Origin of the sequence: uncultured Agrobacterium sp., assembly GCA_913777615.1 — a bacterium.
Taxonomy (GTDB): Bacteria; Pseudomonadota; Alphaproteobacteria; order Rhizobiales; family Rhizobiaceae; genus Agrobacterium.
Window position 1 is genome coordinate 113,078 of record CAJYTK010000020.1, and the last position, 55,756, is coordinate 168,833.

The 55,756-nt window shown below is 59.8% G+C and carries 54 protein-coding genes and 1 pseudogene (2 of these 55 cut by a window edge); 26 read left to right on the forward strand and 29 right to left on the reverse strand.

Annotated features, from left to right (window positions below; genetic code table 11):
* Window positions 1-399 carry the final stretch of a methyl-accepting chemotaxis protein gene (locus QZ862_RS18065; RefSeq protein ID WP_296101243.1) on the forward strand. The gene continues 1,416 nt to the left of window position 1, outside the view, so only the last 399 of its 1,815 coding nucleotides appear in the window; its start codon lies beyond the left edge, outside the window; it ends in the stop codon at window positions 397-399.
* A 158-nt stretch (window positions 400-557) separates the two neighbouring features.
* On the opposite strand, the gene QZ862_RS18070 is transcribed toward QZ862_RS18065, so the two are convergent.
* The gene (locus QZ862_RS18070; RefSeq protein WP_296101244.1) at window positions 558-722 is read right to left on the reverse strand and encodes a hypothetical protein; all 165 of its coding nucleotides are present in this window, start codon (window positions 720-722) and stop codon (window positions 558-560) included.
* Here QZ862_RS18070 and QZ862_RS21360 point away from each other — a divergent pair.
* Window positions 693-869 (forward strand): annotated as a pseudogene (locus QZ862_RS21360) (helix-turn-helix domain-containing protein); the annotation flags it as partial. The gene QZ862_RS18070 and the pseudogene QZ862_RS21360 sit on opposite strands and share 30 nt — an antisense overlap.
* 158 nt (window positions 870-1,027) lie before the next feature.
* A complete protein-coding gene (locus QZ862_RS18075; protein WP_296101245.1) occupies window positions 1,028-1,447 on the forward strand; it encodes a GyrI-like domain-containing protein in 420 nt (139 codons plus the stop codon).
* Between the two features lie 123 nt (window positions 1,448-1,570).
* Here QZ862_RS18075 and QZ862_RS18080 read toward each other — a convergent pair whose 3' ends face one another.
* Together QZ862_RS18080 and odc2 are read right to left on the reverse strand one after the other, a co-directional pair.
* Window positions 1,571-2,137, reverse strand: a complete 567-nt coding sequence (locus tag QZ862_RS18080; protein ID WP_296101246.1) for an N-acetyltransferase — start codon at window positions 2,135-2,137, stop codon at window positions 1,571-1,573.
* Window positions 2,138-2,423: 286 nt separating this feature from the next.
* A complete protein-coding gene (odc2, locus tag QZ862_RS18085) occupies window positions 2,424-3,557 on the reverse strand; it encodes an ornithine/lysine decarboxylase (protein ID WP_113180914.1) in 1,134 nt (377 codons plus the stop codon).
* 542 nt (window positions 3,558-4,099) lie between these two features.
* On the opposite strand from odc2, the gene QZ862_RS18090 reads away from it, so the two are divergent.
* The 3 genes from QZ862_RS18090 to QZ862_RS18100 all read left to right on the forward strand — a co-directional run bounded on the left by QZ862_RS18090 (window position 4,100) and on the right by QZ862_RS18100 (window position 7,134).
* Entirely contained in the window at window positions 4,100-4,993 is an 894-nt protein-coding gene (locus QZ862_RS18090; RefSeq protein WP_296080937.1) for a LysR family transcriptional regulator, read from the forward strand.
* Window positions 4,994-5,068: 75 nt separating this feature from the next.
* Entirely contained in the window at window positions 5,069-5,716 is a 648-nt protein-coding gene (locus QZ862_RS18095) for a DUF1007 family protein (protein ID WP_296101247.1), read from the forward strand.
* On the forward strand, window positions 5,710-7,134 hold the full coding sequence (locus QZ862_RS18100) for a nickel/cobalt transporter (RefSeq protein WP_296101248.1): 1,425 nt from the start codon (window positions 5,710-5,712) through the stop codon (window positions 7,132-7,134). Before QZ862_RS18095 ends, QZ862_RS18100 begins: the two co-directional genes overlap by 7 nt.
* A 230-nt stretch (window positions 7,135-7,364) precedes the next feature.
* Here QZ862_RS18100 and QZ862_RS18105 read toward each other — a convergent pair whose 3' ends face one another.
* Window positions 7,365-7,835, reverse strand: a complete 471-nt coding sequence (locus tag QZ862_RS18105) for a hypothetical protein (RefSeq protein WP_296101249.1) — start codon at window positions 7,833-7,835, stop codon at window positions 7,365-7,367.
* Window positions 7,828-8,088, reverse strand: a complete 261-nt coding sequence (locus QZ862_RS18110) for a hypothetical protein (RefSeq protein WP_296101250.1) — start codon at window positions 8,086-8,088, stop codon at window positions 7,828-7,830. Before QZ862_RS18110 ends, QZ862_RS18105 begins: the two co-directional genes overlap by 8 nt.
* A gap of 231 nt (window positions 8,089-8,319) precedes the next feature.
* Here QZ862_RS18110 and QZ862_RS18115 point away from each other — a divergent pair, with 231 nt between their 5' ends.
* The 3 genes from QZ862_RS18115 to nhaA all read left to right on the forward strand — a co-directional run bounded on the left by QZ862_RS18115 (window position 8,320) and on the right by nhaA (window position 11,348).
* Window positions 8,320-8,751 carry a GNAT family N-acetyltransferase gene (locus tag QZ862_RS18115; protein WP_296101251.1) on the forward strand — a complete coding sequence of 144 codons (432 nt, stop codon included), beginning with the start codon at window positions 8,320-8,322 and terminating at the stop codon, window positions 8,749-8,751.
* 263 nt (window positions 8,752-9,014) lie between these two features.
* Window positions 9,015-9,959, forward strand: a complete 945-nt coding sequence (locus QZ862_RS18120) for a bile acid:sodium symporter family protein (protein ID WP_296101252.1) — start codon at window positions 9,015-9,017, stop codon at window positions 9,957-9,959.
* A gap of 174 nt (window positions 9,960-10,133) precedes the next feature.
* A complete protein-coding gene (gene nhaA / locus QZ862_RS18125; protein WP_296101253.1) occupies window positions 10,134-11,348 on the forward strand; it encodes a Na+/H+ antiporter NhaA in 1,215 nt (404 codons plus the stop codon).
* A 156-nt stretch (window positions 11,349-11,504) separates the two neighbouring features.
* Here the strand turns inward: nhaA and QZ862_RS18130 are convergent, their stop codons facing one another.
* Window positions 11,505-12,236 carry an SDR family oxidoreductase gene (locus tag QZ862_RS18130; RefSeq protein ID WP_296014395.1) on the reverse strand — a complete coding sequence of 244 codons (732 nt, stop codon included), beginning with the start codon at window positions 12,234-12,236 and terminating at the stop codon, window positions 11,505-11,507.
* 81 nt (window positions 12,237-12,317) lie between these two features.
* On the opposite strand from QZ862_RS18130, the gene QZ862_RS18135 reads away from it, so the two are divergent.
* Window positions 12,318-12,710: a helix-turn-helix domain-containing protein gene (locus tag QZ862_RS18135; RefSeq protein ID WP_296038829.1), complete on the forward strand. Its 393-nt coding sequence runs from the start codon at window positions 12,318-12,320 to the stop codon at window positions 12,708-12,710.
* A 248-nt stretch (window positions 12,711-12,958) separates the two neighbouring features.
* A complete protein-coding gene (locus QZ862_RS18140; protein ID WP_296084431.1) occupies window positions 12,959-13,357 on the forward strand; it encodes a hypothetical protein in 399 nt (132 codons plus the stop codon).
* Window positions 13,358-13,416: 59 nt separating this feature from the next.
* On the opposite strand, the gene QZ862_RS18145 is transcribed toward QZ862_RS18140, so the two are convergent.
* Window positions 13,417-13,767, reverse strand: coding sequence for an HNH endonuclease (locus QZ862_RS18145; protein ID WP_296101254.1), 351 nt, complete (start codon window positions 13,765-13,767; stop codon window positions 13,417-13,419).
* A 182-nt stretch (window positions 13,768-13,949) separates the two neighbouring features.
* On the reverse strand, window positions 13,950-14,153 hold the full coding sequence (locus QZ862_RS18150) for a DUF4287 domain-containing protein (protein ID WP_296014400.1): 204 nt from the start codon (window positions 14,151-14,153) through the stop codon (window positions 13,950-13,952).
* 204 nt (window positions 14,154-14,357) lie between these two features.
* Here QZ862_RS18150 and QZ862_RS18155 point away from each other — a divergent pair, with 204 nt between their 5' ends.
* Window positions 14,358-14,861, forward strand: coding sequence for a PAS domain-containing protein (locus tag QZ862_RS18155; RefSeq protein ID WP_296101256.1), 504 nt, complete (start codon window positions 14,358-14,360; stop codon window positions 14,859-14,861).
* Window positions 14,862-14,900: 39 nt separating this feature from the next.
* On the opposite strand, the gene QZ862_RS18160 is transcribed toward QZ862_RS18155, so the two are convergent.
* Together QZ862_RS18160 and QZ862_RS18165 are read right to left on the reverse strand one after the other, a co-directional pair.
* Window positions 14,901-15,302, reverse strand: coding sequence for a response regulator (locus tag QZ862_RS18160; protein WP_296078484.1), 402 nt, complete (start codon window positions 15,300-15,302; stop codon window positions 14,901-14,903).
* The gene (locus tag QZ862_RS18165) at window positions 15,269-16,660 is read right to left on the reverse strand and encodes a histidine kinase dimerization/phosphoacceptor domain -containing protein (RefSeq protein WP_296101257.1); all 1,392 of its coding nucleotides are present in this window, start codon (window positions 16,658-16,660) and stop codon (window positions 15,269-15,271) included. The genes QZ862_RS18160 and QZ862_RS18165 overlap by 34 nt, the downstream gene beginning before the upstream one ends.
* Before the next feature lie 385 nt (window positions 16,661-17,045).
* Here QZ862_RS18165 and QZ862_RS18170 point away from each other — a divergent pair, with 385 nt between their 5' ends.
* Window positions 17,046-17,891, forward strand: coding sequence for a diguanylate cyclase (locus tag QZ862_RS18170; protein WP_296101258.1), 846 nt, complete (start codon window positions 17,046-17,048; stop codon window positions 17,889-17,891).
* Window positions 17,892-17,920: 29 nt separating this feature from the next.
* Here the strand turns inward: QZ862_RS18170 and QZ862_RS18175 are convergent, their stop codons facing one another.
* The 6 genes from QZ862_RS18175 to QZ862_RS18200 form a co-directional block, all read right to left on the reverse strand.
* On the reverse strand, window positions 17,921-18,577 hold the full coding sequence (locus QZ862_RS18175) for a 4'-phosphopantetheinyl transferase superfamily protein (RefSeq protein ID WP_296101259.1): 657 nt from the start codon (window positions 18,575-18,577) through the stop codon (window positions 17,921-17,923).
* Entirely contained in the window at window positions 18,574-22,590 is a 4,017-nt protein-coding gene (locus tag QZ862_RS18180) for a Pls/PosA family non-ribosomal peptide synthetase (protein ID WP_296101260.1), read from the reverse strand. The genes QZ862_RS18175 and QZ862_RS18180 overlap by 4 nt, the downstream gene beginning before the upstream one ends.
* A gap of 135 nt (window positions 22,591-22,725) precedes the next feature.
* On the reverse strand, window positions 22,726-22,932 hold the full coding sequence (locus tag QZ862_RS18185) for a hypothetical protein (RefSeq protein ID WP_296101261.1): 207 nt from the start codon (window positions 22,930-22,932) through the stop codon (window positions 22,726-22,728).
* Window positions 22,929-23,624 carry a GNAT family protein gene (locus tag QZ862_RS18190; protein ID WP_296101262.1) on the reverse strand — a complete coding sequence of 232 codons (696 nt, stop codon included), beginning with the start codon at window positions 23,622-23,624 and terminating at the stop codon, window positions 22,929-22,931. The genes QZ862_RS18185 and QZ862_RS18190 overlap by 4 nt, the downstream gene beginning before the upstream one ends.
* 86 nt (window positions 23,625-23,710) lie before the next feature.
* Complete coding sequence (locus QZ862_RS18195; protein WP_296101263.1) at window positions 23,711-24,412, reverse strand: tellurite resistance TerB family protein; 702 nt, start codon at window positions 24,410-24,412, stop codon at window positions 23,711-23,713.
* A gap of 105 nt (window positions 24,413-24,517) precedes the next feature.
* Entirely contained in the window at window positions 24,518-25,156 is a 639-nt protein-coding gene (locus tag QZ862_RS18200; protein ID WP_296014414.1) for a 2-dehydro-3-deoxy-phosphogluconate aldolase, read from the reverse strand.
* 154 nt (window positions 25,157-25,310) lie between these two features.
* Between QZ862_RS18200 and QZ862_RS18205 the strand changes: the two genes are divergently transcribed.
* Window positions 25,311-25,799: a CYTH domain-containing protein gene (locus QZ862_RS18205; protein WP_296101264.1), complete on the forward strand. Its 489-nt coding sequence runs from the start codon at window positions 25,311-25,313 to the stop codon at window positions 25,797-25,799.
* Window positions 25,783-26,691 (forward strand): CHAD domain-containing protein, encoded by a 909-nt coding sequence (locus QZ862_RS18210; protein ID WP_296101266.1) that lies wholly within the window; start codon window positions 25,783-25,785, stop codon window positions 26,689-26,691. Before QZ862_RS18205 ends, QZ862_RS18210 begins: the two co-directional genes overlap by 17 nt.
* Window positions 26,692-26,806: 115 nt before the next feature.
* Here QZ862_RS18210 and QZ862_RS18215 read toward each other — a convergent pair whose 3' ends face one another.
* Window positions 26,807-27,142, reverse strand: coding sequence for a hypothetical protein (locus QZ862_RS18215; RefSeq protein WP_296101267.1), 336 nt, complete (start codon window positions 27,140-27,142; stop codon window positions 26,807-26,809).
* Window positions 27,143-27,303: 161 nt separating this feature from the next.
* Between QZ862_RS18215 and QZ862_RS18220 the strand changes: the two genes are divergently transcribed.
* Window positions 27,304-28,290 (forward strand): rhodanese-related sulfurtransferase, encoded by a 987-nt coding sequence (locus tag QZ862_RS18220; RefSeq protein WP_296101268.1) that lies wholly within the window; start codon window positions 27,304-27,306, stop codon window positions 28,288-28,290.
* 75 nt (window positions 28,291-28,365) lie between these two features.
* Here the strand turns inward: QZ862_RS18220 and QZ862_RS18225 are convergent, their stop codons facing one another.
* The 6 genes from QZ862_RS18225 to QZ862_RS18250 form a co-directional block, all read right to left on the reverse strand.
* Complete coding sequence (locus QZ862_RS18225) at window positions 28,366-30,528, reverse strand: EAL domain-containing protein (protein ID WP_296101269.1); 2,163 nt, start codon at window positions 30,526-30,528, stop codon at window positions 28,366-28,368.
* A gap of 241 nt (window positions 30,529-30,769) precedes the next feature.
* Window positions 30,770-31,546 carry a MetQ/NlpA family ABC transporter substrate-binding protein gene (locus tag QZ862_RS18230; protein WP_296014423.1) on the reverse strand — a complete coding sequence of 259 codons (777 nt, stop codon included), beginning with the start codon at window positions 31,544-31,546 and terminating at the stop codon, window positions 30,770-30,772.
* 59 nt (window positions 31,547-31,605) lie between these two features.
* Entirely contained in the window at window positions 31,606-32,274 is a 669-nt protein-coding gene (locus QZ862_RS18235; protein WP_111849307.1) for a methionine ABC transporter permease, read from the reverse strand.
* The gene (locus QZ862_RS18240; RefSeq protein ID WP_296014483.1) at window positions 32,264-33,307 is read right to left on the reverse strand and encodes a methionine ABC transporter ATP-binding protein; all 1,044 of its coding nucleotides are present in this window, start codon (window positions 33,305-33,307) and stop codon (window positions 32,264-32,266) included. Before QZ862_RS18240 ends, QZ862_RS18235 begins: the two co-directional genes overlap by 11 nt.
* 337 nt (window positions 33,308-33,644) lie before the next feature.
* On the reverse strand, window positions 33,645-34,277 hold the full coding sequence (locus tag QZ862_RS18245) for an NAD(P)H-dependent oxidoreductase (protein WP_111849305.1): 633 nt from the start codon (window positions 34,275-34,277) through the stop codon (window positions 33,645-33,647).
* A gap of 203 nt (window positions 34,278-34,480) precedes the next feature.
* The gene (locus QZ862_RS18250; protein ID WP_296014484.1) at window positions 34,481-35,317 is read right to left on the reverse strand and encodes an alpha/beta hydrolase; all 837 of its coding nucleotides are present in this window, start codon (window positions 35,315-35,317) and stop codon (window positions 34,481-34,483) included.
* A gap of 268 nt (window positions 35,318-35,585) precedes the next feature.
* On the opposite strand from QZ862_RS18250, the gene QZ862_RS18255 reads away from it, so the two are divergent.
* The gene (locus QZ862_RS18255) at window positions 35,586-36,602 is read left to right on the forward strand and encodes a GlxA family transcriptional regulator (RefSeq protein ID WP_296101270.1); all 1,017 of its coding nucleotides are present in this window, start codon (window positions 35,586-35,588) and stop codon (window positions 36,600-36,602) included.
* Between the two features lie 109 nt (window positions 36,603-36,711).
* Here the strand turns inward: QZ862_RS18255 and xylA are convergent, their stop codons facing one another.
* From xylA to QZ862_RS18280, 5 genes are all read right to left on the reverse strand, one after another.
* Window positions 36,712-38,022 (reverse strand): xylose isomerase, encoded by a 1,311-nt coding sequence (gene xylA / locus QZ862_RS18260; protein WP_296101271.1) that lies wholly within the window; start codon window positions 38,020-38,022, stop codon window positions 36,712-36,714.
* A gap of 44 nt (window positions 38,023-38,066) precedes the next feature.
* Window positions 38,067-39,521, reverse strand: a complete 1,455-nt coding sequence (gene xylB / locus QZ862_RS18265; protein ID WP_296101272.1) for a xylulokinase — start codon at window positions 39,519-39,521, stop codon at window positions 38,067-38,069.
* Between the two features lie 81 nt (window positions 39,522-39,602).
* The gene (locus tag QZ862_RS18270; protein ID WP_296101273.1) at window positions 39,603-40,625 is read right to left on the reverse strand and encodes a LacI family DNA-binding transcriptional regulator; all 1,023 of its coding nucleotides are present in this window, start codon (window positions 40,623-40,625) and stop codon (window positions 39,603-39,605) included.
* Between the two features lie 391 nt (window positions 40,626-41,016).
* Window positions 41,017-42,600, reverse strand: coding sequence for a DHA2 family efflux MFS transporter permease subunit (locus QZ862_RS18275; RefSeq protein WP_296014433.1), 1,584 nt, complete (start codon window positions 42,598-42,600; stop codon window positions 41,017-41,019).
* Between the two features lie 33 nt (window positions 42,601-42,633).
* Entirely contained in the window at window positions 42,634-43,860 is a 1,227-nt protein-coding gene (locus QZ862_RS18280; RefSeq protein WP_296082536.1) for an HlyD family secretion protein, read from the reverse strand.
* A 145-nt stretch (window positions 43,861-44,005) separates the two neighbouring features.
* Between QZ862_RS18280 and QZ862_RS18285 the strand changes: the two genes are divergently transcribed.
* The 5 genes from QZ862_RS18285 (at window position 44,006) to lysS (ending at window position 50,881) form a co-directional block, all read left to right on the forward strand.
* Window positions 44,006-44,677 carry a TetR/AcrR family transcriptional regulator gene (locus QZ862_RS18285; protein WP_296014435.1) on the forward strand — a complete coding sequence of 224 codons (672 nt, stop codon included), beginning with the start codon at window positions 44,006-44,008 and terminating at the stop codon, window positions 44,675-44,677.
* A gap of 160 nt (window positions 44,678-44,837) precedes the next feature.
* Window positions 44,838-45,590, forward strand: a complete 753-nt coding sequence (locus QZ862_RS18290; protein ID WP_296014437.1) for a TerC family protein — start codon at window positions 44,838-44,840, stop codon at window positions 45,588-45,590.
* A gap of 263 nt (window positions 45,591-45,853) precedes the next feature.
* Window positions 45,854-47,626 (forward strand): SLC13 family permease, encoded by a 1,773-nt coding sequence (locus tag QZ862_RS18295; RefSeq protein ID WP_296101274.1) that lies wholly within the window; start codon window positions 45,854-45,856, stop codon window positions 47,624-47,626.
* A gap of 222 nt (window positions 47,627-47,848) precedes the next feature.
* Window positions 47,849-49,306 carry a glutamate--tRNA ligase gene (gene gltX, locus QZ862_RS18300; RefSeq protein WP_296082532.1) on the forward strand — a complete coding sequence of 486 codons (1,458 nt, stop codon included), beginning with the start codon at window positions 47,849-47,851 and terminating at the stop codon, window positions 49,304-49,306.
* A 72-nt stretch (window positions 49,307-49,378) separates the two neighbouring features.
* Window positions 49,379-50,881 carry a lysine--tRNA ligase gene (gene lysS, locus QZ862_RS18305; protein ID WP_296101275.1) on the forward strand — a complete coding sequence of 501 codons (1,503 nt, stop codon included), beginning with the start codon at window positions 49,379-49,381 and terminating at the stop codon, window positions 50,879-50,881.
* A 195-nt stretch (window positions 50,882-51,076) separates the two neighbouring features.
* On the opposite strand, the gene QZ862_RS18310 is transcribed toward lysS, so the two are convergent.
* Window positions 51,077-52,192, reverse strand: coding sequence for a hypothetical protein (locus QZ862_RS18310; protein ID WP_296101276.1), 1,116 nt, complete (start codon window positions 52,190-52,192; stop codon window positions 51,077-51,079).
* 382 nt (window positions 52,193-52,574) lie between these two features.
* On the opposite strand from QZ862_RS18310, the gene QZ862_RS18315 reads away from it, so the two are divergent.
* The 4 genes from QZ862_RS18315 to QZ862_RS18330 all read left to right on the forward strand — a co-directional run.
* Window positions 52,575-53,465, forward strand: a complete 891-nt coding sequence (locus QZ862_RS18315; protein WP_296101277.1) for a metal ABC transporter substrate-binding protein — start codon at window positions 52,575-52,577, stop codon at window positions 53,463-53,465.
* A 62-nt stretch (window positions 53,466-53,527) separates the two neighbouring features.
* Complete coding sequence (locus QZ862_RS18320) at window positions 53,528-54,412, forward strand: manganese/iron ABC transporter ATP-binding protein (protein ID WP_296101286.1); 885 nt, start codon at window positions 53,528-53,530, stop codon at window positions 54,410-54,412.
* A complete protein-coding gene (locus tag QZ862_RS18325) occupies window positions 54,409-55,269 on the forward strand; it encodes a metal ABC transporter permease (protein ID WP_296077957.1) in 861 nt (286 codons plus the stop codon). Before QZ862_RS18320 ends, QZ862_RS18325 begins: the two co-directional genes overlap by 4 nt.
* Window positions 55,266-55,756 carry the 5' portion of a metal ABC transporter permease gene (locus tag QZ862_RS18330; protein WP_296077955.1) on the forward strand. Its footprint extends 373 nt past the window's final position, so only the first 491 of its 864 coding nucleotides appear in the window; it begins with the start codon at window positions 55,266-55,268; its stop codon lies beyond the right edge, outside the window. The genes QZ862_RS18325 and QZ862_RS18330 overlap by 4 nt, the downstream gene beginning before the upstream one ends.

A 55,756-nucleotide genomic window follows, 5' to 3' on the forward strand; every position in this document is an offset into this window, starting at 1 on the left:
GTCGTGGCGCAGGAGGTGCGCGATCTGGCGCAACGCGCTGCCGCCGCCGCCAAAGAAATCAAGCAGCTGGTCGCCAGATCCAGCCAGGAAGTGGCAGGCGGCGTCGATCTCGTTCAGTCGACCGGTTCGGTCCTGGCCGAAATCCAGGCCGTGGTATCGCGCATCGATCTCAATATCGACGCCATCGCAACCGCCGCTCGCGAACAATCCGTCGGTCTTGCCGAGATCAACACCAGCGTCAACACGCTGGACCAGATGACCCAGCACAATGCCGCCATGGTGGAAGAAACCAACGCCGCCACCCAGACGCTGGCAGATGCCGCCCACACGCTCGCCTCGCTCGCAGGCCGGTTCCATATCGCCGGCAGCGACCAGGCGCAGGTCCAGCGCGCCGCGTAACCAGGATGGTATGATGGCATGGCGGCACCCTCCGCCCTGCCCCACAAGTGAGATATCGACCTGAAGCGTGGAGCGGTTTTGAAACACCGCAACACGCTTCAGCCTTTTCTGCGTCACATAAAGCACGCTCTCGACGCACCCTTGCCGTCATCGCAAAGTCAAATACGATCAAGCGCACCAGCCTCCGATCCGCGATAAGGACCGGGTGAAGCACGGGAGAGCCCATGGCCGTTGTTGAAAGACTGATCTGGCAGATCGAAACGGATCTGCACACAGACCTGTCCCTGACCTCGCTGTCTGAGCGTTGCGCGGTCAATGTCCATCACATGTGCCGGATCTTTCAACTGGCCACAGGCATGTCGATCATGAGTTACGCGCGCGCCCGCAGATTATCCAAGGCGGCACGCGCCGTCGCCCATGGTCAGGACAACATCATCGCCATCTCACTCGATGCTGGCTATGGTTCTCACGAGGCATTCACACGTGCCTTCGCACATTGCTTCGGCATCACGCCAAGCGCTCTGCGAAGCCATCGATCCATCACCACTCTCGATCTTATGGAGCCTTTTGAAATGAATAAGGATATGATTGTTCCGGTTGCAGCCCCCGCCTGGAAGAACGCGGCGCGATGCGGGTGGTGGGACTTGGCATCGACTGCGCCTTTGGCAACACCGGCGCGATACCGGCACTCTGGCAGGCCTTCAACGCCCGCGAAAACGAGGTGGAAAACGCCGTGCCGGGAGCCTTATACGGGGTCTGCTGCATGGGGGACGGCGCCGGCAATTTCCGCTATATCGCGGGAGTAGAGGCAAAAGGCTCGACATCCGGGATGGAGCATATCGATATCCCCGCACACCGATATGCCGTCTTCACCCATAGCGGCCATATCTCGGACTTTGCCAAGACAGTCTATACGATCTGGAACAAGGCACTGCCCGACGCTGGCCTGAACAGCGCACATGCCCCGGACTTCGAACGCTACGATCACCGCTTCGATGGGCGCACCGGTCGCGGCGAGGTGGAAATCTGGATACCGATCGTTTCGTGAGTGGATTGCAGGATTGGCCGGAAAGCAGCAGCCCACCCGCAAATAAGAAGAGCCGCCCCCATACCGGGAACGGCTCTCTTGGTTCACAGAGTTACATGGCAGACCCAAAAGACTGCTTGTCCATCAGGAAAAGCGACGACCGCTCGCCACCAGCATGCCAGCGGCACCATCCAGCCAACCCGCCTTCAGTTCCAGCGCCAGAAAGCGGTTGCGCTCGAAGGGGCCAGGCATGACGAGGTGCTGGGTCTTGTTCGCGAAGAAGCCGAAGCGTTCGTAGTACGGCGCGTCACCGACAAGCAGGATTGCGCCGTGGCCGCGGCGGGCAGCTTCAGCGATTGCCGCGCGCATCAGCCCCGAGCCGATACCCTTGCCCTCATGCGCGGCATCGACGGCGAGCGGTCCGAGCAGCAGGGCGGCAACCGGGCGGCCTTCGCGGGTCACGCCCGCCTCGACGTTCCACAGGCGCACGGTGCCGATGACATGGCCATCCTCATCACGGGCAACCAGCGCCAGACCTTCGGCAGGCACACGACCGGCGCGCAGCTTCTCGGAAGACTTGCGGCGGCGGCCGGGACCCATGGCGCGGTCCAGCAGGTTTTCGCGCGCGACGATGTCGCCGGCGTTTTCGGTATCGATGAAGAATGTCTGCGGCGTGAAGAATGCACGAACCGAATTGAGAACAGCGGCCATCCCGGCCTCCCGTTACCAAGCCGCCCACGAAAGCGGCACCTGCGAAGAAACATGTCGCGCCCGTTTTTGATCAAAACCTGCAACGACAAGGATTGAACCGTTCCGGCCCGGCGCGCGCCGCAAGCTTTCCCTCGGCTGGACAGAGGGCTTGGCAAGCAGGGTTTGCGCCAAGCCCGGGCGTCAGCCGGGCCGGAACGGGAAGATCCGGGAGAACGCCACCCGCCCCAACGGGCGGCGTCTCGCGCAGATCACATTGCTTTGGATCAGTAAAAACCCTGAGACGGGTTTAGATCACATAGGCCTTCAAAGGCTCGAAGCCGTTGAAAGCGACCGCCGAATAGGTGGTCGTGTAGGCGCCCGTTCCTTCGATCAGAACTTCGTCGCCGATGGTCAGCGAGACCGGCAGCGGGTACATGTTCTTCTCGTAGAGCACATCGGCGCTATCGCAGGTCGGACCGGCCAGAACGCAAGGCTCCATCGTGTCCTCATCGCGCGTGGTGCGGATGGGGTAACGAATGGCTTCGTCCATGGTTTCGGCCAGACCGCCGAACTTGCCGATGTCGAGGAACACCCAGCGATGGTTGTCATTGTCGGACTTGCGCGAGACGAGAACGACTTCCGCCTTGATCACCCCCGCATTGCCAACCATGCCGCGGCCCGGCTCGATGATGGTCTTCGGGATCTGGTTGCCGAAGTGCTTGCGCAGCGCCGTGTCGATTGCCTGGCCGTATTCTTCAGCGGCGGGAACGTCGCGAAGATACTTGGTCGGGAAACCGCCGCCCATATTGACCATCTGCAGGTGGATGCCCTGCTTGGCAAGAGAGGCGAAAACGCGCTTGGCATCGCCAACGGCTGCATCCCATGCGTCGAGGTTCATCATCTGCGAACCGACATGGAAGGACACGCCGTAGGATTCGAGGCCCAGCTGGTGTGCATAGACCAGAACGTCGACAGCCATCTGCGGCACGCAGCCGAACTTGCGAGACAGCGGCCATTCGGCACCTTCGCCATCGGTCAGAACGCGGCAGAATACGCGGGCACCTGGGGCTGCGCGGGCAACCTTCTCGACTTCCTCATGGCTGTCCACGGCGAAGAGATCGATGCCGAGCGCGTGAGCGCGTGCAACATCGCGTTCCTTCTTGATGGTGTTGCCGAAGGAGATGCGGTCGGAGGTCGCACCGGCATCGAGCGCCATCTGGATTTCAGCCACGGAGGCGCAATCGAAGTTGGAGCCCATGGAAGCGAGCAGCTTCAGAATTTCAGGAGCCGGGTTTGCCTTGACGGCGTAATAGATCGCGCTGTTCGGCAGGGCGTGACGGAACGCGTGGAAATTATCGCGCACGACGTCGAGATCGACCACAAGGCAGGGACCTTCGGGGCGGCGGGTATTGATGAAGTCGAGGATGCGAGCAGTCGTCATCGTTGTGTTCCCTAACTTGATCCGGCTCCGGAAAATTCCGGAGGACAAAGAACGCTCGAGATATGCAAGACGAATCAGCCGGTGGAGGCGCAGATTCATTTGCATACGCTCAAGGCGCAAATGTGAACAACGCCCTGCCAGGAGCATTATTCGGCTTTGTCTGCCATGGGATTGGAGGGAATCATACCCAACCGCACTTACGGCAATGATGGTGTGCCTCTTCAGTACCCCGGCTGATGGAAAGCCGGCAGAGAACCAGAAAGGCCCGCACCGTCGTTGCTTCGTATGTCCTCGCATATCCGGTTGGCCGGAACAGCGACTGGAGGGGTTAATTCCAGGTACCTTACCGAACTCCTCACCACATCGAGGGTCGGCGGACACACATGGGCACGTGCGACTTTGGGCAGACCGGGAGATAAGAATATTCGCCGTCATAATCAAGAGGAATTTTTCACCACATCGCGAATTTTTTCGGCAGCTATTTTGTTATTGGACAGTCCGTCCCGATCGTTCAATTATATGGAACAAACAGGAGTTTTTGGATGGATACGCTGACCCGCATTCGCGCCTTTATCGACGTGGTCGAGGCGGAAGGTTTCTCCGCCGCCGCGCGCAAGACCGGACGCTCCAAGGCGCTGCTGTCCAAATATGTGCGCGAGCTGGAAGACGATCTCGGCGCGCTGCTGCTGAACCGCACCACGCGGCAGTTTTCGCTGACGGAAGCCGGCCATACCTATTACCGCACCGCCTCTGATATTCTGAAAGAGATCGACAATCTCGCCGACCTGGTGCGCGAGAAGAATTCCGATCTGAAGGGCAAGCTTCGCCTTTCCGTACCGCGCACCTTCATCGACGCCGATGTCGGCCAGAGCCTCATCGATTTCGCCCGCGAGAATCCGGAGCTTTCCATGGAGATCGTCGCCGACGACCGCTTCGTCGATCTAATCGAGGAGGGCTTCGATCTGGCCATCCGTATCACCAAGCTGGAGGATTCGGGCCTCATTGCCCGCAAGCTGTCGGATTTCCGCGTTCACGCGGTGGCGACACCGGATTTCGTCAACCGCCACGGACCATTGGAAACCCCGCAGGATCTCGGAAAAGTGCCCTGCATCATCGACACCAATTCCCGCTTCCAGAATCACATCCGTTATTTCGAGCCCGGCGGCGGCACCAATTCGGTTGCGACGCGAGGACCGATCGAAGTCAACAGCCCGCAGGCGACGCTGCGCGCCGCACGCTCTGGGCTCGGCGTTGCCATCGTGCCGGATTTCATCGCCCGCCCGCATATCCAGTCGGGCGAACTGGTGACGCTTTTCGATGAGTATATTTCCCGCGATCGCGGCATTTACGCCGTCTATCCGCACCGGCGCTACCTGCCCGCCAAGGTGCGCAGCTTCGTCGATTATCTCTCCAACTGGTTCCGAAAGAACGGTTGATCGGCGCTCCGCCGAAATTCAGACCTAATTTGTTATAGAGTAACCGCAGATTCGCCCGAGGATAAAACGCGGCCCATGAAAAAACTCATTCTACCAATGGCCGCCTGCGCCGCTGCCTGTCTTGCGCCGCTTAACGCTTTCGCCCATCCGCATATCTTTGCCGAAGCGCGCATGGAAATCATCGAAGGCGCGGATGGCAATGTGCAGGAAGTGCGCAACATCTGGCGCTTCGACGAGATGTTTTCCGCAAGCGTGGTCCTGGACTACGACAAGAACAGCGACGCCAAGCTCGACAAGGAAGAGCTCGCCGAAATCGGCAACACGGTGCATGAATCGCTGGCGGAATATTCCTACTACACCTTCATCGCGGTCAACGGAAAGAACATCGACTTCAACAAGCCGGACGTCATCCATGTGGATTACAAGGACGGCCAGATCCTGATGTTCTTCTCCGTTAAGCCGAAAAACCCGCTGCCGGTGAAGGGCAAGCTCTCCTTCGGCGCCTGGGACCCGACCATGTATACGGCCATCGATTTTGCCAAGGACACCGACATCGTGGTGAAGGGTCCGCATCTGGCCGCCTGCAAGCACAAGGTGGTGCGCCCGGACCCGGATGAAATCATCGCCCAGAACCAAAGCAGCCTGACCGACGCCTTCTTCAACGACCCGACCGGCACCGACATGACCAAGCTCTTTGCGACAAGACTGGAACTGCAATGCTAGAGGATGGCGTTTCACCACAGGGAGCCCGGCAGGCTGAGGGATTGATGATTACCCTGAAACGCTCGCTTTGGGTCATCCTCGGGCTTGACCCGAGGATCCATGTTTTCAACGGCTCATGGATGGTCAGGTCACCCTCGGAAGTGACCTGGGGGCCGACCATGACGCCGGAGAGGTCGTTGGGTCGGCAAGACTCCTCCCGCCGCGCAGACGCGCGACGACTGGATTCCTGTGATAAGCACAGGAATGAGGGAAGCAAGCTTCTCCTCGCGCTGACCACCCTCACCCTTCTGTTCGCCTCGCTCAGCGTCGCCCACGCCCAATCGCCGCTCGGCATCGGCTCGGCCGAACCCTCCATTTCCGTCGGCGGGCCGCTGGCACCCTTCTTCCAGTGGATCAACGTCCACCAGCAGAGCTTCTACCGCGCGCTGACCGGCGCGCTGAAAGCCATGCGCGAAGACCCATGGGCGCTGACCTCGCTGATCGGCCTCTCCTTTGCCTATGGCGTGTTCCACGCGGCTGGCCCAGGCCACGGCAAGGCGGTCATTTCCTCCTACATGATCGCCAACGAGACGCAGCTGAAACGCGGCATCCTGATCTCCTTCGTCTCGGCGCTGATTCAAGGCGCGGTTGCCATCCTCCTCGTCGTCGCGGCCTATTTCGTGCTGCGTGGCACCTCCATCACCATGACCAAGGCGACGCAGGCGATGGAAATTGCCAGCTTCGCCATGGTCGCGCTCTTCGGCGCCTGGCTCTTGGCGCGCAAGATCTGGAGCATGCTGCATCGGCGCTCTGATCATCACGCGCTCGCATCCCCGCAAACGCCCGCACCGGCGCTTGCCGCATCGTCATCGGCCTCACCTGTCGCAAGCGCCAGCCTGTCCGCTAGCCCCGCGCTCTCGTTCAAGGCAGCCGAAAACGGAACGACCAGCTTCGGAGAACCCGCAAGCTCAGCACCCCGCCGCACCGGCATGGGCAGCGGCTTGCGCTTCCAGGGCCAGCCGGTCTTTGCCGATCACGCCCAAAGCGGCAGCGGCGATCTCTGCGATGCCTGCGGCAAGGCGCATGCGCCCGACCCCTTGCTCTTCCAGTCCCGCACCTTCAGCCTCACCGAAGCCTGGTCGGCCATTGTGGCGGTGGGCTTACGCCCCTGCTCCGGCGCCATCATCGTCATGAGCTTTTCCATGCTGAACGGCCTGCTGCTCGGCGGCATGCTCTCGGTGCTCGCCATGTCCATCGGCACCGCCATCACCGTCTCACTCCTCGCCATCCTCGCCGTCACCGCCAAGGACGCCGCCATCCGCTACGCCGGAACCGGCAGCCGCCGCGCCCCAAGGATCGCCAACGGGATCGAGATTGCCGGGGCGTTGGTGGTGCTGTTGATGGGACTGGCGTTGCTGGGAGCGTCGTTGCAGGCGTGAGGCCTTGCGGGACATGAGCCAACCATGTCCTGCTGGCCTGACCGCCCTGACCAGATCGCGGCCCGCAGTCGAGACCGTTGCTGGAGTAACCTGTCTGTGCACTCTGCCTGCGCCGTAACGTCATTCCCTTTCAAGAGCAGCACAAACTTTCCGCCACCTGCGACGATAAGCACGCGTCTAGCGCAGACCGGAGGTTGGCAGCTAGTGCCTTGTATCAATACAGCGAAAGGCTATCCCTTTGGCTTCGACTTCATTATGGGCGTTTTAGATACCTTGGGCGTGAAAGCGAACCCTGGCTCCTCCTCAAGAGAGTAGACCTTGGTAATCAATCCAGTTTTAAGCGCTTCCTCATCCAGCACGCTGTAAAGACCATCCGGCGTGGCCAGTCCCATCATCGCGAAAACGTCTTTGGATCGAACACCCATAGCATCGAGATACGTACCCAACTTCTCTTCGATGCGGTCGTCCTTGCGGGTGGAGATGGCATCGAGATTGCGTCTGCTCACACCTCCGTAGTTTTGGTCTTTCGTGCCGTTGGTGATTTGGTGGAGACCGATCGATGTGTTAGGCGATGCCGCACGTTTTACGCCCCCTGCAACGACAAAAGGACAAGCAGAAAAGCAATAGGCCCCGCCGCTGCGCACTGTGCCAGAGGACCAGCCACCCTTAACCATTTTCTCCTTGCACCGCGGATCAAGCATTGGACAATCGTTCAACTGGGTGCGTCCGATAGCCGTGGTCAAGCTTGCGGTTACGTAACATCTGGCCAATGGCCAGAGCGGCGTCGACGTCACCTCCGACAGACTGGATGACGATGGGAAGTTTGCGGTTCTTCAGGGTCGCCAGAAAAGCGGCAAACCGCGTGGGTGTGGCATGCGTGATCGCTCCCTCCGCCGAAACCCACTGGACGCATGTGTCGCTGCAATCACCATCTGAAACGAGGATAAAGTTCATTGGCCGATCACCAGGATCCTCGGCGGCTGCAGCATATGTTCTCAACAAGATGATGAGAACCGTCGCAAACACGCCACTCGAGAACGCTACAAACCGGGCCAATTTTGGCATGGACATCCCCCAGATGATCTCCAATCCTACGCCAACCCTTTCAGCGTCACAATTGCGGCCTTGTCAGCATGAAGCGTTTTTATCAAAACGAACACTTCAACCATGCGGGAGCACATGAATATGAAGATTAGACCCGCCAATCCTGCCGATGTCCCGGCGCTGTTTCATATCCGCACCTCCGTTCGTGAGAACCACCTCAGCCGCCAGCAGCTCGCCGGTCTCGGCATCACTGAAGCGTCCATTGCCGAGATGATTTCCTCTGCGCCCTGTGCCTGGGTTGCAATCGTGGACGATCAAGTCGTCGCCTTCTCTATGATCGATACTGCAGAAGCGTCGCTCTTCGCTGCCTTCGTTCTTCCTTCATACGAAGGGATGGGGCTTGGCGCTGAGCTTGTTCATGCTGCTGAGGAGGAGTTGTTTCGCCACCACCGTGAGATATGGCTTGAAACGGCTGCGGAGAGCCGCGCTGCTGGCTTCTACCGGCATCTAGAATGGGGCAATGAAAGCAAGGCAGAGGGGGACCAAATTCGGCTCACCAAGACGAGGCCTTGATCGCTCTTTTTGCTAGGATCAATTGGTCATAGGAGTTCAGAGCGCCCCGCAGCACATACTTCTCTGTACGGGGATAGCGAGAGGATGATGACCGCGCATTGCGGCCCCGCAGACATCGTCACCTAAACTCTACGCGTCTACCAACCCCATCGAACAGAACATCCGCAATATTAGCAAACATGCAACAACCCAGCCAAAGTGACCTTGACAGTCAAGCTGACGCATCTAGACGTCCCGCTAGCATTTCTTTGGAGGGACAGATCATGAAGGCGTTGGCGCAAATATCGACATTCGTTGGCAAAACATTCGCGGCCTGGGTGGTGCTGTTTGCAGTCCTCGGCTTCTTTTTCCCCGATACGTTCAAGCAGATCGGTCCGTGGATCGTGACATTGCTGTCCATCATCATGTTCGGCATGGGTCTTACCCTTTCGCTGGATGACTTCCGCGAGGTGGTGAAGCGTCCCTTCGATGTGACGATCGGCGTTCTTGGCCAATTCCTGATCATGCCGCTTCTGGCTGTTCTGCTGACAAAGCTCATTCCGATGCCGCCGGAAGTGGCGGCAGGCGTGATCCTGGTGGGATGCTGCCCCGGTGGTACGTCCTCCAACGTCATGACCTATCTGTCCAAGGGTGACGTCGCGCTCTCCGTGGCCTGCACGTCCGTGACGACGCTTGCCGCTCCCATCATCACGCCGTTTCTTGTCTGGATGTTTGCAAGCCAGTATCTTCCCGTCGATGGCTGGGCAATGTTCATGAGCATCATCAAGGTCGTGCTTGTTCCGCTGGCGCTCGGCGCACTGCTGCAGAAGCTTTTGCCAAGCTTCGTCAAGGCCGCCGTCCCTGCTCTGCCGCTCGTCAGCGTCATCGGCATCGTCTTGATCGTCTCCGCCGTCGTGGGCGCCTCCAAGGCGTCGATCGTCCAATCCGGCCTGATGATCTTCGCCGTCGTCATCCTGCACAACGGTCTCGGTTATCTGCTCGGCTTCTTCGCAGCAAAGGCCTGCGGCCTGACGCTTGCCAAACGCAAGGCCATCGCAATCGAGGTCGGCATGCAAAATTCCGGTCTCGGTGCAGCGCTCGCTACGGCTTACTTCTCGCCGCTTGCCGCCGTGCCGAGCGCCATTTTCAGCGTCTGGCACAACATATCCGGAGCGCTACTCGCCAACTGGTTTGCCGGACGTGGCAAGGAAGAAATCACGCAGCGCTGAAACCTGCTCAACTGGAGAAAATGCGCCACCCGGGTGCGCGCGGGACCGGTTTTGGTGGAAAAAGCGATCAGGATAGGTTAAATTTAAACCCGACAGCGCGTGCTGCGTGCGCTGCGGGTTCCCCCGAAATCGACGGAGACTAAGATCAACTTCCAACAAAGGGAGGGTGAGCCTGTGTCTTCGACATCAAATCCAGGTCGCATCAATTCCACACTTCGCAAGTTTCTCGACAACGGGGCCTCGGGTGGCCTCGTACTCATGGCCGTCGCACTTCTTGCCATCATCACGGCCAATTCCCCGATGGCAGAAGCCTACTTCCATATCCTCCACGTCTATATCGGACCGCTGAGCCTCCAGCATTGGATCAATGACGCCCTGATGGCGGTGTTCTTCGTCCTGGTCGGGCTTGAAATCAAGCGCGAGATGCTTGACGGACAACTCTCCAGCTGGAGCCGCAGGGTGCTGCCAGGTGCTGCCGCAGCAGGCGGCATGATATTTCCGGCACTCTTCTACGTCCTGCTGAACCGCGACAATCCAGCCGCCTTGCAGGGATGGGCCATACCGACAGCGACGGACATCGCTTTTGCCCTTGGCGTGCTCTCCCTGTTCGGATCGCGCGTCCCGACCTCGCTGAAGATCTTTCTTGCAGCCCTCGCCATCATCGACGATCTTGGTGCGGTCATTGTCATCGCTCTGTTCTACACGGCAGACCTGAACCTGGTCGCTCTTATCGGCGCCGCTCTCGTTTGGGGCAATCTCTTCATCTTCAACAGGATGAAGGTAAAGGTGCTGTGGCCCTATCTCGTCCTTGGCGCCGTGCTTTGGGTGCTCGTCTTTGCGTCCGGCGTTCACGCAACACTGGCTGGCGTGATGCTGGCGCTGACGATCCCGCTCAAGTTGACGCCCGGCACACCGGAAGCGACGCCGGACGAGTCGCCGCTTCATCGCCTAGAGCATGCGCTGCACAAGCCTGTTGCCTTCATCATCGTGCCAATCTTCGGCTTCGCCAATGCAGGCGTTTCCCTTTCGGGTCTGAGCCTGTCGGTCTTTACCGAGCCGCTGACCATGGGCGTTGCCGGTGGCCTGTTCTTCGGCAAGCTCATCGGCGTGCTTGGCGTCGTCGCAGTGCTTGTGAAGCTTGGCCTGGCGCAACTGCCAGCCCAGGCGAGCTGGGGACAGGTGGCCGGCACGGCGCTTCTGTGTGGCATCGGGTTCACGATGTCTCTGTTCATCGGTCTGCTGGCGTTCAACGATCCAGCCGTTCAAGATCACGTCAAGATCGGGATTTTGATGGGATCGCTCGTGTCCGGTTTGAGCGGAGCCTTGATCCTCGCAATGGCGAGCCGGAGGCAACCAGTCCCCTCCCATCCAGTCCGCACGACAACCTGACGGCTAACCCTAACCACCATCTTGTGCCATAAGTTTGAGTTGGTGATCGTGACTGCTCATCACAGCGTGTGACCTTTCGCCATGGTGAGATGGTGTATCACGAGCCACGTCTAAGGTGCCCGACCCATCGAGTTCGGGCACCGCCTTCCATTCCCCTTACACCTGCAGCAACCCACCATCGACGCAGAGTTCGGCACCCGCGATATAGCTTGCCTCGTCGCTCAACAGGAACAGAGCGGCCGCAGCCACTTCCGAGGGTTTGGCCATGCGGCCCATGGGGATTGGCGCGACGATGGCTGCGCGCACATCGTCGGCAACAGCCGCCATCATATCCGTATCCGTCGGGCCGGGTGCGACGACGTTGACGCGGATGCCTTTGGGCGCAAGTTCCGCCGTCCATGTGCGAGCATAGGAGCGAACGGAAGCTTTGGTTGCGCAATAGGTGCCGTAACCGGCATAGCCTGCGCTCCCGGCAATGGACCCGATGAGGACCACCGAACCACCATCCGTCATTGCAGGAAGAGCGGCCTGGAAGCCGAACACCATCCCCCGGACATTGACATCGAAGTGGCGGTCGAAATGCTCCGGCGTGATCTCGGCGATAAGCGACGGCTCTGAAAGACCGGCATTCAGGACCAGCGCGTCGATATGGCCATGGGCTTTGCGCACGGTTTCGACAGCAGCGCGCATATCCTCCGGCGAGCTTGCGTCGGCGGCAATGCCCACCGCGCCGCTGCCGATGTTGTGGGCTGCCTTTTCAGCCTCTTCGCCTTTGCGGCTTGTGAGGAAGACCTTGGCGCCTTCGCCAGCCAGTCGCTCCGCAATGGAAAGACCTATGCCCTTCGCGCCGCCCACGACCAGAGCTACCTTGTTGTTCATGCGAGCCATCGTAATTCCTTTCAATCAATGACCCGGCCATGATATACGGTGGATATCTGATATCAATTACGCACCTGGAATAGCCTAGATATGGACGAGTATACCGACCTGGAAACCCTCTCTCGGCAGGCGCTCTGCGATATGCCGAAGGTGCGCCCTGTGCTGGACAAGATCGCCGACAAATGGACGATCCTGATCCTGACGGTGATCTGCCCAAAACCATCGCGCTTCAACGAGATCAAGCGACGTCTGGATGGTATCACCCACAAGGCACTGGCAGACGCCTTGAAGAGGCTGGAGCGCAACGGCCTCGTGACGCGCACAGTTCTGCCTACCCAGCCGATTGGCGTGGAGTACGCCATCACGCCGCTCGGCCATTCCCTGCGCGAGCCATTCGAGGCGCTCTGCGCCTGGGCGGCGACCAATGGTGAAAAGATCGATGCGGCGGCGAAGACCTATGACGAGGCACGGGATTGCCGTTGACGCCCTGGGACGCGCGTCCGACAATGCATGGGCCTTGGGTGAGTGCGGCGCGACAAACCATGCGCGGGCAAACCATCATCGTCCTTGGGCATCTCCCGTCCCGATCAATCTGGGTGGAGGCAGAAAAACGTTGAAGCCTGCCGCCTGACCCCATAAAGCCTGCTCGAGAAAAGGTCTCGGCGCTGGCTGCAACCGCTCTCCCACCAGGCAAGCACGCTGCAGGCATGGACCCGAACAAAGGAACTAAGATGTCGATCACGGTACAGAAGACTATTCCCGCGCAGCGCATGCACCAGTTCGATCAGATGGTCGATCGCTGGCTGGCAGAAGGCCCGATCAGGCTCGCGACCAATGCGACGATCACCGCCATGGACAATGCCGGGATCCCGAAGGAAGAACAGGCCGCGATCATCGAGGACCGGGATATCATCATGCGCTACAACATGCGCCTCGGCGTCATCAGCGAAGTCTTCGCACCAGCCATCGAAAAGGCAGTGGCTTCAACCCGCTCAGGCAGCGAAGCGCAGGACGAAATCGCCCGGCTGATCGTTACGGCCATCGGCCTGCGCCAGAGCGATGACAGCGAGTTGGTGACCTTCACCTTCTCCAGCCAGGCCGAAGCGGATCTATTCGATCAGTCTGTCTGAAAGCTTCGCTGAACGCGCGCCTGGCGACCGCACATTTGTTTCCGCAGAAACCTCGCCGCTTAGGATTTGCGCCCACGGCCGAATGACTGCCGCGCGTCTTTGGCGGAGTCCGCAAAGCCCGGCGGCTTGTTTTTCACCCACGTAACAAAGGTCTGCACCGCAGGGTCTTCCAGAATCGCCTCGATCGTCGAGAATTTCTTGGCAAGTTGGGCGTCGGTGAAGATCGAATGGATCTGATCGTGGCAGACCCGGTGAAGGCACACGGTCTTCTTTCCGCCCTTGCTCTTGGGAACAAGATGATGCTGGACTTGCTGGTCATCCGGAATGACGCGCTCGCACAATGGGCAGATCACCGGCTCTGGCGTCGGCTCGTCCCATGATTCCAGCTCGTCCCTGTTCTTTCGCGCCATGGCTTGATCTTTCCTGTTCTGCGCACGGATACTGGTTACCTAAGTGGTAGGGGTATGACCTTGGTCCTCAAGCATGTCGCACACAGGTGTGCTGCGGTTTTGCAGTAGAGACATGCTTTCGCACGAAAAGATCAAAACCACGTGGCTTGTTCCGACGCCATCTCAATCGGACGACGTCGTCTTCACTCCTTTAACGTATCCGCAACGAGAGCATTGGCGTGCCCGTGGCCCAAGCCATGCTCCTGCTTCAGCCAGGCAACCAGCTCCATGTGCTTCTTGCCGCTCTGACTGCGAATGAGTTCTTTCCACTCTGCGATCGGTCGGCCGTACTTGGCTTCGATGGACGGGAAATAGGAGGCTGGACCTTTCACAGGTTCTTTCGTCATGGCTGATCTGATACTCGATACATGTCCCAACCAAGAATAGCACAGCGTTCAGCTTCGGTAACCTTTTATCGATCGTGATTTAGAACATGCTAACACACAGATGTGATCGACCGAACATGGGCAACTTCCAACGACCAGTCGGTGCAGGCCATTGGCGAAGCCGATCTCGTGGTTTAAATGGCCGATGGGGAATGGAGGGGCGCCATGGGCTCGATGCAAAGAGGCTTGATCAAGAACCTTTTGGAAGGCGGGGGATTTTATTCCTGGTCCTTGTCAACGAACCTGCTGACCGCCGATGGGGCTTTCGCGCAAATCTACGAGATCGATCAAGACGAACTGGCGAAGGGTATTCCGGTGGAAGCAATCCTCGAGAAGATTGTCGAGGAGGACCGGCCGCGTCTGGCCGAGCGTATCCATGATGTCATTCTGGGCGGCCCACCGCTCGTTTCGGCCTATCGGATCTATTGCGCAGGTGGAAAGGTGAAATCACTTCTGAGCATGGGATCCTGCGCAAAGGATGCCGACGGCGTGCCCTCGATCTATTCTGGCGTCGTGCTTGTTGAAAGGGAGGTCGACGCGAGTTTGGACGCCATGGGCCTCGAAACGCATATCGGCGCTGCGATCGAACTGGCGAAGGCGAAGAATTTCGAACTGACGGAACGCTACCTGTCGTCCGCCCTCAGATCGCTCTCGGTTGGCCTTTCATAAACGCTCCGGTGAACTCGCGGCCAACCACCAACGCTTTCGTCAGTTCAGAAGCTTCACGAGAGAAGACAACACTTCCCGCTCGGAGTAAGGCTTACCGACGAACCCTAACGGCCTGGACGCCTGCGCCTGCGCGCGGGTTCGCTCATCCAGGTTGGCGCTGACAAAGAGAGATGGCACGTCGAAACGGTCGCGCAGCACTGCGGCTGTCTCCACACCGTTCGTTCCGCGCGCAAGATTGACATCCATGATGGCGACGTCGACGGCTCCATCGACCTTTTCGGCAAGCGCAATTGCCTGCACCATGTCGGATGCCTGCCCGACGACGGTGTGGCCGGCGTCGATCAGCATGTCCTCCAGGTCCAACGCCAGAAGCATCTCATCCTCGACGATCATCACACGCAGCGGCATCAACGTGCCCCCGCCGGGAATGTTATCGTCCACGGGCCACGGCCATCCGGGCGCGAGATCGTGCCGTCTATCTGGCTTGCCATGCTGGCGGTCAGGCGTTCCGACAACTCACTGGATGATGCACTTTCATAGCCAGTGATGCTGAGCACGCACTCATCAGGCGAATTGCGTTTCAAGCTCACCTGAATCGGACCGCTGCTCGAACGGTCACGCGGCAAATCATGCACCAGTTCGCTGACAATCACCGAAACCGGGATCGCGCGCTCCGTGGGAAGGGCGATATCATCGACATCGACTTCGATCTCGGCTCCCCCAGCAAGGTTCATGTCTCTGCAAAGCTTGTCGAGATGCTCTGCCATGTTCACCGACAGCGAGTTCTGATCGCGGTAGAGACCTTCATGCACGGAGATGATCGCGCGCACGCGCGAGATTGCCCGATCGAAAGCTTGGGCAACCGCAGGCTCCTCCAGGCGGCGCGCCTGAAGGCGCAAGGTGCTGATAACCAGTTGCAGGCTGTTCTTGACGCGGTGGTTCACCTCGGCCAGCAGGAGATCCTTTTGAGCGACGAGTTCGCTCTTCTCTTCGAGCGCCGCAGACAGTGCCGCCTCGCGCTCGCGGTCTGCCGTCACGTCCATCAGGACGCCGATCATCCTCACCTTGCCCGTCGATGTTCTTAAGACTTCGCCGCGCGAGGAAACGTGCCGCACAGTGCCTGAATCGACAATGCGATAGTCGAAATTCGTCACGGTATGGTCGGGTGAGGCGATGGTCGAGGCGAGGGCCTCACGAACACGCACCAGATCCTCTGGATGCATCTTTGCAAAGAACGGGGCGGCCACCGGTCCACCCTCCCCCGGCTCGAAACCGAACATCACATCGACAGCGCCACTGCGGCGCCAGAGGTCTGTCTCCGGTTCGTATTCCCAGGACGCGAGGTCGGCGGCATGGAGGGCGACGCGCAGACGGGCATCGGCCTCGCGCGCCTTCAGAACGCTTTTCGTGACGTCCATCGGATTCTGGATGATGAATGCCGTCTTTCCGTCAGGCCCGGGGACGGGCGTGTGGACAGGTGTCCAGAACTTCTGCAAGAAACCACCACCCGGCTGCGGAATATCGTACTGAATAACCGCCATCTCATGCGGCTTTCCGGTTGCAAGCACATGGCGGAGGGACACTTCCAGCGGACCTTGCTCGACGGTTCCGGCGGCATCGGGATTTTCCGGAAACGCCTCGAGAATGGAGCGACCGACGATATCATCGAGCGTGCGGTCCGCCAGTGCCAGATAGGCATTGCTGGCAGCAACGATAACGAGATCGGGATCGAGGATCAGATAGGGCTGCGGCATCCCTTGCACGATTGCGACGAGATCGGTGGATGTCAGACTGCGCAAGGGGAGTGGTTCTCCAGAATGGTTGTCGTAGTTCGATGACGATTATCTAAAGTGTTCCAGTCCTGAGACTTGACGAAATCCAACGCGATTAACACGCGGCATGCAAAAAGGTTTCATCAGAACGCATCCTGGATTTGAACTATTTGCTCTGCCTTGACGCCGTGTTTGTCGCGGGTCCCCTTTGTGGTCTCTATGATTGACGGCGTGGGCCTAAGACCGATCCGTTCGCGATCGGGATGACATCCTTGAAGGATGCCATCGCGTTTATTACGTGAGCGCAAGCGCCTCGGCTGCAAGATGTCGCCCACCAGAATAGAGTGTAGGAATTTCGTCTTTCAGCTTCTAAATGAGGCCGGGAAAAAATAAGCGGCATGCGGAGGTACCATTGAAGAAGATCAAATCGTCCCTCGTCGCGAAAACCTTCCTCGTCTGCTTCGTCAGCGTCCACGTGCCGCTGATAGCGCTTGTCGCCTATCTATCGATGGGGTTTGAGCTCGGGACTTTACCGGTCTTCCTTCTCATCCTTGGGGCAACCCTGGTTGGGACGGCGCTTTGCCTGTTCGCCATCTGGCGGCTGATCCGACCCCTCAACCTGCTGGCAGACGCCATGAAGCGGTATCCGGAGGACAAGGGGATCTTGAGGCTTTATCCGAAATCCCGCGATGAAATCGGCACCGTGACAGACATCGCGCGTTCGACGCTCCTGCAAGTCGAGAGCTTGACCAGGCAGTTGACGCATCAGGCAACGACGGATTTTCTGACAGGGCTTGGAAACCGCCGGGCGCTGATGGAACAGATGCCGATCATTCGCGCCAAGGCCGCACGGCCGGAGGAAGCAGTGTCGCTCATCCTGTTCGATCTCGATCACTTCAAGCGCATCAACGATGAATACGGCCACGATGCTGGCGACAGCGTTTTGATGGCAATCGGCGAAGCGGTGAAGGATCACCTGCGCCCGTACGATTATGCCGCACGCATGGGTGGCGAAGAGTTCTGCATCGTCCTGCCCGGCGCCGACCTCGCCGCCGCTGAGTCCGTGGCAGAACGCCTGCGCCTTGCCGTCGAAAGCCGCGTGGTGGAGCCACTACCCAAAGGCCGCATCACCTGCAGCTTCGGCGTTGCCCAGGCCCGCCCGAACGAGAGGCTGCAGGAACTGCTTTTGCGCGCCGACGCCGCGCTCTACACTGCAAAGGATCAGGGCAGAAACGTTGTGGTTCGGGCGCAGCCATAAGGAGCAACGCGCTGGGTGATACGCGCGATCTATGGCGCGTCTGAGCCAGCTAAACACGCAACGGCCTGAACCGTCCCATTCTCCAAACGCACGTGCACCCGCGTTTCCCCTTGGTGGGAAACAACCCTCAAGCCGTCCTCCAACTCCACCGTCTCCATCTCGTCCGCATCGATGCGAGATGCGATACCGAGGCACTTGGCGTGGGCCTCCTTTGCCGTCCAGCGCGTAATGAGGGTTGTGTCCGTGGCGCCCTGGAGGACCAGTCGCTCGGTGCGCGTGAAGCTGTCTTCTGGTGGTGGCTCGGTGTCCAAGGGCTCAATATCGACACCGATGGGCAAACGGCTGAGGCCGATCAGGCAATGGGGGAAGCGGCCAGCGAGGCTGATGTGCCAGCCTTCTGGATGGAGAACCTGCGGCGCGCCGATCCCGGTTCTGCCGATGGTGATCTCATCTGGGTGCAGACCGCAGAACCGGGCCAGAAGCAGCTTGGCCAGGCGTCGGCGCAGAACGCGCATGCCCGCCTCAGGCTTCGATGCCAGATCCTGCAAATCGGCAGCAGAGAGCATCGCTCCTCCCGCCAGTCTTTCAGTCTCAGGCTCGTCGAGCCGCAGATACCAGACCACCGGCGCATCGCCGGGGGCTTTTGTCAGATCGTCCGCGCCGGAAAGCCAGACGGTTTCGCTCATGCGCTGCGCACGGGCTGTGCGGGAGAGCCTTCCCAGGAGGTTCCAGTCGGCAGCGTCTCGCCCTTCATCACGACCGAGAGATCGCCTAGCTGGGCGTCATCGCCGATTTCTGCGTCATAGAGCACGATGGCATAGGAGCCGATCACCGCACGATCACCCACCGTGACACTGCTGACCTTCATCACCCGGTCTTCGAACAGATGCGTTTGCAGACCGGAAAATTCGTTCAGCGCCACCTCGTCGCCAATATGCACCAGATCATGCTCGGTGATATCGGTCGTGTCGATGAAGCAGTCCCGGCCGATCTTCGAGCCGAGAAGTCGCAGATAGACGGAAAGCCACGGCGTTCCCCGCAAGGGTTGCAAGAGGTTCGGCACCGCCAGGTTTTCATACGTTGCGGTCACCAGCTCGGTGCGCCAGACGAAGGTGCTCCACAGCGGCTTGGTCGTCGGCTTGTATCGCCCCATCACCACCCATTTCAGCGCAACGACGGAGAAGCCGCAGGCGAGCGCGAAAGCGATGTAGAGAAAGGGAAAGACAATGGCGATCAGCAAATGGCTGTCGTCATAATCCTGAATGTCTCCGACAATGGAAAAGAGAATGCTGAAGAAGGCGAGGAACAGGGTCAGCGGCAAGATCACGCGGATCGCTTCGATGGCAAGGCGTGTCGCAACAAGCCGCGGACGAGGATTGAAACGCGATCCCTCATCGAAAAGGCCGACGGCCTGGCGCACAGGCAGCGAAATCGGCGGAGAACCGAACCATGTGCCATCCGGCTGTTCGGCGCCTCCATCCGCCGGTGGCTTGGAAAGCACGCCGATCAGCGTGCCGTCGGCAATCCTGGCGCCGGTTGGTAGCACGGCGGAGTTGCCGATGAAGGAGCGGCGGCCGATACGGGTATGCGCAAGCTCGATGATGCCCGGCTCGTGGCGCGCCGCGCCAAAGACCACGCCATCGGCGATGAAGCTTTCCGGCCCGATATCGACGAGATCCGGCACGATTTTCGCGGCAGTGGAAATCTCGGCACGTTTGCCTATCCTGACCCCGAGTGCGCGGTACCAGGGTAGCACGTATAGCGTGGCATAGATCGGGTGTAGCAGCGCCAGCGCCATATCCGTCACCTGCTGGACGAACCAGAAGCGCAGGTAGAACCAGCTATGGATCGAGTAACGCCCTGGCCGCACCGGCCCGAGAATGAGACGCTTGGCTGCGACCGTCAAAACGCACATCAGGACGATATAGGTAAGCGCCAGGATCGGAGAGAGCAGCAGATAGGAGTACCCGTCGGTGTTCCAGTCGATTTCGATCATCGCAATCAGGCCCGGCGCAATCGGCAGGATGGCGACGATGGGAAGAATGGCGGCGGCGATGAAAAGTCCGATGCCGACCAGCAGGCGGCGCATCAACCCCGCCTCCTCATCGCGCTTGGCCACGCGCCCGGTCGCGATGCATTTGGCTGGAGAGCCGTTCCAGATTTCGCCAGCCGGGATCGACTGGTTCATCGGCAGCGACGACAGATCCTCAAGCGATGCCGCGTCACCCACCACGCTGTTGCGCCCGACAACCGCCATGGTGCCGATAGACGCGCTGTTGCCGATGCGAGCGGACCCCAGACGCAGCAGGCCGCGCTCCACCGAGCTCGTGGCCAGCATCGCATAATCGCTGAGAATGGCGTCGTCGCCAATGCTCACGAGATCGGCCGTATCGATCGCGACGGTGCCGATAAAAGCGCGGCGGCCGATCTTGGCACCGAGCAGCCGGTAATAGAGCCGGATCATCGGCGTACCGCTGAGGTAGGGTGTCGCGATCGTGTCGGAGAGACGCCGCACGAACCACCAGCGCAGGTAATAGCTTCCCCAGAGCGGATAATCGCCCGCCCTGTAGCGACCGATGATCAGCCACTTGCTGAGGATGGCAAACACCATGCCGAGCGGCGGAATGAAGATGAAGCTGAGGCCGCTCATCAACAGCGCCGAAACGCGGCCCAGATCCTCGACCAGATAGGTATAGGCGAGATATGGGAAAAACCACTGCAATCCCGCCACCGCATAGATCGGCACCAGCGCAAGCGTCTGGAGCGCAAAGCAGAGCCGCTTCTGGAACGTGCTGACCCGGTGGAAGGGTTCCAGCACAGCGCTGTCGGCCATCACCCGGTCGCGCAGCCGCTCCGCAAGCCGCCGGATGGTAGGCGCGGCATAAAGATCCTGAATGGAGACGCCCGCAAGGCCCGGCGATTTGCGCAGCGCGGAAGCAAGTCTTGCAGCTTTCAGCGAATGTCCGCCGAGATCTTCAAACAGATCGTCCTCCACCGACACCTTCTGCGGCGCGAAAGCGTCCGACCAGATGGCATGCAGCTGAATTTCCAGCGGCGTTTCCGGCGCAACAGTTTCGCGGTCCGACGTGGTGACCACCAGCGGACGCTGAAGCGCCTTGCGATCCACCTTGCCGGAAGCGGGAAGTGTCGGCAGCGCCTCCAGCACCTGATAGGCGGCGGGCCGCATATAGTTCGGCAAGCGGTCATTGACGCGCTTGCGAGCCGCGTCGATGTCGATCGCCCCACTGCCACGCGCCACCAGGAAGGCAGCCAGCAACTCCGACCCGTCATCATCGCGGAAGAGATGCACGACAGCCTGCGCCACGGCGCTATCCTCGGCAATTACCGCCTCGATTTCCGCCAGCTCGACGCGGAAACCACGGATTTTCACCTGCGTGTCGATGCGGCCCATGAATTCGATATCACCGACGGAATCGAGCCGCACCAGATCGCCGGAACGGTAGATCCGGGCAGGCTTGCCATCCGGCCCGTTGAACGGCGTCATGACAAATTTGTCTGCGGTCAGGTCGGGGCGGTTCACATAGCCGCAGCTCACTCCCGGCCCGCCGATCACGAGCTCGCCCTCAGTGCCGGCATTCACCGGCCAGAGCTTGTCGTCGACGATCCAGGCCGTATAGCCGGGCAACGGGCGCCCGATGGTAACACGGCGGCCGGGCTGAACCTCGGTCCAGGTTGCCGTCACCGTTGTCTCGGTCGGGCCATAGGTGTTGAGGATGCGAAGGCCAGGACGCGCCCAGCGGTTGACGAGATCGGGCGGGCAGGCTTCCCCGCCGAGATTGACGATGCGCAGTGTCGGGAGCTGCGCCTCGACGAGCGTGAACAGCGACGGCACGACGTGCCAGACGGTGACGCCTTCCTCTGCAAGCGTGATTGCCACATCCGGGCCTGCCTTGTGGAGCGCCTCGGTGGCGACGAGCAGTTCCGCACCGGCCGAAAAGGCGCTCCACATCGTTTCGATCGACATGTCGAACGCGACGCTGAAGCCGCCGAAAACCTTGTCCGTATCTTCGACGGCAAGGATCGCGCCCTCGGAGCGCAGAAAATGGCAGGCGCTGCGGTGCGAGATCATCACGCCTTTGGGGCGACCGGTCGTCCCCGACGTGTAGATGATATAGGCAAGGTCTTCCGGAGAGGCGCCGGTCTCCTCGCGTGTGATCACCATGGCGTCCTGCGCCGCAAGATCGCCCAGCGTTTCGTTGACCACCAGGGTTTGCACCCGCATGGCGCTAGCGCGCTCCGCGTCCGTCACGATCAAGGTCGCGCCGCTGTCCTCGGCAATGAAGTCGATACGGTCCTGGGGGTAGGTCCAGTCCACCGGCACATAGCAGGCACCGGCCCACAATGTGCCGAGGATGGCCATATATTGGTCGAGGCCGCGCGGCAGACAGATGACGACGCGGTCGCCGCGCTTCACACCCATGGCTTGAAGCTGGCGGGCAAAGCGCGTGGCGCGTTCGGACAGCTGCGCATAGGTCAGTTCCTTGCGGCGGCTGTTTTCCGGATCGTTGCCCAGCAGCCTGACGGCGCATTTGGACGAATATCGTTTGGCGGTCTGCTCGAAAATCTCGTGCAGCATCTCGTCGCGGGCGTAAGGCTCATCTTCTCGAATGGGGAGCGACGGGGCAATCGGCGCGTAGACAGTCAGTTCCAACGGCCTGGCGGCCACATTCTGATCCATAAAATCACCAAAGGATATAAGGCGGCATCTGAAATGCCGCCGCTATATATCATTTGGAATTGCGCCGAAAGAAGGTGCAAAAAAGAAGCTGAGAGCAGATTTTTTAGGCAATGACGGCGCGGTCGCGCCAGTCGCTCAGCCCCGGCGCTGGTGTCGCGCCCGAAGCCAGAATACCAGGAAGAAGGCGAGCACCGCGGCGATATCGAAGGCCGCTGCCACCCAGACTGAATAGGTGTTTGCCAGCCACAAGGTGATCTTGGGCATGATGTAGAACAGAAATCCAAAGCCAAGAATGATGGCGAGGGCGGCGAGAGCCGCAGACTTCGTATCGTTACCGCTCATAGGACAACCCCGGCAGCAAACGTTGCGCGAATATCCTCGAGCTTGCGCTTTTGCGTTCCGTCCTCGTTGAAGTTGTCGGGCGAAAGCCATGCCTCGAACGCCTCACGGATCACCGGCCATTCGCTGTCGATAATCGAGAACCATGCCGTATCGCGGTTCTTGCCCTTGGAAATCATGTGCTGGCGGAAGACGCCTTCGAAGGTGAAGCCATAGCGTTTGGCCGTGATCTTGGATGGCTCGTTCTCATTGTGGCACTTCCACTCGTAGCGGCGGTAACCGAGATCATCGAACACATGCCGGGCCATCAGATAATGAGCTTCGGTAGCAAGCGGCGAGCGCTTCATCTTCGGTCCGTGCGCCACGGAGCCCACTTCGACCACACCATTCTTCGGATCGGGGCGCATATAGGTCGCCATGCCGACGACCTCCTTCGTGGCGTTCTCGATGAAAACCAGCGTCACCCATTGGAAGCTCGTCGCCATCCCCTCGATCCAGTCGCTGAAGGCAGCCGCATCGGCAAAGGGCTCATTCGGAAAATACTTGATCAGCTCATTGGTGCCGAGCCCGCCAAGCGCATCCCAGAGCGTCTGCTCGTGCGCTGCTCGATCAAAGGGAACGGCTGTCACGAACCGGCCTTCAAGCGTCACCGGCTGCGGTGCTGGACATCCTTTGAACTGGCCGAGATCGCGCATGTTTCCTCCTGAGCGGTTCTACCCAGAGGAATAGGTCAGCTGTCCATCAAAGACAACCGACCTCTGATATGGAATATTTTGATCGATCAGACCTTGGCGGCGGAGACGGTCGCTTCGATATGCTCCACCAGCGCATCCGGCAGGCCGAGACGACCGGCGAGAAGATCGAGATAGCCGCGCTCTGCCCGGCTGTCAGGCTCGATGGTGAGACGCGAGGCGGTATAGATTTCCACCTTCTGCTCTTCAGTCCTTGCCGCAGCCACCAGCGCATCGATATCCAGGGGATTGGCCAGTTCCTTCTCGATAAAGGCTTCCGCCTCATTGTCGAGACCGGAGATCTTGACCTTCTCCATGATATTGGCCCGCTCGCTCGCGTCGATATGGCCGTCGGCCTTGGCGGCGGCAATCATCGCCTGAACCAGTGTCAGCGCAAAGCTGTTGGACAGAGCGGGCGATTGTGGGTGAAAGGGAGAATCGACCGGCGGCGGCAAAAGCTCCTGCGTGGGCTGCGGCTGGGTCACGGCCTGCGGCGACTTGCCGGACTGGTAGTTGCGGTAAGCGAGATAACCAAGACCGGCAATGGCGGCAAGGCCCCCGACGGCTGCAGCATTACCCGCAAGCTTGCGCCCCGTCTTGGTGCCGAGAATGGCGGCGGCCAGCGCGCCGGCCTTCATCGGATTGTTCTTCGCAATCTCTGCGGCTTGGCCGGCCCGGTCCCGCACGCTTCCTGACAGTCCAGGCACCTGCGAACCCAAAAACTGGTCGAGAAGCTTCTTCGCGTCGAACATCAAAATCTCCTGTTTGCGTCAATGTCGAAACAGGAGATAGGAAGTGTACGGCCCAATGCAATTGGCGCCAGTCATCACGCCGTCGTGAACGGCATAGGTTAAGGATCAGCCGCGAAGCGCTGCCGCTTCGGCTGCAAGCTTGGTGATGCCGGCCCAATCGCCCGCCGCGATCAGTTCCTTCGGCGCAACCCAGGAGCCGCCAACGCAGACCACGTTCGGCAATGACAGATAGTCCTTGGCATTCTTCAGCGATACGCTGCCGGTTGGGCAGAACACGGTGCCTGCGAGCGGAGAGGAAAGCGCCTTCAAATAAGGTGCGCCACCGGCCTGCTCGGCGGGGAAGAATTTCAGCACCTTGTAGCCTGCGTCGCGCAGCACCATGACTTCGCTGGCGGTGGCCGCACCGGGAAGCAACGGCACGTCTGAGCCCTCTGCCGCATCCAGCACGCTCTTGTTGACGCCGGGGCTGACGATGAAGGTCGAGCCCGCCTTGGCAGCGGCATCGAAATCCTTGGCGTTCAAAATGGTGCCAGCGCCCACATGCGCGCCTTCCACTTCGTTTGCAACGGCGCGGATGGCATCGAGTGCGACGGGGGTGCGCATGGTAATCTCGATCGCCTTCAGGCCACCTTCGACAAGCGCGCGGGCCAGCGGCACGGCAGACGCCACATCTTCCACGATTAGTACCGGTACCACGGGTTGAAGTTTCAGGATGGAAAGAAGCTTCTCGGAGTCCTGGGCCATGGCGATATCTCCCGCGATTGAACCGATTGAAATTGGGCTTTCAAATAACCTGCCGATTCTCCCCTGTCGAGGCCAAGGCAACGATTTCTCATTTATTGCTTTTTCATGACAACCACTTGGTTTACCGTCCCGGCAAAACAGCACAGGGTGTTGAATGGCAAAAGAAATCGAACGCAAGTTTCTGGTCCGCAGCGATGAGTGGCGGCACAAAACGACGTCTCGGAAATCCTTCCAGCAAGCCTATGTCGCCTCCATGGAAGACCGCTCGGTGCGCGTCAGGATCATGGACGACACCGACGCCCGCCTCACCATCAAGATCGGCACCAGTGCGCTTGTGCGCGACGAATACGAATACCCCATCACCGTCGAAGACGCCCGCGAACTGATCACCGCAGCGCTCGGCATCGTCATCGAAAAGACCCGCTACACGGTCGATCACGAAGGCTTCGTCTGGGAAGTCGATGTCTTTGACGGCATCTATCACGGCCTCGTTGTTGCGGAAGTCGAGATGAAACAGGAAACCGACCGCCCTGCCCTTCCCGCATGGCTCGGCCCGGAAGTGACCGGCGACCGGCGATATTCGAACCAGCACATGGCCATGGAAGATTTGAGCGGGGAGCTGCGCCATGTCCTTCAGGATTGATCCGACACGCTCCTTCGTCGAGGAGATCAAGCGCACCGGACTTGAACTTATCGACGATGCAATCGCCCTTTTGAAAGACCAGCCGGACGGTACCGACCGTGCGGTGCATGATGCGCGCAAGAAGTTCAAGCGCATCAGGGCACTTTACCGCTTCCTCGAAAAGGAGGCACCGGAGTTCCGCAAGACGGAAGCCGCCCGCTTCCGCGATATCGCCCGCTCGCTGTCCGCCGCGCGCGATGCCGCAGCACTGGTGGAAACCATCACCTATCTGCAAGATTTCGCTCGCTCCGATGCCGAGCGCGATGCACTGGCCGCCGCCCATGAGGTGCTGAGCAAGCGTCGCGATGCCACGACCGGTGAAGACGGCGATCTGCCAAAGCGGATCGAAGCCGCAATCCAATCCTGCAAAGAAGGCAGGGATGCGCTCTCGGCCCTGTCGCTCTCCCACGGCGAAAAGACCGCGTTGAAGATGATCCGCGAGACCTGGCGCAAGCAACGTCGAAAGGCGCTGGACGCTCTTGGCCTCTGTCACGGACAGGCCCATGACGAGTATTTTCACGACCTGCGCAAAAGCGGCCAAGTCTACTGGATGCAACTGGCGCTGTTACAAAAGCTCTGGCCTTCGGCCATGCGCGCCAAGAGGGCGGATGCCAAGCAACTGGTAAAGCTGCTTGGCCACGAGCACGATCTCTCGGTGCTCGCCGCCTTCGCCGACCGAGAACCGGACAGCTTCGCAGGCGGTGAAACGCTTGCCCTGCTGCTCGACGCCATCATCGACCGGCAGCAGGCACTGCGCGAAGAGAGCCTGAAACTCGCCGATCACGTATTTGCCGAAAGTGCAGGCCGCGAGGCGGCGATTGTTGCGCTTTTGTGGAAGCATGCCGCGCGCTGAGATGAAGACGCAGCGACAAGAAACTGTCGCTGCGCTACAGCATCGTGCTTTGTGTGTCCAATAGGACTCACGGCGCTCTAGTGCCTCGGCTCGACGCTTTGCCGCCATTCCCGGCCTAAGCGGCCCCCAGGCAGAAATTATCGACCACGCGCGTCCCGACGCTGATGACCTTGCCGCTCTTCGGGTCCTTGGTGAAAGACACAAAGCGCCGCTGAGGGCACAGCAGCTCCGGTGATTTCTTGTCGCAACGGATCGCGTTCTTGCCTGCGTCGAAGCCTTCGGGCCCGCAGGTGAAACCTGCGCGTACCACTTTCTGCCTCGCGGCTTCGAAGTCCAACCCGACAAGGTTCAGCCTTGCCACCTCCGCTTCGTGAAAACTCTCCAGCAACTTCAGCAGGCCACAGCCACTCAATGCCATACATAGGCCCGCCAGTAGGAAATAATGTCTCATGTTCACCTCAATCTGTTCGGGCTGATACCGATACAGTCGGATTTGTTGTGAAGCCAAGTCTGGATTGCAAGACTTGACCATCGTCAAGCGCTGAGACCCCCGGCGCAAATCCGGCGCAATCAGGATTGCAACAGCGCCCGGATGGCTGTATTTCAGCGGCCATGACCGACAACACGACATCCTTCCGCCCGGACGCCACCGCCGAGGCGACGTCTTCCAGTTCCACCCTCTCCGGTGCCGCTGGCGATTTCCTCGTGGCAGCGCTGTACCACTTCGCCCGCTTCCCGCGGTTTGAGAGCGTGCGCGATCCGCTCTTCAAGCTCTGCCAGGAACAGGGTGTGAAGGGCACGTTGCTTCTTGCGGCGGAAGGCATCAACGGCACGATTGCCGGTACGGATGCAAGTGTGAAGACCGTGCTTGCCTATCTTCGCGCCCAGCCGGAATTTGCGAGCCTGGAGCACAAGGAAAGCCGTGCGTCGAAAATGCCCTTCGTGCGCATGAAGGTGAAGCTGAAGAAGGAAATCGTCACCATGGGCGTGCCGGATATTGATCCCAACCGGATCGTCGGCACTTATGTCGATCCGAAAGACTGGAATGCGCTGATTTCCGATCCCGACACCATCGTCATCGATACGCGCAATGATTACGAAACGGCAATCGGTCTCTTCAAGGGCGCTGTCGATCCGCAGACCAAGACGTTTCGCGAGTTTCCCGATTGGGTGAAGAACAATCCCGGCCTGCACAACAAGCCGAAGATCGCCATGTATTGCACCGGCGGCATTCGCTGCGAAAAGGCCACGGCCTTCATGAAGGAACAGGGTTTTGAAGATGTCTTCCACCTTAAAGGCGGCATTCTGAAATATCTGGAAGAGGTGCCGGAAGAAGAAAGCCTGTGGGAAGGCGCCTGCTTCGTCTTTGACGAGCGTGTCTCCGTCGTCCACGGCCTTGCCGAAGGCGACCATCAGCTTTGCCATGCCTGCCGCAACCCGATCACCGAAGAGGTGCGCCTGTCGCCGCTCTTTGAAGAGGGTGTGTCCTGCCCGAGCTGCTACCACGACCGCACCGAAGAAGATCGCCAACGCTTCCGCGACCGCCAGAAGCAGATCGATATCGCCAAGAAGCGTGGCGAAAAGCATCTGGGACGGTAGTTACCATCCAGCTTGAAGCTCGCTGCGCGCGAAACTTTTCAGCGATCTCGCCACAACGGCATGAGAAGCCACGCTTTAGGACGCTTTCAGTTGCTCCAGCGGCGCATTTTGTTGTGCGAGCAATTCGTGAATGCCTGCGGCATAGAGCGGCTTGGAGAAGAGATAACCCTGAAGCTCGTCACAGCCGCAGATCTGCAGGATCACGGCCTGGTCTTCGGTTTCGATACCTTCTGCCGTCACCGGAATGCCGAGCGAGCGGGCAAGCGCCACGGTGGCGGTGAGCATTTCCAAGGATCGCCCGCCCTCATTGAGCGCCTCGACCAGCGACTTGTCGATCTTCATGCGGTCGAAGCCGAAGCGGCGCAAATAGCCGGTGCTGGCAAAGCCCGAGCCGAAATCGTCGAGCGCGACGCTGACCCCGATCTGCTGCAACTTTTCGATAGCCGCCTGCGCACGCTCCGGGTGATGGATGAAATAGCCTTCTGTCATTTCCAGCATCACCCGCTCAGGGGCAATGCCCGTTTCTTCCAGCAGCTGCACCACGTGTCCGGCAAAGGCGGGATTGCGGAACTGGACGGGGGAGATGTTGACGGCGATCTTCAGGTCCGGCCATGCGGCCGCTTCTTTGAGCGCCGTGCGCATGACCTGTATGCCGAGCTTGTCGATCAGCCCACTCGATTCCGCAGCGGCAATGAACACATCCGGGGAGACCGGGCCGTAGCCTGGGCGATCCCAGCGGGCGAGTGCCTCCACCCCGATGATACGGCGGGTCAGCGTGTTGACCACAGGCTGGAAGGCAACACGGATTTCGTGATTGTCGATGCCGTATTTCAGGTCAGCTTCCAGCTGCTTGCGCTCTTCGCGGCGCGCGTCGAGATCGGCCTGATAGGCGAAGTAGCGTCCGCCGCCACCTTCCTTCGCCTCATACATGGCCATATCTGCCCGCCGCAGCAGTTCTTCGCCATTGATATCGCCACCCTTGGAGACGGACATGCCGATGCTGCAGCCGATTGCGGCGACGCGATCGCCTAGCATGAAGGGTTCGGAAACGAGTTCCAGAAGCGCTTCGCAGAACATGCGTCCCTCGATGCGGGCGTTGGGACCTTGAAAGGCAATCGCAAACTCGTCCCCGCCAAGGCGCGCAAGAAGAGCGTCGCGGGGGGCAAGAACCCTGAGTGCTGCGGCAAAGGCCTTGATAAGGAGGTCGCCCACCTCGTGGCCGAAGGAATCGTTCACATCCTTGAAGCCATCGAGGTCGAGATAGATGAGCTTTACATAGGAGCCGTCCGCACTCGCCATCTCGGTCATGCGCTTCAGACCGTCAAATAGGCCGGGGCGATTATGGAGCCCGCTCAAGCGATCGACCAGCAGCTCTTCGCGCATGACCGCTTCCTCCCGTCTGAGCCTACGGATAACGGCAAGGCCGAAAACGAAGAGCACCAGGAAGAAAACGCCGACGATGGCAAAGGCGGTCAACACCCGCGGGCGCACCTCATTGAGGCTGACATCGCCGGGCATGGTCGATGTCCAGGTCAGCTTGCCGAGGATTTCCCCATGCGCATCGACGATATCGACGTAATAGGGCGTGGCCGCAAGGCCAGTATTGAGCGACAGCCCGTTGACCAGATAGGTCTGGCCGAGCTTGCCGACCTTCTCATTTGTCAGATGGCGAACGAAAACCAGATAGCGCTTGCCAAGCGCGGGATCGAGCTCACCGGATTTCTTGCGCACCAGCGCCACACCGGCGGCGGCAATGCCATCACGCGTGCGGATGAAGCCAGCCATTTCGGGCTTGGTCCCCGGTCCAGCATTGCGGATCCGGTTGATCATTTCAGAAATGCTGGCGCCGAAATAGGAGCCGACGCTCCAGGGTGCAGGCGCGCCATTCTGATAGGCCAGCAGCACGCCGTCCCGATCGTCCAGAACGACCGCGGTATCGAATAGCTCGCTATTGACGGTCATGTTGCCGTAATTGCTGATGATCCAGTCAGCGCCATCGGGTGCATACACAAAACGGGCGGCATCGTCCCAAGCGGCGTAATCATTCAGCGTCGCGCCAAGCTGCTGCACAAACGTGGACAGCGCACCGCGTGCCGTCTGGAGAGACCGTTCCTCGTCAAGCCGGTTGGCCATCTGTGTGACATTGGTGAGTGCTGAGAGAACGAGCGCTGTGATCAGGATGACGATCAGCGCAAAGGCGAAAAGAACACCTGCAACCGCAGATCTCCTGCCGATCATCCCCATGCTGCCCTGCCCCACACTAAACGTACTTGCACACTCTCTTAAAAGGCCATGGTGCGGGCGAAACATTCAAAAGAGATTAAGGGCGCGCGCAGAAACTTGGTACAAAACGTACAATTCTGCCACCTGCGCAAGTAAAAGCCCCTTCGGCGGTTGCGGAAGGGGCGATTTTCTACACGTCATCGCAAGGGCGGCCATGCCATCAGCAATCGACCGATCTGAACCTTAGGACAGCCTGTTACCAGGACGGGATGACGGTGCCGTTATACTTCTCAAGAATGAAGCTCTTCACTTCCGGGCTGTGGTAGGATTCGACCAGCGTCTTGACCCAAGGCTTGTCCTTGTCTTCCGCGCGCACGGCAATCACATTCGCATAGGGAGACTTTTCGCTTTCGATGGCGATCGAATCCTTCTTCGGGTTCAGACCGGCAGCCGTTGCGTAGTTGGTGTTGATCACCGATGCATCGGTATCATCCAGCGAGCGCGGCAGTTGTGCGGCATCCAGTTCGACGATCTGGATGTTCTTCGGGTTCTCGGTAATGTCGGCTGGCGTGACCTTGAGGCCAACAGCTTCATTCACCTTGATCAACCCCTTGGACGCCAGCACCAGAAGTGCGCGGCCGCCATTGGTCGGGTCGTTGGGAATGCCGACGGTCGCGCCATCCTTCAGCTCGTCGAGGCTCTTCACCTTCTTGGAGTAGACGCCCATCGGCGTGGTGATGGTGGTGCCGACGCTGACGAGATCGAACTTGCGATCAGCGATCTGATTGTCGAGGTAAGGCTGGTGCTGGAAGGAGTTGGCCTGCAGCTCGCCATCGGCCAGCGCCTGGTTCGGCACGACGTAGTCGGAAAATTCGAGGATGTCGATGTCGAGACCCTTGGTCGCGGCAACCTTCTTCACCTGCTCCATGATCTGCGCATGTTCGGCAGGCGTGACGCCGATCTTGATGGTTTCCGCCAGCGCGCTGCCGGCAAACAGTGCTGCGAGAGAAGCAGCGATGATAAGCTTTTTCATGAGGTGTCTCCTTTAGTTTGTTATCTCTTGAGCGTGGGGCGAACCCCGCACGTTGAAGGTCAATTCTTGCGGTTGCGTTTGTCGAAGCTGCGGGCGAGCGCGTCACCGGCGCTCTGCACCAGCTGCACCAGCACGATGAGAACGACGACCACCGCCAGCATCACATCCGGCATAAAGCGCTGGTAGCCGTAGCGAATGCCGAGGTCCCCAAGCCCGCCGCCGCCGACCGCACCGACCATCGCCGAGTAACCGATGAGGCTGACGAGTGTCAGCGTCAGCGCCAGCGTGATGCCGGGCTTGGCTTCGGCCAGAAGCACCTTGGTGACGATCTGGAGCGGTGTGGCTCCCATGGCACGCGCTGCCTCGATCAGCCCCTTGTCCACCTCGCGGATGGCCGCTTCCACCAGTCGTGCAATGAAGGGCACGGTGGCCACCGTCAGCGGCACGATGGCGGCATTGGTACCGATCGAGGTTCCGGCGACTAGCCGGGTGAAGGGAATGATCGCCACCACCAGAATGATGAAGGGTGTGGAGCGCGCCGCATTGACGATGAAGCCGATGATGCGGTTTGCCATCGGCGCTTCGAACAACTCGCCCTTGCCGCTGGTGGCAAGGAATATGCCGATGGGCAAACCAAGCAGCGAACCGACGATGCCGGACACCGCCACCATATGCAGCGTCTGGATAAGGCCCTTGAGGAGAATGTTGAACAGCATATCAGGCGACATAGCCAAGCACCTCCGTCGTCAGACCCGTTTCGTCGTAGACGCGTTTGGCCCGCGCCAGCACATCCGGTGTTGCGGGATAAGAGACGACCAGCGAGCCGAAGGGCGCACCGGCGATCTCTTCTATGGTTCCGGCCAGAATATTCACATCCGGGCCGATCTCGTTGACGAGACGGGCGGTAAGCGGCTGGAAGGCCGTATCGCCGAAGAAAACGAGGCGCACCAGAATGCGGTCACTGAGGCCCCCCGGTTCGCTCTTCAGGCCGGAGGTCACCCAATGCGGCAGCTTGACGCCGACGGCGGATGACAACAGGCTGCGGGTCGTTTCATGGCGCGGGTTCGTGAAGATATCGAAGGTGGAGCCCTGCTCGACGATCAGGCCCTTGTCGATGACGGCAACCTGCGAGGCAATGGTCTTCACCACTTCCATCTCATGCGTGATGAGCAGCACGGTCAGTCCGAGTTCGGCATTGATGCGCTTCAACAGCTCCAGGATGGATTGCGTCGTCTCAGGGTCGAGCGCGGACGTCGCCTCGTCGGAGAGCAGCAGCTTCGGCTCGGTGGCAAGCGCACGCGCTATGCCCACACGTTGCTTCTGCCCGCCGGAAAGCTCCGCCGGATAGCGCTTTGCCTTGTCACCCAGCCCGACCAGATCGAGCAATGGCCCGACCTTGCGCTTGATGTCCTCCTTCGAGACGCCGGAAATTTCCAGCGGCAGCGCGACATTGTCATAAGCGGTACGCGACGACAGCAGGTTGAAATGCTGGAAGATCATGCCGACGGAACGGCGAAGGGTGCGCAAGCCGCTCTCGTCCAGCGCACCAACATCGACGCCATCCACCACCACCTTGCCCGACGTCGGGCGTTCCAGCCCGTTCACGAGGCGGATCATGGTGGATTTGCCGGCACCCGAACGGCCGATAATGCCGGATATGCCACCGCGCGGAACGATGAAATCGACGCCCGCCAGCGCCCTAAAGGCAGGCTGGCTGCCGCTGCCACCAAAAGTCTTGGTGACGGCATCGAAGACCACCATCGGGTCGGCTGTCGATGTCGGGACCGAGCGCTCTGCGCTCTTTGAAATTTCGGAATTCATGCCATTGCTCTTGAGGAGTTGCGTCTTTTCATTGCGGCAAACGGCCCATCGGGCCACAACCGGTCATGCCGCCATCTGGCACATTCGACAATGAAAGACATCTGAGAGCATGGTCGACTTTCCAAGGGTGATGGCTTTCCGCCGAAGTCCGTGGAGGACATAGCGTGTAAGCCATTTGTGTATCGCATACATGCCCGTATGCGATACCATTTTATAGGCAGGATATTTCAATTATCCGCGAATGGCGGAAAAATCTGCCCGAAAAGCCGAAATCCGGTCACTCGACCTTCGAGACGAACTGATCCAGCGGACGGCGGATCTTCTTCAGATTGACCAGCCAGTCACCCTCCTCCTGGCGATAGCCAAGCGGCAGGATCGTCACCGAGCGCAGACCCTTTTCGCGAAGACCGAGGATCTCGTCCAGCTTGGCGGGATCGAAGCCTTCCATCGGCGTTGCATCCACACCTTCGAAGGCAGCCTGTGCGACGGCCATGCCGAAGCCGATATAGGCCTGACGAGCGGCGTGCTCGAAATTAACCTCGGGGTCGCGTTTCGGATAGCTGTCGAGAAGGGACTGACGGTACTTCTCCCAGCCTTCGTTCTTGAAGCCGCGCTCTTCGTTCGTCAGATCGAACATGTGGTTGATGCGCTCTGGTGTATAATTGTCCCAAGCGGCGAAGACCAAGAGATGCGAACCATCGGTGATCTGCGCCTGGTTCCAGGCGATCTCCTGGATTTTGGCGCGAACGTCCGGATTGGTGACGACGATGATTTCGAAGGGCTGCAGGCCGCTGGACGTCGGAGCCAGACGCGCCGCCTCGATGATGCGGTCCACCTTGTCCTCGGACACAGCCTTGGCAGGGTCCATCTTCTTCGTGGCATAACGCCAGTTCAATTTATCGATCAGCATAAAAACTCCTTGGCGGGCCAGCCATGCGCGTCACTGCGCGGTCTGAAGCCCCTTTTGAAACGCCAACACAGATAGGTTTTGTTGCGGCGCACACAAGAAGGCACAGAAATGTAACTATCGGAAATCTTTCTGTGGCAGACAGCCCATGAGTGAAAAAGCCGCTGGCCGAGCGTTTGCGCCCGGCCAGTGGCGTTTGAGCTTGTTTACTTCTTGGCGAATGCCAGAAGATCGGCATTCAAGACATCGGCGTTCACCGTCAGCATGCCATGCGAGAAGCCGGGATAGGTCTTCAATTCACCGTTCTTCAGAAGCTTGATCGACTTGTGGGCCGAATCCGCAATCGGAACGATCTGGTCGTCTTCACCATGCAGAACCAGCGTCGGGACGCTGATGTTTTTCAAGTCTTCCGTCTGGTCGGTTTCGGAGAAAGCCTTGATGCCATCGTAATGGGCCTTCGAGCCACCCATCATGCCTTGACGCCACCAGTTCTGGATCACGCCTTCATGCACCTCGGCACCGTCGCGGTTGAAGCCGTAGAAGGGACCAGCCGGAACATCGCGGAAGAACTGCGCGCGGTTGGCGGCAAGCGCGGAACGGAAACCATCGAAGACCTCCATCGGCAGACCTTCCGGGTTGGCGGCGGTCTTGACCATGATCGGCGGAACTGCGGAAACCAGAACCGCCTTGGCAACGCGCCCTGCCGGTTCGCCATGCTTGGCAACGTAACGGGCAACTTCGCCGCCGCCGGTGGAATGGCCGATATGGATGGCGTTCTTCAGGTCCAGCGCTTCGACGACGGCAAAGGCGTCGGCGGCGTAGTGGTCCATATCGTGACCCTCGGACACCTGCTCGGAGCGGCCATGCCCGCGACGGTCATGCGCCACGACGCGGTAACCCTTGGAGAGGAAGAAAAGCATCTGCGCGTCCCAGTCGTCGGAAGACAGCGGCCAGCCGTGGTGGAAAACGATCGGCTGAGCGTCCTTCGGACCCCAGTCCTTGTAGAAGATCTGCACGCCGTCTTTGGTGGTAACATAACCCATGGTGATATCTCCTTGTGCTGTATTGGTTGCTGCATAAGCGGGTGAAAAAGCGAATGGCGAGAGTGCGGCACCTGCAAGGACCGCGCTTCCGATCAAGACCGAACGTCTTGACACAGAAAGGCGGTGGGCATCGTTGGTCGTCTTCAAGTCCGTCATCACACTCTCCTGTCAGTGCCTGTCTTGTTGCTGTTGACTTGAACAACCTAGCGCCATGCTCTACACAAAACACGTGGCGCAAATGACTTTATAAAAGGCAAAAGTGACAAGAATGCAAAAACTGGAAATGGGTGATGAGACGGAGGCGCCGAAGACCGTCGATACGAATATCAGCACAATCGAAATTGCGCTACTCATCTATCCCGACTGTCAGTTGGCCGCGATCTACGGACTGACCGATCTCTTCAGCATCGCCTCCAGTTGGGCCATGAGGCTGGAAGGCCGCGCCGGGGAAGGTAGCATCCGTATCAGCCACTGGAAGATGGACGATGAGACGGTTGCTTGCATCTGGGACTCCCATCCGGGCGAACCCCATGCGCTGCGCTACGTCATCGCGCCGCCCAGCATCGTCATGCCGGAGAAGATGCAGCGCATGACGCCTGCCTCTCAGTGGCTGTCAGAGCAACACGCGCAGGGTGTCACGGTCTGCTCGATCTGCGCGGGCGCTTTCGTGCTGGCCGAAACCGGCCTCATCAACGGACGGCGCGCCACCACCCACTGGGCTTTTGCCGATACACTGTCGGAGCGCTTCCCGGGGATCGATGTGGCGCCTGACAACATGATCATCGATGATGGCGACGTGATCACCGCGGGCGGGATTCTCGCCTGGGCCGATCTTGGACTGCTGCTGGTCGAAAAGCTTCTCGGCCAGACGGTGATGCTGGAGACCGCCCGCTTCCTGATCGTCGATCCGCCGCGTGCCAGCCAAGCCCGCTACAAGGCCTTCCTGCCGCGCTTCGATCATGGCGACCGCGAGGTGCTGCAAATCCAGCACCAGTTCCACGCCACGCCGGAACTGCAAAAGAGCGTCAGCGAACTGGCCGACAGCGTCAACCTCTCTGAGCGTACCCTGCAACGCCGCTTCTTCCGCGCCACAAAACTGAAGCTGACAGAGTATCATCAGAATGTCCGCATCATGAAGGCGCGGCAGTTGCTCGAAACCACCAACGGCTCGATTGAATCCATCGCCTGGTCCGTCGGCTATACCGACCCCGCCGCCTTCCGCAAGATTTTCGGGCGGCTGACGGGGACGACGCCGAATGTGTATCGCGGAGATGTGCGGGTGTGAGCGAGTCACCCTGGACCGGCCCGATCGCGCATGACCTAAAAATGAAACACCCCGAACGCAGGTCCAGGGTGAAACAATCGCAACAGCCGGCTCTCACCGGCGCAAAGCCTTAAACGTAGCGGTTGACCACGTTTTCGAGATATTCCTGGCGGCCGGACTTCGGCTGCGGGTTGATATTCTCCCGCTCCACCTTGGCCGCAATCTCTTCCAGCTTCATTTCGCCGCGCAGCATCTTCCGCGCTTCCGGCTGGTCCCACTTGGCGTAGCGTTCTGCAAGCGGCTTGGACAGCGCGCCGTCTTCCACCATCTTTGCCGCAGCTTTGAGGCCCCGCGCGCAGCAATCCATGCCGCCGATGTGGCCGATCAGCAGGTCTTCCGGGTCGAGCGACTGGCGACGCAGCTTGGAATCGAAGTTCGTGCCACCGGTGGTAAAGCCTCCCGCCTGCAGAACCTGGTAATAGGCCAGCGCCATTTCAGGCACATTGTTGGGGAACTGGTCGGTATCCCAGCCGGACTGGTAGTCGTTGCGGTTCATGTCGATCGAGCCGAAGATGCCGAGCGTGTTGGCAAGCGCCAGCTCATGCTCGAAGGTATGGCCAGCCAGGATCGCATGGCCCTGCTCGATGTTCATCTTCACTTCGTTTTCGAGGCCGTACTTCTTCAGGAAGCCATAGACGGTTGCGACGTCGTAATCATACTGGTGCTTGGTCGGCTCCTGCGGCTTCGGCTCGACAAGGATCGTGCCCTTGAAGCCAATCTTGTACTTGTACTCCACCACCATATGCAGCATGCGCGCCATCTGGTCGAATTCGCGGCTGAGATCGGTGTTGAGCAGCGTCTCGTAACCTTCGCGACCACCCCACAGAACATAGTTCTCGCCGCCGAGCTTCATCGTGGCGTCCATGCAGGTCTTGATGGTGGCTGCCGAATAGGCAAACACATCCGGATCCGGATTGGTGGAAGCACCCGACATGAAGCGACGGTTGGAGAAGAGGTTCGCCGTGCCCCACAGCAGCTTGACGCCGGTCTCTTCCTGCTTCTTCTGCAGGTAATCGACGATCTCGTTGAGGTTCTTGGTGCTCTCGGCAAAGGTCTGGCCTTCAGGACGCGCATCCGCATCGTGGAAGCAGTAGTATGGCGCGCCGAGCAGGCTGAACATTTCAAACGCCACATCGGCCTTCAGCTTGGCCTTCTGCATGTCATCGCCAAACCACGGACGATCGAAGGTACGACCGCCGAACGGATCGCTACCCTCCCAGGCAAAGGAATGCCAGTAGGCGACAGCAAAGCGCAAATGGTCTTCCATGCGCTTGCCGAGAACGACCTCATCCGGGTTGTAGTGGCGGAAGGCCAGTGGATTGGTGCTGTCCGGGCCTTCATATTTGACCTTGGCGATATTGCCGAAAAATCCAGTGCTCATGATTTCTTCTCCCTTGATGATCGAAAATGGTGTTCGAAAGTTTGTCAGTGCGACAGCGGCTTGATCGCCGGATAAAGCGCGCGGTACCGCGCATAAGCCTCCTCGTAGGAACCGCTGAGCGCTGCCACCGGCTCGATGGTTTCTTCCGTTTCCGGCTGGGTGCAGACCTCAAGCGGATCGGCCCCGGTCGCGGCAATCAGGCCGAGACGAGCCGCGCCAAAGGCCGCGCCGAAATCGCCCTCCGCCGGAATATCCACCGGCACGCCAAGCGAGGTGGCAATCGAGGCCAGCCAATAGCGCGAGCGCGAGCCGCCACCGATGGCAGTGACGCGTGAGATCGAGGTGCCAGCCGATTTCAGTGCTTCCAGATTGTCGCGGATGGCGAAAGTCACGCCTTCCAGCACGGCCTGCGTCAGCGCCTTGCGATCGCTTTCGTGCGAAAGGCCGATGAAGGAGCCGCGAATGGCCGCGTCATTGTGTGGGGTGCGTTCGCCGGAGAGATAGGGTGCGAAGGTCACGCCAGTCGGCGCTTGCAGGTTGTCGCCCAACTCGCTCGAAAGTTCAGACGCGGATTTACCGGCAATGCCCGAATACCAGTTGAGCGCGTCGGTGGCCGACAGGATGACGCCCATTTGGTGCCAGGTGTTGGGCAGCGCGTGGCAGAAGGCGTGAACGGCACTCTCCGGCTTCGGCAAATAGGAGGCATTGGCAGCAAAGAGTACGCCGGAGGTGCCAAGCGACACGAAGGCATGGCCTTCGGCAACCGTGCCCATGCCGCAGGCCGACGCTGCATTGTCCCCAGCACCACCGGCCACGACGACCTTGCCGGAGAGACCCCAGGCAGACGCCAGTTCGGCGCGCAGCACGCCCGCCTCATCCGTGCCTTCCACCAGCGAAGGCATATGGTCTTCGCCGAGATCGGTTGCCGCAAGCAGCTCGGAAGACCACTTGCGCGCGCCCGTATCCAGCCAGGAGGTTCCGGCAGAGTCGGACATTTCGGAGATGTATTCGCCCGTCAGCCACAGCCGCAGATAATCCTTCGGCAGCAGCACCTTGGCCACCTTGGCAAAAATCTCCGGCTCATTGTTCTTCACCCAGACGAGCTTTGGCGCGGTAAAGCCTGGAAAGACGATATTGCCGGTAATCTGGCGAAAGCGTGGGTCCGCATCGAGCTTGGCGGCTTCGGCGTAAGAGCGGGTGTCGTTCCACAGGATAGAAGGACGAAGAACGTTGCCGCCCGCATCGATCAGCGTGGCACCATGCATCTGGCCGGAGAGGCCGATGCCTTTAACTGCCGAAAGCTCGGCCGGAAACTTCGCCTTCAATCCGGCGACGGCTGTTTCAGTCGCCTTGATCCAGTGGGCGGGGTCCTGCTCCGACCAGCCGTGATGCGGGCGCGAGACATCCAGCGCGCCATTGGCCGAACCGACGACCGTCTGATCGCCATCGATCAGCAGCGCTTTCACGCCGGATGTTCCAAGATCAAGACCGAGATACATGTCGTCCTCCACGATTGGATGTGATTGTGCTGGAGCAGTTCCAGCCGGGCAGCGCCCGAATGAAGTTGAAGCGATAGGCGCTCAAGGGAGATTGTCCCTCAAGAATATGTCGATACGGATACGCTCCTGCGCCTCGATGACGGCAAGCCCGTCGGCGCGGGCTTTCAGCACGCGGATTGCGCTACGCACCTCATGGCCGGAATCCTGGTTCAGCACGGCATCCAGCGTGCCATCGCGAAGGGCTGCGGCGGTCGTGTCGTTCAGCTCGTGCGCGATGACGCAGGGCCGCAGACCATCATGCGCTTTCAGCGCCCGGATCAGACCGCGATTTCCCGCACCTAAGCTATAGAGCCCGGCAAGCTTTAGATTGTCGCGCAGAGTGTCTGCGACGAGCGCTTCGACCCTCTCGGCATCGTCTCGCCCTTCCAGAACCGGACGGATGGAGAGATGCGCAAATTCGGCTTCGATCACGCTTTCAAAACCGGCAAGACGCTGGCGGTGATCCTGCACCAGCATGGAGCCCGCCAGAACCGCTATCTCTGCCTTCTGCTTCGGCAAGAAACGTCCCATCAGGCTCGCCGCCGTACGCCCCGCAGCATGATTGTCGATGCCGGCGAAATGATCGCGCTTCGAGCCTGTCAGATCCGACACCAGCGTTGCGACTGCAATCCCGCTATGGGTGAGCCGATCGGTCGCCTCCAACACATCCTCGGAATCGATGGCGACAAAGGCAACGCCGGACGGCTTTTCCAGCCGCGCCACATCGAGCGCCTGGGTCAGCGCTGCCGGATCGAAAGGCGGCACCTCGATGATGCGGATCGACGTGCGCTCCACATAGGAGCGCGAGGCCGCACACCGAACCTCGTTGCGAAGCCCGGCCATGAAGGAATTGTCGTTGTTGGGAAGAATGAAGACCAGCGCATAGCTGCGCCCCTTGGCAAGATTGGCAGCCGCGATATCGCGCACATAGCCAAGCTCGGAAATTGCAGCCTCCACCTTGGCGCGGGTCAACTGATGCACGCCCGGACGCAGGTTGATTACCCGGTCGACGGTCGCCAAACTGACCCCTGCCTTCGATGCGATATCGTGAACTGTCGGCTTCATGCTTCCTCCCGGCGCAACGTCATAGAGGAGTTTCTGAGGTACGTAAATCATAAAATGATGTACGTACCTCATGAAGGGGTTGCGGGTTGGTCGCTTGAGCGGCCGGCGTTCTTTATTCTACTGCGTTTCGGTTCGTTGCGGGCAGCCTGCCACACACTCTGCGTCATCCTCGGGCTTGACCCGAGGACCCATAAACCATTGACGCTGTTAGAAAATCGTGGATCCTCGGGTCAAGCCCGAGGATGACGGCAGAGTGTGGAGCGCTTGCAGGGACAGAGCCGCGGCAATATCTCCAAGCGTGTTGCTGCCCCGAAGAAAACACCCACACGAAACCAAGAAGGGGCCACCGTTTCCGGTGACCCCTGCATGCGCTGCGGTGGATGGATGAAACTCAGTGCGCTGCGTCTGGCGGCGGCGCCGCTTTGGGCTTGTTGATCAACAGCGTGAGGAAAATCAGGCCGCTGAACAGGAAGGTCAGAAGCAGGAACACATCGGCAAACGCCAGTATCCACGCCTGCTGCGAAACGATGCCGACAAGCTTCTTGATCGCGACCGACGAGCCGTCGAGACCGTAGGAATCGTAGTTGCCGCCAACGCTGCTCAGCCAGTCCAGCGCTGCCGGATTGCCGTAATTCACATGGTCGGCAATGCGGAAATAGTGGTCGTCGGTGCGCTGGCTGAGCACGGTGTTGATGATGGCAAGACCGACCGCACCGCCCAAGTTACGCGTGAGGTTGAAGAGACCGGATGCGTTCTTGATGCGGGCGGGCGGAAGGGTTCCAAGCGCGATATTGTTGATCGGCACCATGCACATCATAAGCCCGAAGCCGCGCAGGATCTGCGGGATCAGCAACTCGTTGAAATCCCAATCCGCCGTGACATGGGTCATGATCCAGGTGCCGGATGCAAAGCTGATGAAGCCGATCGCCATCATCACGCGCGGATCGAGCTTGGCCGAAAGCCGTCCTGCAATCGGTGCGGTGAAGAACATGGTGAGACCCGAAACGAACATCGTCTCGCCGATCATCAGCGCATCATAGCCGCGCACGCGCCCCAGATAGAGCGGGTAGAGATAGGTCAGTCCATAAAGACCGATGCCCATGACGAACGAAAACAGCGAGCCGATGGAGAAATTCCGGTCTGCAAAGGCGCGCAGATCCACCACCGGGAAATCCACCTTGAAGGCCCGCCAGAAGAACACCACCGCGCCAATCGTCATGGCGATCGCGGCAATGACGATATTCTCGTCATTGAACCAGTCGTTATTGTTACCCTCTTCCAGCACATATTCCAGCGAGCCGAGGAAGACACCCATGGAGATCAGACCCCACCAGTCGAACTTCTTCCAAAGCGAGGTTTCCGGCTTGTCGAAATCGATCAGGCTCCAGGTCAGGATGGTGACGATGATGCCGGGAATGATGTTGACGAGGAACAACCAGTGCCAGGAAAAGGCGTTGGAAAGATAACCGCCGACTGTCGGGCCGATGGTGGGCGCAAGCGTTGCGACAAGGCCGATAATGGGTGAAACGATCGGGCGCTTGGAGGGCGGGAAGATGGTGAAGGCCGCAGCGAAGACGGACGGGATCATGCCGCCGCCGATAAAGCCCTGAATGGCGCGGTAGACGATCATCTGGTCGATATTCGTCGCGGTGGCGCAAAGCGCGCTGGAAATGGTGAAGCCAGCCGCACAGGTGGCAAACAGCACGCGGGTGGAGAGAATGCGCGCCAGCGTACCAGACAGCGGGATCATGATGACCTCGGCAATCAGGTAGGAGGTCTGCACCCAGGCAATCTCATCAGACCCGGCACCCAGACCCGCCTGAATTTCGGCCAGCGAGGCCGAGACGATCTGAATGTCGAGGATCGACATGAACATGCCGAAGACCATGGCGAAGAACGCGATCAGGCGTCTGCGGTCCATCGGCGGATCGACGGCGGCTGTGGTGCCGCCGCTCATGCTGGCTGTAGCCGCCATCGTAGTGATCCTTACTTTGATCCGGGCCGCCGGTTACTTGGACTGGTTCTGCGCTGCGGCCGTATCGGTCGCCTTGGGCGCCGTGCGGGTGTCGACATCGACAACTACGCTCAAGCCCGCGCGCAGATGATGCTTGTCGATATCTTCCTTGGACAGAACGACACGCACCGGCACGCGCTGGATCACCTTGGTGAAGTTGCCCGTGGCATTTTCCGGCGGCAGCATGGAGAAGACCGAGCCGGATGCTGGCGAGATCGACTGCACCGTGCCTTCGATGGGGTCGTCGTCGAAGGCATCCACATGCACCGTCACCTTGGAACCGGGAACGATGCGCGCGAGCTGCGTTTCCTTGAAATTGGCATCGACATAAAGCTGGTTCATCGGCACCAGAGAGGCCAAGCGCTTGCCGGCCGAAACCAGATCGCCCGTCTGAACCGAGAGATTGCCGATCACACCATCATAAGGCGCACGCAGAACGGTGAAGGACAGATCGCGGGCGGCCTTGTCGCGCGCCAGTTCCAGCGTGCGGATCGAGCCTTCGGCCTCTTTGCGCTGCGCCTTCAAAAGTTCGATATTGGCCTGAGCCGCAACCACATTCGCCTGACCGGCGGCAAGATTGGCCTTGGCCTGCTCAAGCGCGATGCGGGCATTGTCGGCGGATGCGGCGGTGCCGACATCCTTGGACTGGAGCTCGGTAGCGCGCTTGTTGTTGATCTCGGCACCCTGAAGCGCTGCGTCGAGCGCGCCCTTCTGGGCCACGGCCTGGGCGAGAGCCGCCTCGCCGCCTGAAATCTGCGCGTCGATGCGGTTCAGGGACAGTTGCTGGGTGGCGAGCTGCGCCTCAGCCTGTTCCAGCGCATTGCGGTAATCGCCATCATCCAGCGTAACCAGCGGATCGCCAGCCTTTACCTGCTGGTTGGCGACGATATCCACCTTCGCGACATAGCCCGAAACCTTCGGCGAAATGACAGCGATATCGCCATGTATGTAGGCGTCGTCGGTCGACACCATGAAGCGGCCCGTCGTCCAGTAGTCGTATCCATACCAGGCGGCACCGGCCAGGAGCGCAAGTCCAATGATCGGAAGAAGGAAGGACTTGCCCTTTTTCTTCTGGACTGGCGGCTGCACCGGCGCTGCGGCCTTTGCGGCATCTGCTGGACGGTTTTCCTCAGTGCGGGCTTCAGCCTGAACTGTTGTCTGGGCTTCTGCTGCATCGGACGAATTGATCGCTCGCACTGCGCCACTCTTTTGAGACGACATGGTAGACACCTGGTTATACGAAATTTATTGAACTGAACCGTTCGGTTCGATTGACATAGTTCGTTTTAACGCACATATCAAGAGCCATCGAACCACCCGGTTCGATATGTTGAATTGAGTGTTAATCGCAACCGGACGGAAGACGATGACGGAGAGAGCTATCGAGGACGCATGTTCGACCGCTGCAGCGGGTGGGCGCTTTGCAGCGGGCGAGGACCCCTCCAAGCGCGAACAGATTCTCGACGGCGCGTGGCGCATGTTCCGGCAGAAGGGCTTCGATGCCGCCAGCATGAACGATATTACCCGGGAAGCAGGCGTTTCCAAGGGTACGATCTATGTCTACTTTTCCAACAAGGAAGAACTGTTCGAAGCGCTCATTGATCGCCATAGACGCGAATTTGCCGATTCCATGCGCGATATTCTCGCCGGCACCGAAGAGGTGCGCGAAGGCTTGAGGCAGTTCGGAACGGCCTTTGCCAATCGCCTGGTATGTACTGACATGATACCAGCCATGCGCTCACTGCTTGGCGTAATCGACCGCATGCCGAAACTTTCGCGCCGTTTCTTCAGCTCGGCGCCAAACAATGTCCGCATCGTTCTGGAAGAGTTCATCCGCCACCATATTTCCAATGGCAGTCTCGAGATCGATGATGTGGAACTGGCCGCACGCCAGTTTATCGAACTCTCCACCGGTACCTTTTTCAAATATCGCCTGTTCGGTGAGCTTGAAGGTCCGGTGCCCGACGAGGAACTGGAGCGCGTGATATCCAGCGCCATCCGCGTCTTCATGGCCGCCTATGGAACCAAAGCCGCCTGAGACCATTCATTCTTACGCACTATTGTCATGAGCGCCGCCGGACCTTGGTTCCGGCGGCGCTTTTGACATACCAGCGTCGCAACTTTTTAGTTATAAATCGCCATTATCTGCGCTAATTACGTGGAAAAATAACCCTTAGTTGAAAAGGAAGTCCGGCCCGATGGAGTCCATCGTCCCTCTCTTGTCAGATCCCACCGCATGGGTGGCGCTCGTCACCCTCATCGTCATGGAGGTGGTGCTTGGTATCGACAACCTGATCTTCATCTCGATCCTGACCAACAAGTTGCCGGAGAACCAGCGCGAAAAGGCGCGTCGCATCGGAATTGGCCTGGCGCTGATCATGCGTCTTGGTCTGCTCGGAACCGTTGCCTGGATCGTACAGCTGACAGAGCCGGTCTTCGAAGTCTTCGGCCAGCCCTTCTCCTGGAAGGACATCATCCTCATCGTCGGCGGCCTCTTCCTCGTCTGGAAGGCCACCAAGGAAATCCACCACAATGTCGATCCGATCGACCACAAGGAAGACATGGTCGGCGGCAAGGCCGCGATTGGCAGCTTCTCGTCGGCCATCGTCCAGATTCTGCTGCTCGATCTGGTCTTCTCTGTGGATAGCATCATCACCGCCGTCGGCATGACCCCGCATGTGCCGATCATGGTGGTTGCCGTCATCGTCGCCGTTACGGTCATGCTGCTGGCAGCAACACCGCTTGCCAATTTCATCGAGCGCAACCCGACCGTCGTCATGCTGGCGCTCGCCTTCCTTTTGATGATCGGCACCACGCTGATTGCCGAAGGGATGGGCTTCCACGTGCCGAAGGGCTACGTCTATGCCGCCATGGCCTTCTCGGCGCTGGTGGAAGTGCTCAACATCGTTGCGCGCAACTCCAGGCGCAAGAAGACCGGTACCCTGCACTGACGCTTTGAAGACTGGCTGGAGCCCGCAATCGCTGCGGGCTCCGGCAAAGCCTGAAGCTCTCGCAAGGCGCTGCCTCGCGACAGCTGAAGGACAAGCAACCTCAACCACTTGTCCCATGCCAGCCCGGATGGCGTCTGAGCCACATGCTGTAAAACCCGTCGCGGCGGCAGGAACAAGTGTCATATCGCCAGCGTTCTTGATGCACCCCTTCCCGGGTCATCCCGTCATTGCGAAGCAGCAATGCCCTCCTGAAAGTGCCCCGCATGACCACAGAGCAGATCCTCGCCTTCACCGTGATCGCAGGGATGATGGCGGCCTTCATGTGGGACAGGTTCCGCTACGATATCGTGGCATGCAGCGCACTTCTTGTGGCCGTCGCCGTCGGCGTCGTTCCCTTCGACAAGGCCTTTTCCGGTTTCTCCGACGACATCGTCATCATTGTCGGCAGCGCGCTCATCGTCAGCTCCGCCGTGGCGCGCTCCGGCATCGTCGATTTCGTCATCAAGCGCTACCTGCCGGAAATGCGCTCCAAAGGTTTGCAGCTTGCCTTCCTGATGTTGACCGTTGCCGTCATGTCGGCCTTCATCAAGAATATCGGCGCGCTTGCCATCATGATGCCGGTGGCGTTTCAGTTCGCCCGCAAATCCGGCAGCCCCGTCTCCTACTATCTGATGCCGATGGCCTTCTCCGCCCTGCTCGGCGGGTTGATGACGCAGATCGGCACCTCTCCCAATATCGTCGTTTCGCGCCTTCGCGAGGAAATGACCGGGCAGAGCTTCTCCATGTTCGATTTCACCCCTGTCGGTCTCGCGCTGACCGTGGTCGGCATTCTCTTCCTCACCTTTGGCTATCGTCTTCTGCCGGTCCGGGCAAAGCAGCAGGCGTCTGTTGAAGACATTCTCGACCAGGCAAGCTACACCGCCGAAGCCACGCTGGCATCTGACAGCGTGCTCGTCGACAAGCCGCTGCGCGAACTCCTGAGACTTGGCGATGGCGACGTGATTGCCAGGACCATTCTGCGCGGTCCGCGCCGCATCTCACCCTTTCCCGATGTGACGCTGAAGAGCGGCGATACGGTGATGCTGGAAGGGAGCCCGGAAGGGCTCGACCGCATGGTGTCTCAGGCAAAGCTCATCCTGTCCGGCAAACCGCTTACCGAAAGGGGCGAGAAGGTCGTCGATCTCGTTTCCATGGAAGCCGTCATCAGCAACGTCTCTCCGCTCAACGGCATGTCGGCGCGTGAACTGGCGCTGTCTTATACCCGCGGCGTCAACCTTATCGCCGTGTCGCGTCGCGGCCACCGCGTCAGCGAGCGCTTGAGCGATCTGACGCTCCAGACCGGAGATGTGCTTCTGTTGCAGGGCAACCGCAAGAACGTGCCCTTGATGCTGCAGGAATTCTCGCTGCTCCCCTTGGCGCAGCGCGAGATCCTGCTCGGCGTCCAGCGCCGGGCCTTCGTGCCGCTCCTCGTGCTTGCTGCGGCCATGGCGGCGGCCGGCAGCGGACTGGTGCCGGTTTCCGTCGCCTTCTTCGCCGCTGCCTTCATGATGATCGTCGCGGGCGCCATTCCTCTGACGGAGGTTTACAAATCCGTCGATGGGCCGATCCTCGTCATGCTGGCTGCCCTCATTCCCGTGAGCGATAGTCTCAGAACCAGTGGCGCGAGCGAGTTGATCTCCCACTGGCTCGGAGGCGTGGCGCAGGGCCTGCCGCCATTTGCAGCGCTCGGGCTGATCCTGTTGACGGCGATGGCCGTAACCCCCTTCCTCAACAACGCGGCGACCGTGCTGGTCATGGGGCCGATCGCAGCGGGCTTTGCCACCACGCTTGGCTTTCGACCGGAAGCCTTCCTCATGGCTGTGGCGATCGGCGCGGGTTGCGATTTCCTCACCCCCATCGGCCACCAGTGCAACACGCTGGTCATGGGACCGGGCGGCTATCGCTTCAGCGACTACCCGCGCCTTGGACTTCCGCTCTCCATCATGATCGTCATCGTCAGCATCCCCATGCTGCTTTACGTCTGGCCCGTTTCCTGACCGCTCGCTCGGCGGGAGAGGCCCACCCAGAGCGTATCCTGTCCTAATTTTCTTGACGCCTGCGGTGGAATATGGCCTAAGCCATGCCCAATGGGATGGTGTGAAATGGCGCTTGAGCCTGCGTCTCTTTTCACCCTTTCTTTCGCATCCAACGTCAATTTCGCTGACAACAGGCTGATTTTGAGCCTTGCGTCGCTGCAACGTCACGACGAGTGAATTCCAATGACCACTTCCGGCGTCCGCGTCCGTATTGCCCCTTCCCCCACCGGCGAGCCGCATGTCGGCACAGCCTATATCGCCCTCTTCAACTATCTCTTCGCCCAGAAGCATGGCGGCGAGTTCATTTTGCGCATCGAAGATACCGATGCCACGCGCTCCACGCGCGAATATGAAGAGAAGGTTCTGGAAGCGCTGAAATGGACCGGCCTCAAATGGTCGGAAGGCCCGGATGTCGGTGGTCCTTACGGCCCCTACCGCCAGTCCGAGCGCAAGGACATGTACTGGCCCTACGCTGAGGAACTGCTCGACAAGGGCCACGCCTTCCGCTGTTTCTGCACGCCGCAGCGCTTGGAAGAAATGCGCGAAGCCCAGCGCGCTGCCGGCAAGCCGCCGGGCTATGACGGTCTCTGCCTGCATCTGAAGGCGGAAGAAGTCACCGCCAAGATGGAAGCGGGCGAGCCTTCCGTCGTGCGCATGAAGATCCCGACCGAAGGTTCGTGCGATTTCCATGACGGCGTATATGGCGATGTTTCGATCCCATGGGAATCGGTCGACATGCAGGTGCTGATCAAGGCCGATGGCATGCCGACCTATCACATGGCTAACGTCATCGACGACCATCTGATGAAGATTACCCATGTGGCGCGCGGCGAAGAGTGGCTGGCATCGGTGCCCAAGCACATCCTGCTCTATCGCTACTTCGGCTGGCAGGAGCCGGTGTTCATGCATCTGTCCCTGATGCGCAACGCCGACAAGTCCAAGCTTTCCAAGCGCAAGAACCCGACCTCGATCTCCTATTACTCGGCGCTCGGCTATCTGCCGGAGGCGCTGATGAACTTCCTCGGCCTGTTCTTCATCCAGATCGCTGAAGGCGAAGAGCTGCTGTCGATGGACGAGCTCGCCGCCAAGTTCGACCCGGAAGCACTCTCCAAGGCGGGCGCGATCTTCGACATTCAGAAGCTCGACTGGCTGAACGGTCGCTGGCTGCGCGAAAAGCTTTCGCCGGAAGAGTTCATTGCCCGCACGCTGGAATGGGCGATGGAAAACCAGCGCCTGACGGAAGGCCTGAAGCTCTCCCAGAGCCGCGTCTCCAAGCTCGGCGAATTGCCCAATCTCGCAGGCTTCCTGCTCTCCGGCGATGTCGGCCTGACACCGGCCTCCTTTGCCGGGCTGAAAAGCAAGCCGGAAGAGATCCTCGAGATCCTGACGACGGTCGCCACCGATCTCGAAAAGATGCCCGACTGGAACGTCGAGGCCATCGAAGCGGAGCTGCGCGATGTGGCCGAACGCACCGGCAAGAAGCTGCGCGTCGTCACCCCGCCGCTCTTCGTCGCCATGTCTGGCTCGTCGCGCTCGCTGCCGCTCTTCGATTCCATGGCGCTGCTCGGCCGCTCGGTCGTGCGCCAGCGCCTGAAGGCTGCGATCGCCGTCGTGACGACGATGGTCGGCGCTGCGGGCTGACAGGACAGTGCGGGCACAAGAGGTGGCCGCCACAGACACAAGAACAACACGCCCGAAAAAGGCTTTGAGACCATGACCGACGCCAAGACGACCGAAACCACTGCCCTGTCCTCCGACGCCACCGAAGTGCGTCGCCAGAAGCTGGCGATCCTGCGCGACAAGATCGGCGACGTTTACCCGGCCCATTTCCACCGCACGCTGACCAATGCCGAGCTTGCGGAAAAATATGCCGATATCGAGCCGGATGTCGAAACGGGCGATACGGTCACGGTTGCCGGTCGCGTCTATTCCTCGCGCAATTCCGGCATGTTCATGGATATCCATGATGCGTCGGGCAAGGTGCAGATCTTCTCCCACAAGGATACGACGCCGGAAGCCGCGCGCGAGATGCTGCCGATGATCGACATTGGCGACATCATCGGCGTTACCGGCAAGGTGCGCCGCACCAAGCGTGGCGAGCTGACGATCAATGCCGAAGAGATCACCATGCTCACCAAGTCGCTTCTGCCGATGCCGGAGAAGTGGAACGGTATTTCCGACGTCGAAATCCGCTATCGCAAGCGCCATCTGGACATCCTCTCCAACGAGGAATCCAAGCTGCGCTTCCAGCAGCGCTCCAAGATCATTTCCGGTATCCGCCGCTTCATGGAGGCCGAAGGCTTCCTCGAAGTCGAAACGCCGATGCTGCAGACGGTCTATGGCGGCGCAACCGCCGATCCGTTCAAGACCTTCCACAACACGCTGAAGATGGACATGTATCTGCGCATCGCGCCGGAACTGTTCCTGAAGCGCACGCTGGTGTCCGGCCTGTCCGACAAGGTCTTCGAAGTCAACCGCAACTTCCGCAATGAGGGCGTGTCGACACGGCACAATCCTGAATTCACAATGCTGGAATGCTACTGGGCATACGCCGATTACGAGGACATTATGAGCCTCGTCGAGCGTATGTTCGAAACGCTGGCGATCGCTATCCACGGCACCACCGAACTTGATTTCCAGGGCCAGACGATTTCCTTCAAGGGTCCGTTCAAGCGCGTGCCGATGCCCGATGCCGTCAAGGAAGCGACCGGCATCGACTTCCTGGCGATCAAGACCGACGAAGAAGCCCGCGCCGCCGCCAAGGCTGCCGGTTTCGAAGTCGAGAAGGACTGGACCTGGGGCGAATGCCTCGCCTTCATCTTCGAAGAAAAGGTCGAAGGCACACTGATCCAGCCAAGCCATGTGACGCATTTCCCCAAGGACATCTCGCCCTTTGCCAAGGAAGTGCCGGGCGAACCGCGCCTCGTGGAGCGTTTCGAGAGCTACTGCAATGCTTGGGAAGTGGGCAACGCCTTCTCCGAACTCAACGACCCGGAAGAACAGCGCCGCCGCATGGTGGAGCAGCTGGAACAGGCGCACGCCCGCGGCGAAAAGGACAAGCAGCTGGACGATGAGTTCCTCGATGCCATCGACCAGGGCATGCCGCCCGCCGGTGGCCTCGGCATCGGTGTCGACCGTCTGGTGATGCTGCTCACCAACGCCCCATCGATCCGCGACGTCATCCTCTTCCCGGCCCGTCGCCAGAAGGCTGACTAAGGTCTGAGATGCGCGAAAGACCGTCGCGGCGAGCGGCGGTCTAGGAACGGTGGTTTGTTTGGAGACCCCTTCTTATTCCCCCTCATTCCTGTCCTCGAACGTGGACCGAGGACAGGAATGAGGGGATGATGGTGCCTGCCTTTCGTGGCAAGCTTCGATCTCGGTCTGAAGACCTATCTCGCTTGGACAAGCCAATCAGTGCTCAGGCTTTGGCGCCTCTGCCGCGTGCTCGCCACCAGAAGCAGCCTCATGTCCATCCGCGCTTGGTGCGGCATGCGTGTCATGTCCACCAGTCGCCTCGCTGGCAGGCTTGCCATGTGCGTCCGCAGGCTCTTCCGCCACGGCTGGCGCGCTGTGGCCTGCTGCCGCAGGCTGTTCCGCAGCTTGGGCGTTGGTCTCACCCTTGCCGAACAGCAGCGACTTGATGTAGCCGAAGCTGAACATGCTTTCGCTCTTGCCTTCGGGCGTCGACGTCAGCAGAGGCTCGCTCGTACCGTGACCCTCTCCCTGCGCGCTCGCAGGCGCGTCGTGGCCACCTTCGGCGGGCGTCTCGCCACCGCCATGCCCGTCGCTCACGCCACCTTCGGAACCGTGCCCGTCGGATGGCTTGGCATCGCCTCCATGTGCGTCCGACCCGTGCCCGCCCGAGGCCTCGGCTCCATGACCCGCAGGCGCATCATGACCCGCAGGCGCACCATGGCCACCGGCAGGCGCACCATGGCCATCCGCAGGAACTGCCGCAACGGGATCGGCGCAATCGGTAAACTCAGTCAGCGATGCAGTCATTGCCTTGGCGTCTTCAGCCGGCAGATCGATCCGCAGCCCGTAGAACTGGCCATCATCGGCAGCATTGCTATCGTAATAATAGGCGGAATAATTCTCGCTCGCGGCACCTTCCGGCAGCTTTGCGAGATCGGCAATGTAGATCGCCTGAGCGGCAATCGAGCGACCGCGCATGTCGGCGCGCATCTGAGGACCCTTTTGGTCAAGCACCGACACCTGAACGAGATCGGGATGCTCCTTGTCGTAGATAGCTTTGGCGACGCGAAGCGCCGTCTTCACCCGCTCCTGCCCGTCGCCGCCCTCTGTCCTGACGAATTTGCGAATCCAGACCGAGCCATTCTTCTTGATCTTGACCGTTTGTGCCGTCTTGCACTCAAGACCATTCAGCACGACCTCGGAGGGCCCGAAGAGCTGATCCTTGCCGACAATAATAGCCGCGACGCCGGAAGCACCTCCCAAGAGGAGAATACCACCGCCAATCAACACCAATTTGCGGGAAAACCGTATTCTTTTGAACACTGCTTTCACGTCAAACGTCCCGACATCGACAACCTCGTCAAACGCCTTTTCCTCCCGCTGCGCCTCGTCGCGCAACCGGAGCAAAAGGCCGGATGGCGATATGCCCCATCCATGCAGGGTCCAATTCTGGAGGTTTGTTATTGAGGAAGGTTTAATCACCAACGGAAACGCCGGTCCGCGCCTGGACCATTTTTGGGCTAACGCTCTTCCGCTTCCATCGAAAGGCTTCAAGCGTCGCAGCTTTGCGACACCTCTAAAAGAGAGGGCGGGCGTTCGAGCTTGCGTCCTGCTTTCCTTTTAATGCGAACGATTTGCAATAGCATTGACAATCAGGGCGAGGTCTCCCACATTGCTATTGCGAATTAATCGCAAAAAAGGTTTGATCATCGTCATGAAGTTGACCCACTCGACGTTTCTCGCCCTTTGTGTCGCAGCCTTGCTGCCCTTCTCCGCTGTCGCGGCGCAAAAACCGAAGGTGATCACAACCTTCACCATCATTGCCGATATGGCCCGCAACGTGGCCGGAGATGCCGCCGACGTCGAGAGCATCACCAAGCCGGGTGCTGAAATCCACAATTACCAGCCCACCCCGCGCGATATTCTCAAAGCCCGCGATACCAATCTGGTCTTGTGGAACGGGCTCAATCTCGAACTCTGGTTTCAGAAGTTTCTTGCCAACCTCTCCGGTGTTCCCAATGTCGTCGTCAGTGATGGCGTAACCCCGATCTCGATCAGCGGCGGCGCCTATAGCGGCAAGCCAAATCCACATGCCTGGATGTCGCCAGACAATGCGCTGATCTATGTGGAGAATATTCGCAAAGCACTCACCCAGATCGATCCCGATCATGCCGACGTTTACGCGGCCAATGCCAAGGCCTACTCCGACAAGATCAGAGAAGAAATCCAGCCAATGCGCGATGCCATCGCAGCACTGCCCGAGAACAAGCGCTGGCTGGTCACGAGCGAGGGCGCGTTCTCCTATCTCGCGCGCGATTTTGGCTTGAAGGAGCTGTTCCTCTGGCCGGTCAATGCCGATAGCCAAGGTACACCGCAGCAGGTGCGTAGCGTGATCGACGCGATGCGTGCCAACGATGTCCGCGTGATCTTCAGCGAAAGCACCGTCTCTCCCGATCCGGCAAAGCAGGTGGCGAAGGAAACGGGCGCTGCCTATGGCGGCGTGCTCTATGTGGATTCTCTGAGCGAGGCAGACGGTCCGGTGCCGACCTATCTCGATCTCCTGCGCACCACGACCAGTACGATCGTGAAAGGTCTGAGCCAATGATGATGGGCAGCAAAGGAAGCGCGGCGAAAGCGCGAACTGTCAGCCTCGGCCAAATGGACCGGATGCTCCCGACCGACGAGAAGGGTCTGACCGTCAACGGTGTGACGGTCACCTACCGCAATGGCCACACGGCACTTCGCAACGCCAGCTTCTCCATCCCGAAGGGCACGATCACGGCCCTTGTCGGCATCAATGGTGCGGGCAAATCCACCATCTTCAAAGCCATCATGGGCTTCGTGCCGCTTGCCGCCGGCACCGTCTCCATCTTCGGAGAACCCGCTTCCGCCGCGCTGAAAAGGAACCTCGTGGCCTATGTGCCGCAGGCAGAAGAAGTGGACTGGAGCTTTCCCGTTCTCGTCGAGGATGTGGTGATGATGGGCCGTTACGGCCACATGAACTTCTTTCGCATTCCGACCAAACACGACCACCGCATGGTGGAAGAGGCGCTTGCCCGCGTCAACATGCTGGATTATCGCAAGCGCCAGATCGGCGAGCTTTCCGGCGGGCAGAAGAAGCGCGTCTTTCTCGCTCGCGCGCTCGCCCAGGAAGGCAAGGTCATCCTGCTCGACGAACCCTTTACCGGCGTCGATGTAACGACCGAGGAGCAGATCATCGCGCTCCTGAAGGCCTTGCGCGACGAAGGCCGCATCATGCTGGTCTCCACCCATAATCTCGGCAGCGTTCCGGATTTCTGCGATCGCGCCGTCTTCGTCAAGGGCACGGTCATTGCCTCGGGCAAGACGAAAGACACCTTCACCGAAGCCAATCTCCAGGCCGCCTTTGGCGGCAGCTTGCGCCACTTCATTCTTGGTGGGGCCGATCTGCATGACGATGCCGATCCGCGGCATCTGAAAGTTATCACCGATGACGAGCGTCCCTTCGTCATCTACGGCCAGAATGGTGCAGACACCACTCATGAGGCCAAGGCTGGAGACGAGGAGCGATGATCTCCACCCTTCTGGAGCCATTCACCTATTCCTATATGCTGAACGCCATCTGGGTCAGTGCCCTTGTCGGCGGCGTCTGCGGGTTTCTCTCCGCCTATCTAATGCTGAAGGGCTGGTCGCTGATCGGCGACGCGCTGTCCCACGCCATCGTTCCGGGTGTGGCCGGCGCCTATATGCTGGGTCTGCCCTTCGCACTCGGCGCATTCTTTTCCGGCGGCCTGGCAGCGGCATCGATGCTTTTTCTCAACCAGAAGACAAAGCTGAAGGAAGACGCCATTATCGGCCTGATCTTCACTTCCTTTTTCGGTCTCGGCCTCTTCATGGTGTCGCTTTCGCCCACCTCCATCAACATCCAGACCATCGTTCTCGGCAATATCCTTGCCATCACCACGGAGGACACGATCCAACTGGCGCTGATCGGCGGCATCAGCCTTCTGGTCCTTTCGCTGAAATGGCGGGACTTCATGGTCGTCTTCTTCGATGAGAACCACGCCCGCACCATCGGCCTGAAGCCGGACGTGCTGAAGGTCATCTTCTTCACCCTGCTTGCCGCCTCTACCGTCGCGGCGCTGCAAACCGTCGGCGCCTTTCTGGTCGTCGCCATGGTGGTGACGCCGGGCGCCACCGCCTATCTTCTGACCGACCGGTTCGAGCGGCTGATCGGCATGAGCTTCGGCATCGGCGCCATCACCAGCTTCGTTGGCGCGTATCTCAGCTACTTCCTGGACGGCGCAACCGGTGGCATCATCGTGGTGCTGCAAACCCTGATCTTCCTCGCCGCCTTCTTGCTTGCCCCGAAGCACGGCTATCTGGCGTCGCGCGCCAAGGCCCGCGCCGCACTCGAGGAGCCAGCATGAGCGCGTTTCTCGAACTGGCATTCCTGCCTTTCCACGTGCCGTTCATGCAGTACGCCTTCATCATCACGCTGATGATTGCCGTGCCGATGGCGATGCTTTCCTGCCTGCTGGTGCTCAAAGGCTGGTCGCTGATGGGCGATGCCGTCTCCCATGCCGTGCTGCCCGGCGTCGTCGTCGCCTACATCGTCGGCATCCCCTTCTCCATCGGCGCTTTTATCGCCGGCATGATCTGCGCACTCGGCACCGGATTCTTAAAGGAGAACAGCCGCATCAAGGAGGACACGGTGCTCGGCATCGTCTTCTCCGGCATGTTCGGGCTGGGATTGGTGCTCTACGTCAAGGTGCAAAGCGACGTGCATCTCGATCATATTCTCTTCGGCGATATGCTCGGCGTTTCGGTGGCGGATATCATCGAGACGGGCGCAATCGCGCTTGCCGCAACGCTCTTTCTCGCCATCTTGCGAAAGGACTTGCTGGTGCATGCCTT

Excerpts from the sequence above, each read along its gene's own strand:
- QZ862_RS18195 (WP_296101263.1), bottom strand. The coding sequence starts at position 24,412 with ATGTTCGACGCGAAGAAGCTTCTCGACCAGTTTTTGGGTTCGCAGGTG.
- QZ862_RS18315 (WP_296101277.1), top strand. The coding sequence starts at position 52,575 with ATGAAGTTGACCCACTCGACGTTTCTCGCCCTTTGTGTCGCAGCCTTG.
- QZ862_RS18145 (WP_296101254.1), bottom strand. The coding sequence starts at position 13,767 with ATGGCGCGAAAGAACAGGGACGAGCTGGAATCATGGGACGAGCCGACG.
- QZ862_RS18080 (WP_296101246.1), bottom strand. The coding sequence starts at position 2,137 with ATGGCCGCTGTTCTCAATTCGGTTCGTGCATTCTTCACGCCGCAGACA.
- QZ862_RS18280 (WP_296082536.1), bottom strand. The coding sequence starts at position 43,860 with ATGTCGTCTCAAAAGAGTGGCGCAGTGCGAGCGATCAATTCGTCCGAT.
- QZ862_RS18075 (WP_296101245.1), top strand. The coding sequence starts at position 1,028 with ATGCGGGTGGTGGGACTTGGCATCGACTGCGCCTTTGGCAACACCGGC.
- xylB (WP_296101272.1), bottom strand. The coding sequence starts at position 39,521 with ATGTATCTCGGTCTTGATCTTGGAACATCCGGCGTGAAAGCGCTGCTG.
- QZ862_RS18140 (WP_296084431.1), top strand. The coding sequence starts at position 12,959 with ATGTCGATCACGGTACAGAAGACTATTCCCGCGCAGCGCATGCACCAG.
- QZ862_RS18320 (WP_296101286.1), top strand. The coding sequence starts at position 53,528 with ATGCTCCCGACCGACGAGAAGGGTCTGACCGTCAACGGTGTGACGGTC.
- QZ862_RS18090 (WP_296080937.1), top strand. The coding sequence starts at position 4,100 with ATGGATACGCTGACCCGCATTCGCGCCTTTATCGACGTGGTCGAGGCG.
- gltX (WP_296082532.1), top strand. The coding sequence starts at position 47,849 with ATGACCACTTCCGGCGTCCGCGTCCGTATTGCCCCTTCCCCCACCGGC.
- QZ862_RS18235 (WP_111849307.1), bottom strand. The coding sequence starts at position 32,274 with ATGTCGCCTGATATGCTGTTCAACATTCTCCTCAAGGGCCTTATCCAG.
- xylA (WP_296101271.1), bottom strand. The coding sequence starts at position 38,022 with ATGAGCACTGGATTTTTCGGCAATATCGCCAAGGTCAAATATGAAGGC.
- QZ862_RS18185 (WP_296101261.1), bottom strand. The coding sequence starts at position 22,932 with ATGAGCGGTAACGATACGAAGTCTGCGGCTCTCGCCGCCCTCGCCATC.
- QZ862_RS18100 (WP_296101248.1), top strand. The coding sequence starts at position 5,710 with ATGCTAGAGGATGGCGTTTCACCACAGGGAGCCCGGCAGGCTGAGGGA.
- QZ862_RS18175 (WP_296101259.1), bottom strand. The coding sequence starts at position 18,577 with ATGAGCGAAACCGTCTGGCTTTCCGGCGCGGACGATCTGACAAAAGCC.
- QZ862_RS18110 (WP_296101250.1), bottom strand. The coding sequence starts at position 8,088 with ATGAACTTTATCCTCGTTTCAGATGGTGATTGCAGCGACACATGCGTC.
- QZ862_RS18285 (WP_296014435.1), top strand. The coding sequence starts at position 44,006 with ATGACGGAGAGAGCTATCGAGGACGCATGTTCGACCGCTGCAGCGGGT.
- QZ862_RS18070 (WP_296101244.1), bottom strand. The coding sequence starts at position 722 with ATGGACATTGACCGCGCAACGCTCAGACAGCGAGGTCAGGGACAGGTC.
- QZ862_RS18240 (WP_296014483.1), bottom strand. The coding sequence starts at position 33,307 with ATGGTGGTCTTCGATGCCGTCACCAAGACTTTTGGTGGCAGCGGCAGC.
- lysS (WP_296101275.1), top strand. The coding sequence starts at position 49,379 with ATGACCGACGCCAAGACGACCGAAACCACTGCCCTGTCCTCCGACGCC.
- QZ862_RS18150 (WP_296014400.1), bottom strand. The coding sequence starts at position 14,153 with ATGACGAAAGAACCTGTGAAAGGTCCAGCCTCCTATTTCCCGTCCATC.
- QZ862_RS18250 (WP_296014484.1), bottom strand. The coding sequence starts at position 35,317 with ATGGGTTATGTTACCACCAAAGACGGCGTGCAGATCTTCTACAAGGAC.
- QZ862_RS18290 (WP_296014437.1), top strand. The coding sequence starts at position 44,838 with ATGGAGTCCATCGTCCCTCTCTTGTCAGATCCCACCGCATGGGTGGCG.
- QZ862_RS18275 (WP_296014433.1), bottom strand. The coding sequence starts at position 42,600 with ATGGCGGCTACAGCCAGCATGAGCGGCGGCACCACAGCCGCCGTCGAT.
- QZ862_RS18095 (WP_296101247.1), top strand. The coding sequence starts at position 5,069 with ATGAAAAAACTCATTCTACCAATGGCCGCCTGCGCCGCTGCCTGTCTT.
- QZ862_RS18325 (WP_296077957.1), top strand. The coding sequence starts at position 54,409 with ATGATCTCCACCCTTCTGGAGCCATTCACCTATTCCTATATGCTGAAC.
- QZ862_RS18155 (WP_296101256.1), top strand. The coding sequence starts at position 14,358 with ATGGGCTCGATGCAAAGAGGCTTGATCAAGAACCTTTTGGAAGGCGGG.
- odc2 (WP_113180914.1), bottom strand. The coding sequence starts at position 3,557 with ATGACGACTGCTCGCATCCTCGACTTCATCAATACCCGCCGCCCCGAA.
- QZ862_RS18115 (WP_296101251.1), top strand. The coding sequence starts at position 8,320 with ATGAAGATTAGACCCGCCAATCCTGCCGATGTCCCGGCGCTGTTTCAT.
- QZ862_RS18135 (WP_296038829.1), top strand. The coding sequence starts at position 12,318 with ATGGACGAGTATACCGACCTGGAAACCCTCTCTCGGCAGGCGCTCTGC.
- QZ862_RS18120 (WP_296101252.1), top strand. The coding sequence starts at position 9,015 with ATGAAGGCGTTGGCGCAAATATCGACATTCGTTGGCAAAACATTCGCG.
- QZ862_RS18225 (WP_296101269.1), bottom strand. The coding sequence starts at position 30,528 with ATGATCGGCAGGAGATCTGCGGTTGCAGGTGTTCTTTTCGCCTTTGCG.
- QZ862_RS18190 (WP_296101262.1), bottom strand. The coding sequence starts at position 23,624 with ATGCGCGATCTCGGCCAGTTCAAAGGATGTCCAGCACCGCAGCCGGTG.
- QZ862_RS18215 (WP_296101267.1), bottom strand. The coding sequence starts at position 27,142 with ATGAGACATTATTTCCTACTGGCGGGCCTATGTATGGCATTGAGTGGC.
- QZ862_RS18255 (WP_296101270.1), top strand. The coding sequence starts at position 35,586 with ATGCAAAAACTGGAAATGGGTGATGAGACGGAGGCGCCGAAGACCGTC.
- QZ862_RS18200 (WP_296014414.1), bottom strand. The coding sequence starts at position 25,156 with ATGGCCCAGGACTCCGAGAAGCTTCTTTCCATCCTGAAACTTCAACCC.
- QZ862_RS18270 (WP_296101273.1), bottom strand. The coding sequence starts at position 40,625 with ATGAAGCCGACAGTTCACGATATCGCATCGAAGGCAGGGGTCAGTTTG.
- QZ862_RS18295 (WP_296101274.1), top strand. The coding sequence starts at position 45,854 with ATGACCACAGAGCAGATCCTCGCCTTCACCGTGATCGCAGGGATGATG.
- QZ862_RS18180 (WP_296101260.1), bottom strand. The coding sequence starts at position 22,590 with ATGGATCAGAATGTGGCCGCCAGGCCGTTGGAACTGACTGTCTACGCG.
- QZ862_RS18245 (WP_111849305.1), bottom strand. The coding sequence starts at position 34,277 with ATGCTGATCGATAAATTGAACTGGCGTTATGCCACGAAGAAGATGGAC.
- QZ862_RS18205 (WP_296101264.1), top strand. The coding sequence starts at position 25,311 with ATGGCAAAAGAAATCGAACGCAAGTTTCTGGTCCGCAGCGATGAGTGG.
- QZ862_RS18210 (WP_296101266.1), top strand. The coding sequence starts at position 25,783 with ATGTCCTTCAGGATTGATCCGACACGCTCCTTCGTCGAGGAGATCAAG.
- QZ862_RS18130 (WP_296014395.1), bottom strand. The coding sequence starts at position 12,236 with ATGGCTCGCATGAACAACAAGGTAGCTCTGGTCGTGGGCGGCGCGAAG.
- QZ862_RS18105 (WP_296101249.1), bottom strand. The coding sequence starts at position 7,835 with ATGCTTGATCCGCGGTGCAAGGAGAAAATGGTTAAGGGTGGCTGGTCC.
- QZ862_RS18230 (WP_296014423.1), bottom strand. The coding sequence starts at position 31,546 with ATGAAAAAGCTTATCATCGCTGCTTCTCTCGCAGCACTGTTTGCCGGC.
- QZ862_RS18220 (WP_296101268.1), top strand. The coding sequence starts at position 27,304 with ATGACCGACAACACGACATCCTTCCGCCCGGACGCCACCGCCGAGGCG.